This is a genomic window from Streptomyces sp. NPDC059828 (assembly GCF_042731955.1).
GTDB lineage: Bacteria > Actinomycetota > Actinomycetes > Streptomycetales > Streptomycetaceae > Streptomyces.
On sequence record NZ_JBHWIW010000030.1, the window covers coordinates 1 to 57,671 of the forward strand.

The window sequence follows — 57,671 nt, forward strand, 5'->3', positions numbered from 1 at the left end:
GCATGATGCCGGACCGCCCCCGCTTTTTCGTCCTGTCCTTCAGGTGTCCCGTCCCTCAGGAAATCGCGGTCCGCAGCTCCGTGACGTCGAGCTGCTCCGTCTCGTCGTGCTCGGTCAGATCGATCACCTCACCGACCGCCCGCTCCCCGGCCGCGCCGCCCTCCCGGGTCTTCGCACGGGCGGCCTCAGCGGCGTCCGCGAGCGCCTCCTCGCCCACCACGTCCGCGAGGTCCTCCTCCTGGACCGACTCGAGCTCGGCGGCGGCGACGCGGCCGGCGCCGAAGAAGTCGAACCCGCCGAGAGGACGGGGCTGTCGTGCGACGTACGGGACGACCGCCGCGGCGGGCGTCGGCCTGCGCGCGGGGAGGGCGGACGACGGGCGGGTGTGCTGCTCTTCCCCGGCGACCGCCGCCTGCTTCCCCTGCGGCTCGTCCGCCTCACGCGCCCGGTCAGCGACATCGCGGCGGCGGGCCTCGTCGACGGTGCGTCTGGCCTCCTGGGCCGCGGCGTTGCGCGACAGGTTCTCCAGTGCCTTGGCGGCCCGCAGATACGCGGACGGCGTCGGCGTGGAACCGGCAGCGGGCAGCTCCTTCGGCGCGGAGGCCTCGATCGCGAGCTGCCTGCGGCCTTCCAGCGCGCTGGCCCGCTCGGCCTCGGCGGTCGCGTAGCGCTTCAGCAGTGCGGCGTGCTCGTTGCGCAGCTTGGCCAGCTCGACCCGTTTGGCGCGGAGCTTGCCGTCCAGCTTGGCGCGCAGCTCGCGGGACTCGTCGAGGTCGGCCTCCAGCTCGGCGACGCGCTCCTCGGTCTTCCAGGCGTCGCTGGCGCGGGCGCGGGTGAGCTCGGCGACGCGGCGGCCCGCGTTCCGGTCCCAACTGCGCATGAGCACCGCGCCGGTGACCGCGGCGGCGGCTGCCCCGGCGGCCATGAAGCGGAGCACGAGCGTATCCGCGAAGAGCCAGGCACCGGCGGCACAGAGAACCGAAGCCCCGGCGACCGCGGAAGGCGGCATGAGCCGGTGCAGTGGTGGGGAATGGCGGTGGCGTCCACGTGGCATGGCCTGAAATTTACCGTGCGTAGGTGACGAATGGGGGGTCGGCCAGGCAATCTCTTCATTCAGTTCGAGCGGACCGCCCGCAGACCCGTCGCCGCCGGTCGCGCACGGCGGCCACGCCCCGAAGTCGCCCTGGGGAAAATGCCGTACGCACACGGGTCACACGGCGCTGAGCCGCCCGCTCAGCCACACCAGTGCCGGGGACACCTCGCGGCGCCAGGTGTTGAAGTTGTGGCCGCCGCTGTTCAGCATGATCGAGGAGACCCGCGCCGGGGACTTGACCCTCTTGATGAACTCCCGCGTGCCACCGAGGTTGCTCTCGCCCTGCTTCGACGAGGTCACCAGGAACGAGGACGCGCCCTGCGGGCGGTTCTTCAGGCTCCACAGGAGATTCGCCCGCTTCCGCTCGTCGTTGTCGCCGTGGAAGAGATCACCGGTGGTCGCGTCCTCCGCGGCCTTGTAGTACGCGGACAGGCCCACCCCGGCGGCGAACCGCTCCGGGTGGTGCAGAGCGATCTTCAGCGCGCAGTAGCCACCGGTCGAGTTCCCCATGAAGCCCCAGTTGCGGGGCTTACTGCCGACGCGGTAGGTCGCCGAGATGGCGGTCGGCAGATCCCTGGCGAAGAAGGTCTCGCTCTGCGGACCGCCCGGGATGTCGACGCACTCGGTGTCGCGCGGCGGAGCGACGGTCGGACGCAGCATGACCAGGATCATCGGCTGCATCTTCCCGCTCTTGGCGTGGTCGTACGCCGTTCTCGGGTACTTGAGGCCCTTGATCAGGTTCTCCGCGGTGCCCGGGTAGCCGGTCAGCACGACCGCGGCGGGAAAGGTCTTGGCGGCGTACGCGGGCTGGAAGTACTCGGGCGGCAGATACACATAGGCCGGGCTGTCGACACCGGACTTCTCGCCCTTGATGACGACCTTGTGGATCTGCCCGCCGACGGCCGGCCGTGAGCCGCCCGGGGCGCCGGTCTTCTGCTTGCCGACCACCATGACGTGCTTGCTGCTCGCCGAGTGGTCGACCACCACGCCCATCTCCTGTTCCTGGCCGAGGAGATCGGACCAGGAGCCGTAGAACAGGAAGGACTTGTTGGCCGCGAGGCCTACCGAGGCGAAGATCGCCAACTGGGTCGCCAGCAGCAGACCGACCCGGCCGAGCACGCTGCGCCACCCGTTGCGGGACAGCCGCGGCCAAAGCCAGATCGTCGCGGCGAAGAAGGCCACGGCGGCGAGTACGGCCAGCGCCAGAACCTTGTTACTGGTGAGACCCATGAGGTGATCAAGCTACTTCCGTGAGACGTGGGCAGGGCGTGTGCGTGGAGACGGACGCGGACGTGCGGACGTGTGGACGTGGACGTGGACGTGAGGACAGACGCGGACGAGGTCCGGGAACCTGAGAATTTCCTGAGGGCGGATGAACCCGCTGCCCGTAAGTGCCGTCCTAGAGAGCGCACTGTCCGCGCCGACGTTTCTGCGGCGAGGGACTCACACCTCTCTCGGAGTCACGGGAAGCGATGTCTGTCACGGTAGATGGGGACAAGTCAGGGTTGGTTCCGGTTCGGGTACGCCGGATCCTCAGCGGGCCGCGCGCCGAAACCGTACCCACGCTGGTCGGGATGGCCTGCACCTTCATCGGCCTGATCGACATCGCCGCAGGCGTGTTCCCGCGCTTCCGGCACAGCCGGATGCACGCACTCGCCGAGGTGCTCCCGGGGGCGCTCGGACCGTTCGCCGCGGCGCTGTCGCTCAGCGCCGGCGTGCTGCTCCTGCTGCTCGCACACGGCCTCAAGCGCAACAAGCGGCGGGCCTGGCGGGCCGCGGTCGTGCTGCTGCCGGCCGGAGCGGTCGCGCAGTTCATGTACCGCAACTCGGTGATCGGGGTCCTGCTGTCGCTGGCGCTGCTCACCCTGCTGCTGCGGCACCGGGACCAGTTCGCCGCGCTGCCCGACCCGAGCAGCCGCTGGCGGGCACTCGCCAACTTCGTTCTGATGGGCGCCGGTTCGATCGGCCTCGGCCTGGTCATCGTCAGCGCCCACCCGAACAAGGTCATCGGCAGCCCCAGCCTCACCGACCGGCTCGAGCACGTCCTCTTCGGGCTCTTCGGCATGGAGGGCCCCGTCGGTTACGACGGCGGGGTCGACTGGACCGTCGGCTACTCGCTGGGCGCGCTCGGCCTGCTCACCGCCGTCACCACCATCTATCTCGCCTTCCGTCCCGAGCAGCCGGCCGCCCGGCTCACCGAGGACGACGAGGCACAGCTGCGCGAGCTGCTCGCCCGGCACGGCAGCCGTGACTCGCTCGGGCACTTCGCGCTCCGCCGCGACAAGGGCGTGGTGTTCTCCCCCAGCGGCAAGGCCGCCGTCTGCTACCGCGTGGTCTCCGGTGTGATGCTCGCCAGCGGCGACCCGATCGGCGACGTCGAGGCCTGGCCGGGTGCGATCGAGCGCTTCATGGACGAGGCGAAGGCCCACTCCTGGACCCCCGCCGTGATGGGCTGCTCCGAGACCGGCGGTCAGGTGTGGACCCGGGAGACCGGTCTGGACGCCCTCGAGCTGGGCGACGAGGCGGTGGTGGACGTCCCGGATTTCTCGCTGAGCGGGCGCGCCATGCGGAATGTGCGCCAGATGGTCAAGCGCATCGAGCGCAATGGTTACGAGACCCGGGTACGCCGCGTCCGTGACCTCTCGGACGGCGAGCTGGAGCGGATACGCCAGGCCGCCGAGGACTGGCGCGGCACCGAGACCGAACGCGGCTTCTCCATGGCACTCGGCCGGATCGGCGACCCCTCCGACGGGGACAGCGTGGTCGCCACCGCGCACAAGGAGGACCCGGACTCCCCGTACGGCGACCTGAAGGCCGTGCTCCACTTCGTTCCCTGGGGCAAGGACGGTATGTCCCTGGACCTGATGCGCCGCGACCGGTCGGCCGACCCCGGTATGAACGAGCTGCTGATCGTGGCCGCGCTCCAGGACTCCCCGAAACTCGGCATCGCGCGGGTCTCGCTGAACTTCGCGATGTTCCGCTCGGCGCTCGCCCGCGGCGAGAAGCTGGGCGCGGGACCGGTGCTGCGCACCTGGCGCGGGCTGCTGGTGTTCCTGTCCCGCTGGTTCCAGATCGAGTCGCTGTACAAGTTCAACGCCAAGTTCCAGCCTCGCTGGGAGCCGCGTTTCGTGGTGTTCCGCAACACCAGGGACCTGCCGCGCATCGGATTCGCCGCGATGCAGGCGGAAGGCTTCGTGACCTTCGCCCTGCCGCGCCCGTTCCGCCGCCGCAAGGCCCGTCCGGCACGGCCCTGCGTCCACCACATCCGCCCGGCCTCGGTCGGGGACGGCGAGGCCCGCGCGGCGTAGGCACCGTCCGGCATACCGGTGGGACTCACCGCTCACCGCACTAGGCTGGACGCATGAGTACGTCGTTGTGCGGCCGCGGCACGGTCAGGGGCCTGCCGGAGTGGGACCGCTGTGCGGTCATGGGGGTCGTCAATGTGACCCCGGACTCCTTCTCCGACGGGGGCCGCTGGTTCGACACCACGGCGGCCGTCAAGCATGGGCTCGACCTGGTGGCCGCGGGGGCGGATCTGGTCGATGTCGGCGGTGAGTCAACCCGCCCCGGAGCCACCAGGGTCGACGAGGACGAGGAGCTGCGGCGGGTCATCCCCGTCGTTCGCGGGCTGGCCTCCGAAGGCGTCAACGTCTCCGTCGACACCATGCGCGCCTCCGTCGCCGCCCAGGCCGTCGCGGCGGGCGCCGCACTGGTCAACGACGTGTCCGGCGGGCTCGCCGACCCCCGGATGATCCCGGCCGTCGCCGACGCGGACGTGCCCTTCGTGGTGATGCACTGGCGCGGCTTCAGCGCGGACATGAACAACCGGGCGGTGTACGGGGACGTGGTCGCCGAGGTGCTCGCCGAACTGCGCGAACGGATGGACGCGGTGATCGCGGGCGGGGTCGCCGCCGAACGGATCGTGCTCGACCCCGGCCTCGGCTTCGCCAAGCACGCCGCCCACGATCTGGCGCTGGTCGCCCATCTGGCCGATCTGCGCACACTGGGCCGCCCGCTGCTGGTCGCGGCCTCCCGTAAGCGCTTCCTCGGCCATGTGCTCGCCGGGGGCGCCGCCAGCCCACCCCCGGCCCGGGAACGCGACGCGGCCACCGCGGCGGTCTCGGCGATCGCGGCACATGAGGGCGCCTGGGCGGTCCGGGTGCACGAGGTACGCGCCACGGCGGACGCCGTACGGGTCGCACGCGCCGTCGAGGGAGCCCTGTGAGCGACGCCGACGCCACGCCCCATACGGATATCGAAGAGGTCGAAACGGCCAACACCGCCTTCTACGAGGCGATGGAACGCGGCGACTTCGAGGACATGTCCATGCTCTGGCTGGACGGCCCGGACAACGACGGGGACGAGGTCATCTCCTGCGTGCACCCGGGCTGGCCCGTGCTGTCCGGGCGGGGCGAGGTGCTCCGTTCCTATGCGCTGATCATGGCGAACACGGAGTACATCCAGTTCTTCCTCACCGATGTGCGGGTCAGCGTGGCCGGCGACACCGCCGTGGTCACCTGCACCGAGAACATCCTCAGCGGAGGGCCGTCGGAGGAGGCGGGTGAGCTCGGCCCCCTCGTGGGGCAGCTCGTGGTGGCGACGAATGTGTTCCGCCGCACACGGGACGGCTGGAGGATCTGGTCACATCACGGATCACCCGTGCTGACCGAAACCGAGGACGAAGAGGACGGCGAATCCCCCGCCTGAGGGATCCTGAGGGAACCTGGGAGGGCCCGAGGCAGTGGGCCCCGAGGCGGGAACTGATTCCGGGGATTGATCCAGGATCACCTGGGTAGGCGCCGCTTCCCATCCGTCGCCGGTGCCGCCCATGCCCCCGTGGCGCGGTGCTGCCGGACCCCGCAGGTAGATTCAGGACTGTGCGCGTGCCGCACCACCGCTGCCCCGGCCAGCGGGCCAGACCAACGACAGCAGGAGTGATTCGCGTGGATCGTGTCGCGCTGCGCGGCCTCAAGGCCCGCGGGCACCATGGCGTCTTCCCCCGGGAGCGGGAAGAGGGCCAGACCTTCATCGTCGACCTGGTGCTCAGCCTCGACACCCGCCCCGCCGCGGCCGACGACGACCTGTCGAAGACGGTGCACTACGGCGTGGTGGCGGAAGAGGTCGTCGCCCTCGTCCAGGGCGAGCCGGTGGACCTGATCGAAACCCTGGCGGAGCGGATCGCCCAGCAGTGCCTCAAGCACGACGGCGTCCAGCAGGTCGAGGTGGTCGTGCACAAGCCCGACGCCCCGATCACCGTCCCGTTCGACGACGTGACCGTCACGATCACCCGGAGCCGAGCATGAGCGACCCCACAGTGCAGCCGGTGCCCGCCGCCGTCGTCGAGCAGGTCGACGCGGCGGACATCACCCTCTCCAACCCCAAACGGGCCGTGATCGCCCTCGGCTCCAACCTGGGCAACCGGCTGGAGACCCTCCAGGGCGCCGTGGACCTCCTGGAGGACACCCCCGGCGTGCGGGTGAAGGCGGTCTCGCCGGTCTACGAGACGGAGCCCTGGGGCGTCGATCCGGGCTCCCAGCCCTCGTATCTCAACGCCGTGGTGGTGGTGAAGACCACCCTGCCGCCCAGCTCCCTGCTGGAGCGCGCGCACGCCATCGAGGAGGCCTTCGACCGGGTGCGCGACGAACGCTGGGGCCCCCGCACCATCGACGTGGACATCGTGTCGTACGCGGAGGTGGTCTCCGACGACCCCGTCCTCACCCTGCCGCACCCCCGCGCCCATGAGCGTGCCTTCGTGCTCGCCCCGTGGAACGACGTCGACCCCGCCGCCCAGCTCCCCGGCCGCGGAGCGATCGCCGAGCTGCTCACGGCTCTCGGCCGGGAGGGTGTCGTGGCGCGCGCCGACCTGGAACTCCGGCTGCCTGAGTAGTCGTTAGGCTCTACAGGACTGCGAGCACGACGGACACAAGGACACTCGGTGAAGCAACTGCGGCTTGGGGTACTGGCCGGGCTCTTCGTGGCGGCGGGAGTGCTGTCCTGGGCCGCCGCGCGCATGTGGGACGCGTTCGGCACGCTGCCGAGCGTGCCGCTGGCCGCGCCGATCGTCCTGGCCGCGATCGCCGCCGTCCTCTCGGCCACTGCCCTCTCCCTGCGCGCCCGCCTCCGCGCCCAGCGCGAGCGCCGCCCCGGCGCCAAGGGCGTGGAGCCCATGATGGCCGCCCGCGCCGTCGTCTTCGGCCAGGCCAGCGCCCTGGTCGCCGCGCTGGTCAGCGGGATGTACGCCGGCACGGGAGTCTTCCTGCTGGGCTCCCTCGACATCCCGGTCCGCCGCGACCAGGCGATCTACGCCGGCTTCGCAGTGCTCGCGGGCTTCGCGGTGATCGCCGCGGCCCTGTTCCTCGAGCGGGTGTGCAAGCTCCCGGAGGACGGCGACAACGCACACAACGGCGGCACGGGCCGCGTCCCGACCGCCTGAGGACCCCGCACCAAGCGCCGGCCAGGAGCTGGCTGGGGGGGCCGGCGGCCCGGACGGGCGACCCGTGTCCGGTCAGTTCGCCATGATCAGGCTCATCGCCTCGTTACGCGTCGCCACATCCCGAAGCTGTCCGCGGACCGCCGAGGTGATCGTCTTGGCGCCAGGCTTACGGATACCGCGCATCGACATGCACATGTGCTCGCACTCGATCACGACGATCACGCCGCGCGGCTCCAGGATCTTCATCAGGGAGTCGGCGATCTGCGTCGTCAGCCGCTCCTGTACCTGCGGGCGGCGGGCGAACACATCCACGAGCCGGGCCAGCTTGGAAAGCCCGGTGATCTTGCCGCTGGTGGACGGGATGTAGCCGACATGGGCCACGCCCCTGAAGGGCACCAGATGATGTTCGCAGCAGCTGGTCACCTCGATGTCCTTCACCAGGACCATTTCGTCGTGGCCCAGGTCGAACGTCGTGGTCAGCACATCCTCGGGCTGCTGCCACAGGCCCGCGAATATCTCCTTGTAGGCCCTGGCGACCCGCCCCGGCGTCTCCCGCAGACCCTCGCGGTCCGGGTCCTCGCCGACCGCGATGAGCAGCTCGCGCACCGCGTTCTCGGCGCGCTTCTCGTCGAACACGCCGATCGTGCCCTCGCCGTCCAGCGTCACCGGGTCGGTCATGTGTGCCTCGTTCCTGTCCTGCCATCGACGTGAAAAACGTGCATAACGCAGCACTCCCCAGGCTAGAACCTGGGGAGTGCCGTGTTCATTCCGAAAATCGGACCTCTCGGGCGGAAACCGCCAGGTCAGGCCTCCGGTCGATCCTCCGCGACCGGCTCGGTCGCGGTCTTGGTGACATCCGTCACCGTGCTGCCCGTGCCGGCGGCGGTCCCGTTGGCCGCGCCATTGGTCAGCGCCAGCTCCTTCGGGGAGAGCACCGGCGGGCGGGTGGACGGGGTGCGCCGGGCGGAGCCGGTCCACGCCGGCCGGGCCGGGCGCTTCACGATCGTGGCGAAGACCTCGGCGATCTCCTCCTTGCCGAGGGTCTCCTTCTCCAGCAGGGCGAGGACGAGGTTGTCGAGCACGTCGCGGTTCTCGACCAGGATCTCCCAGGCCTCGTTGTGCGCGGTCTCGATGAGCTTCTTGACCTCTTCGTCCACCAGCGCCGCGACCTCTTCCGAGTAGTCGCGCTGGTGCCCCATCTCACGGCCGAGGAACGGCTCGGTGTTGTCACCGCCGAACTTGATCGCGCCGAGACGCTCGGTCATGCCGTACTGGGTGACCATGGCGCGTGCCGTGGCCGTGGCCTTCTCGATGTCGTTCGCCGCGCCCGTGGTCGGGTCGTGGAAGACCAGCTCCTCGGCCGCGCGACCGCCCAGCATGTACGCCAGCTGGTCGAGCATCTCGTTGCGCGTGGTCGAGTACTTGTCCTCGTCCGGGAGCACCATCGTGTAGCCGAGGGCCCGGCCCCGGGACAGGATCGTGATCTTGTGCACCGGGTCGGAGTTGGGGGAGGCCGCCGCGACCAGGGCGTGTCCGCCCTCGTGGTACGCGGTGATCTTCTTCTCCTTGTCGGACATGATCCGGGTCCGCTTCTGCGGGCCCGCCACGACGCGGTCGATCGCCTCGTCCAGCATGTGGTTGTCGATCAGCTTCTTGTCACTGCGGGCCGTCAGCAGGGCGGCCTCGTTCAGCACGTTCGACAGATCGGCACCGGTGAAGCCGGGGGTGCGGCGGGCGACGGCCGCGAGGTCGACGTCCTGCGCGACCGGCTTGCCCTTCTGGTGGACCTTGAGGATCTCCAGACGGCCCTGCATGTCCGGGCGGTCGACGGCGATCTGCCGGTCGAAGCGGCCCGGGCGCAGCAGCGCCGGGTCGAGGATGTCGGGCCGGTTGGTGGCGGCGATCAGGATGACGCCGCCCTTCACGTCGAAGCCGTCCATCTCCACGAGGAGCTGGTTCAGGGTCTGCTCGCGCTCGTCGTGTCCGCCGCCGAGGCCCGCGCCGCGGTGTCGGCCGACGGCGTCGATCTCGTCCACGAACACGATCGCCGGAGCGTTGGCCTTGGCCTGCTCGAAGAGGTCGCGCACCCGGGAGGCACCGACACCGACGAACATCTCGACGAAGTCGGAACCGGAGATCGAGTAGAACGGGACGCCCGCCTCACCCGCGACGGCGCGCGCGAGCAGCGTCTTGCCGGTGCCGGGCGGGCCGTACAGCAACACGCCCTTGGGGATCTTGGCTCCGACGGCCTGGAACTTCGCGGGCTCCTGGAGGAACTCCTTGATCTCGTGGAGCTCCTCGACGGCCTCGTCGGACCCCGCCACATCGGCGAAGGTGGTCTTGGGGGTGTCCTTGGTGATCAGCTTGGCCTTGGACTTCCCGAAGTTCATGACCCGGGAGCCGCCGCCCTGCATCTGGTTCATCAGGAACAGGAAGACGACCACGATCAGCACGAAGGGCAGCAGCGAGAAGAGCACCGACAGGATCGGGCTCTGCCGCTCGGGGGAGACCGTGTAGCCGTTCTTGATCTCGCCCGCGTCGTACTTCTGCTGAAGGGTCTGGGCCAGCGCGACGCCCTGGTCGCCGATGTAGCTCGCCTGGACCTTGTCGCTGCCGTTGACCTTCTGGCCGTCATTCAGCTCGATCTTGATGATCTGCTCATCGCCGGTGGTCAGCTTGGCCTGCTTGACCTGGTTCTTGTTGATCGCCTGGACAACCTTGGCGGTGTCCACCGTCTTGTAGCCGCCCGACGAGCCGACAACCTGCATCAGCACGACCACGGCGAGGACGGCCAGCACGATCCACATGACCGGCCCACGGAAGTATCGCTTCACGTCCATCCATACGGAGCGGTGTCGCTCCGTCCCTCCTGCCCGTAGGTAAATGCTGCTATGAGACTCAACTGAAAAGACTGTTCTTCGGACGGTACCCCAGCTTTGTCACCCATGACCGCCTTCCCATGCTCCAACGGCGGGAAGGCGGCACGGGTTCCCGTGCCGCCCGCGGTTTGCCGTCAGCCGCCGTAGACGTGCGGTGCGAGGGTGCCCACGAACGGCAGATTGCGGTACTTCTCGGCGTAGTCGAGACCGTATCCGACGACGAACTCGTTCGGGATGTCGAAGCCGATCCACTTCACGTCGATGGCGACCTTCGCGGCGTCGGGCTTGCGCAGCAGTGTGCAGACCTCGAGAGACGCCGGCTCGCGCGAGCCCAGGTTGGACAGCAGCCACGACAGGGTCAGCCCGGAGTCGATAATGTCCTCGACGATCAGGACGTGCTTGCCCTTGATGTCCGTGTCCAGGTCCTTGAGGATGCGGACCACTCCGGATGACTGGGTGCCCGCGCCGTACGAGGACACGGCCATCCAGTCCATCGTGACGGGGCTGGACAGCGCACGCGCCAGGTCCGCCATCACCATCACGGCGCCCTTCAGCACCCCGACGATCAGCAGGTCCTTGCCCGCGTACTCAGCGTCGATCTTCGCGGCCAGCTCGGCCAGCTTCGCGTCGATCTCTTCCTTGGTGATGAGTACCGATTTGAGATCGGCGCCCATGTCCTTCTCGTTCACCCGCGTCGCTTTCTGTCGCTGCCCGGCGTCCCGATCGCCCGGCCCTGTCGGCAGGACCGGCTCAGCCCTGCCGGATGACCAGTCTGCCACCCTGCCGACGGGCCTCGACGCGCCCGGGCAGGTTGATGGCCCGCTGGCCGCGCCAGCCGGTGATCAGCCGCTCGACCTCCTCGACATGCCGGGCGAACAGCGAACCCGCAGGTGAACCGGCTGTCACCAGCGCGCGCCTGAGCACGCGGCGGCGCACCGCCGGAGGCAGCGCATACAGCTTCGTGCAGTCGAGCAGCCCGGACTCGTCCCGTACGGACGCGTCGACATCGGCGGCCCAGGCGTCGAGCGCGTCAGCGTCGTCGCGGGACAGCTGGGCGGTACGGGCCAGGGCCTCGACGACACCTTTGCCGAGGGCCTTCTCCAGCGCGGGCAGGCCCTCGTGGCGCAGCCGGGAGCGGGTGTACGCCGGGTCGGCGTTCATCGGGTCGTCCCACACCGGGAGCTGCTGTACGAGGCAGGCCTTGCGGGCGGTCTGGCGGTCGAGCTGGAGGAAGGGGCGGCGGTAGCGGCCGGTGGGGGACACGGCGGCCATACCGGAGAGCGAGCGGATGCCGGAGCCGCGGGCGAGGCCCAGCAGGACCGTCTCCGCCTGATCGTCCCGGGTGTGCCCGAGCAGCACGGCGGCGGCCCCGAGGCGGTCGGCGGCCTCGTCCAGGGCGGCGTAGCGGGCGTCCCTGGCGGCGGCCTCGGGTCCGCCGTCGCGGCCCACCGAGACGGCGATGGCCTCCACGGGGTCGAGATCCATCTCCGTGAGCCGGACGGCGACCTCGGCGGCACGCAGGCCGGAACCGGCCTGGAGGCCGTGGTCCACGGTGATCCCGCCGGCGCGCACGGACAGCTTGCGGGCCTCGAAGGCGAGGGCGGAGGCGAGGGCCATGGAGTCGGCACCACCGGAGCAGGCGACGAGGACCAGCGGCGGCTCGGCCGTCGCCAGCCGTGCGCCGGTATGGCCACAGCCGGGGCGACCGCGGCCGACCGTGGCGTGCGGGAGCTCGCTGAGTTCGTTGAGCACGTCGTGGAGTACGCGGCGAACCGCCAGGCGTATCGCCGCGACCGCAGGATGGGGACCCATGTCCGATGCCCTTCGTGAAGTTTGGGGGTGCCTCGGTCGGAGTCGGGACGGGATGGTCCGTCACTCAGAGTGCGTCGATGGTGACAGAACCGGGCCGTTCCCCGAGCATTGCACGCCTATCCATGGGCCACGGTCCCTCGGATGGGTGATTACGGCTCAGTCTCCCTTACGGTGCACCCGCGCGATCCAGTCCGCCGGTTTGGCGATCTCCGCCTTGGTGGGAAGGGTGTTCGGCGAGGTCCACACCCGGTTGAACCCGTCCATCCCGACCTCGCCGACCACGGCGCTGACGAACCGCTCGCCGTCCCGGTACTGGCGCAGCTTGGCGTCCAGCCCGAGCAGCTTGCGCAGCGCGAGGTCGAGCCGGGACGCGCCACGGGCCCTGCGGGCCTGGAACTTCTCGCGGATCTCACCGACGGACGGGACGACCTGGGGCCCCACCCCGTCCATCACGAAGTCGGCATGGCCCTCCAGCAGGGACATCACGGCGGTCAGCCGACCGAGGATCTCGCGCTGCTGCGGGGTCTGCACGAGCTCGACGAGAGAGCGGCTCTCGTCATCCTCGCCTTCGGGGCGCCCCCCGGCGAGCGCCTGTGCGGCCTCGCGCAGTCGTTCGAGCACGGTCATGGGGTCGACGTCCGTCTCGGCGAGGAACGCCTGGATCTCGCCCTCCAGGTGGTCGCGGAGCCAGGGCACGGCGGTGAACTGGGTGCGGTGGGTCTCCTCGTGCAGGCAGACCCACAGCCTGAAGTCGTGCGGGGCGACGTCCATCTCCCGTTCGACATGCACGATGTTCGGCGCGACCAGGAGCAGCCTGCCGTTGCTGCCGGCGGCCCCGGGCAGCTCGCGGGTGACGGGGGCGAAGGTCTCGTACTGGCCGAGCACCCGGGAGGCGAGGAACGACAGCAGCATGCCCAGCTCCACACCGGTCACCTTGCCGCCCAGGGCACCGAACACGGCGCCGCCCGGGGTCGCCGACCTGCGCTCCTGGAGCTTGTCCAGCAGCGGCTTCAGCAGCGCGCGGAAGCCCGCGACATTCGCCTTCACCCAGCCGGGCCGGTCCACGACGAGGACCGGGGTGTCCTGGGGCACATGGTCGTCGGGGATCATCCGGGTGAACGCGCGGACGTGCTCCTCCGACGCCTTCGCGTGCCTTCGCAGCTCGGCGACGACGGCGCGCGCCTCGTCCCGGCTGACGTCGGGGCCCGGCCGTACGAGCCGGGTCGCGGTCGCGACCGCGAGGTTCCAGTCGACCATCCCAGAGGAAGCGGCACCACCGATGCTCGTCATGCGTCAACCGTACGTGGTCGGCGGCCCGCTGCCAGTAGGTCGCGCACGGCCGGCGCCAGGGCTCATGGGGCGTCTCGGGCCTCGGGGCCTCAGGGGATCAGCGCCGACGCCATCCGGTCCAGGGCCGGGCGGCCCGCCCCGTAGGACGGGGTGCTCCCGGCCATGAACGCGAAGGCCAGCAGCCGTCCGTCGGCGGACACCGCCGTGCCCGCCAGGGTGTCCACCCCGGTGAGGCTGCCGGTCTTGGCGCGTACGAGCCCGGCGGTGCGTGCCTCGGAGCGCTCGGTGAGGGTCCCCGTGAAGCCCGCGACGGGCAGCCCGGTGAGAACGGGGCGCAGTTCGGGATGGCCGGGGTCGGCCGCACGGGCCAGCAGTCCGGTGAGCAGGGCGGCCGAGACCCGGTCGGCCCGGTTCAGTCCGCTGCCGTCGGTGAAGCGGGCCTTGGCGACGGGGAGCTTCAGCCGCTTGAGCCGCGCGGTGACGGCGGCCTGGCCGCCCGCGAAGCTCGCCGGGCGGCCGTCGGCGATGGCGGTCTGCCGGGCCAGCGCCTCGGCGATGTCGTTGTCGCTGTTGGTCAGCATCCGTTCGACCAGCGCGGCCATGGGCGCCGAGAGGGTTCTGGCGACGGTGACGGCCTTGGCGGGGCGCTTGCCCCGGTCGGGCCCCGCCTCGGTGTTGATGCCGCGCTTGGCGAGCAGCGCGACGAACGCCGAGGCGGCGTCGTGCGCCGGGTCCTCCACGCGGTCCGCCGGGCCCCTGGTGGAGCCGTCGAGCCTGCCCTCGTCCAGCATCAGGGGGGTGACCGGCGCGATGTTGTCGTTGGGGCTGATGGGGTGCAGCACAGGGCCCTCGTAGAGCGAGGTCTCGTAGCTCAGCCTGATCGTGCTGACCCCGTGTTCGCGCAGGGCACGCGCGGTGCCGTCGGCCAGCGCACCGAGCCGGGCCTGGTCGAGGGTGGGGTCACCGCCGCCGATCAGCGTGACGCGCCGGTGGTCCGGGGCGGCGACGACCGTGGTCGGGATGCGGTGGGTGGGGCCGGTGGCGGAGAGCGCGGCGACCGCCGTGGCGATCTTGATCGTGGACGCGGGGGTCATGGGGGCGCCCGCGTTCTTCGCGTAGAGCTGTCTGCCGGTGGTGAGGTCCACGACGGACGCGGTGAGCACCGGGCCGAGCCCGGGATCGGTCATCAGGGGTTCCAGCGCCGGGGCGATGGCGGCGGGCGCGGCGGCGAGGGCACGAGGTACGGACAGCACGCCGGGCGCACTGGGCGCGGGCGCCGGCTCATTCGGACCATCGGGCGCCGAGGACCGGTGATGTACGCCACCTGTCCGGCTGAGCGCCGCCGCGCGGTCCCGCTCGGCCTTACGCTGACCGGAGTCCCAGGGGCCTGCCGCGGAGACCGCGACGGCCGCGACGGCGAGGCCGGCCACGGTCGCGCCCGCCGTGAGCCGCCAGGGCTGTCCGTTCCGCCGGCCGGTCGGCCAGGTCTGGCCGATGTGCTTGATCTGCTTGATCGCCGAACCCGCCCTGAGCTGCCATGTTCTGTGGTCAGGCACCCTGGACCAGCCCCTTTCGCGATCACACAGTTGCGTAGGGGACACTTAATCACTGCGTCTTGCCGCGAGCATGGCACCCCGTCCAGCACCGGGCCCGTCCGGCCGGAGCCCCGGGCGGCCCCGTCTCACGAGCAGTCGTACCATCACCTACATATGTGTTGATCATGGAGGAGTGCCACCCGTGGAGTTCGACGTCACCATCGAGATCCCGAAGGGGTCGCGGAACAAGTACGAGGTGGACCACGAGACCGGCCGGATCCGCCTGGACCGTCGCCTCTTCACCTCGACCAGCTACCCCGCCGACTACGGCTTCGTCGAGAACACCCTCGGCGAGGACGGCGACCCGCTGGACGCCCTGGTCATCCTGGACGAGCCGACCTTCCCCGGCTGTCTGATCAAGTGCCGCGCCATCGGTATGTTCCGGATGACGGACGAGGCAGGCGGCGACGACAAGCTGCTGTGCGTGCCCGCGTCCGACCCGCGTGTGGAGCACCTGCGGGACATTCACCACGTCTCCGAGTTCGACCGCCTGGAGATCCAGCACTTCTTCGAGGTCTACAAGGACCTGGAGCCGGGCAAGAGCGTCGAAGGCGCGAACTGGGTCGGCCGCGCCGAGGCCGAGGCCGAGATCGAGGCCTCCTACAAGCGCCTTGAGGCGCAGGGCGGCGCGCACTGACGCGCCCTCCGGCAGCCTCACCGGGCGGTGCACTCCCACACGGGGTGCACCGCCCGTCGCATACTGGCTGACCACAGCCTGAGCGAAAGGGGACTGGGAGCGGTGGCGGAGCCGGGAGGTCCTGCGGAGGACCGCAAACCGCAGTCGGACGAGGCGCACAGCGCGTTCGCCCCTCCCAAGGGAGTGGAGCCGCCGCCCGGACCTCCGGAAGAGGACCATCCCTCCTCCGAGTTCGCCGTTCCCGAGGGTCTGAACCCCGAGCCCCCGCCCGGGCCGGAGGGGTCGGCCTTCACCCTTCCGTCGACGTACCGCACGAGCGACGCGCCCCCCGTCTTCACCCCCGCCTACGGAATTCCCGTGGTGCAGCTGCCCAAGGACGCCCCCTGGCAGGACCGGATGCGGGCGATGGTGCGACTGCCGGTGAGCGAACGCCCGGCCCCGGAGCCGGTGCAGCGGCAGGACGATTCGGGGCCCGCCGTGCCGCGCGTACTCGACCTGACCCTGCGTATCGGCGAGCTGCTGCTCGCGGGGGGTGAGGGCGCGGAGGACGTCGAAGCGGCGATGCTCGCCATCACCAGCTCGTACGGCCTCGACCACTGCGAGCCCACCGTCACCTTCACGCTGCTGTCGATCACGTATCTGCCGTCGCTGGTGGACGATCCGGTGACGGCGAACCGCACGGTACGCCGGCGGGTCCCGGACTACACCCGGCTGACCGCGGTCTACCAGCTCGTCGCGGACATCAGCGCCGAGGACAGCGACATCAAGCTCGACGAGGCCTACCGGCGGCTGGCGGAGATCCGGCGTAACCGCCATCCCTACCCGGGCTGGCTGCTCACGACCGCCGCCGGCGTACTGGCCGGGGCGGCGTCCGTGCTGGTGGGCGGAAACGCGCTGGTGTTCCTGGCGGCTGCGGTCGGCGCGATGCTCGGTGACCGGCTGGCATGGCTGTGCGCGGGACGCGGGCTGCCGGAGTTCTACCAGTTCGTGGTGGCGGCGATGCCGCCCGCGGCGATGGGTGTGACGCTGAGCGCGCTGCACGCCGGGCTCCAGCCGTCCGCCGTGATCACCGGTGGGCTGTTCGCGCTGATCCCCGGGCGGGCGCTGGTGGCGGCGGTGCAGGACGGGCTGACCGGTTTTTACATCACCGCGTCGGCCCGGCTGCTGGAGGTCGCGTACTTCTTCGTGGCGATCGTCATCGGGGTGCTCACGATGCTGTACGTGGGCGTGCAGTTCGAGGCGAACCTCAACCCGGAAGGGGCGCTGAGCACGGTCGAGCGGCCCGTGGTGCAGATCCTGGCGTCGATGGTGCTGTGCCTGACCTTCGCCGTGCTGCTCCAGCAGGACCGGTCGACGGTGCTGATCGCGGCGCTCAACGGCGGGGTGGCCTGGGTGATCTACGCGGCGATCGCCCTGACGGCGGGAGGCTCGTCCGTGATGGCGACGGCCGTCGCGGCGGGTCTCGTGGGTCTGTTCGGGCAGCTGCTCGCCCGCCTCCAGCACACCTCCTCGCTGCCCTATGTGACGGCGGCGATCGGGCCGCTGCTGCCTGGTAGCGCCACCTACTTCGGGGTGCTGCACATCGCGCAGAGCAACATGGACCTGGGCTTCGCCTCGCTGGCGCGGGCGGCGGCCCTGGCCCTGGCGATCGCGATCGGAGTGAACCTCGGCGGTGAGGTGGCACGGCTGTTCCTGCGCAGTCCGGCCGCGGCGGGCCAGCGCCGCGCGGCCAAGCGGACGCGCGGCTTCTAGGCCGTGTGGGAGAAATCCCGCCCGGGCCCGGACGGGGCCCGGTGATCCGGACGGGCCGGTGTGCGGGTGCTCAGCGCTTGGCGTGGCGGCCGCGCTGCGGGGGCTGGTCGTCCGCGCCACCCGGCAGGCCGGCCGCCGGACCGGCCGCCGCAGCCTGCTTCTTGCCCTTGGAGCGGGCCCGCAGGAACTCGATGGCGATCGGGACCACGGAGAGCAGCACGATCGCGATCAGGATCATCTCGATGTGCTTGTGCACGAACTCGACCTTGCCGAGCGCGGCACCGAGCAGCGTCACGCCCGCGCCCCACAGGACGCCGCCGATGATGTTGAAGGTGATGAACGAGCGGTAGTTCATCCGGCTCACGCCGGCGATGATCGGCGTGAATGTGCGCACGATGGGCACGAAGCGGGCCAGGACCAGCGACTTCGGGCCGTACTTCTCGAAGAACTCGTGCGCCTTCTCCACGTTCTCCTGCTTGAACAGCTTGGAGTCCGGCCGGCTGAACAGGGCCGGTCCCACCTTGCGGCCGAAGAGATAGCCGACCTGGTCACCGAGGATCGCGGCGAACACGATCATGGTGCACACCGCCCAGAGCGGCAGGTCGATCTTGCCCGTGGTGACCAGCAGACCCGTCGTGAACAGCAGGGAGTCACCCGGCAGGAAGAACCCGATGAGCAGGCCGGACTCGGCGAAGACGATGACGAGTACGCCGATCACGCCGAAGGTGGTGATCAGGTAATCGGGATCCAGCCAGCTCGGTCCGAGCGCAAGAGTGTTCACGAGGTCCGGGCTCCTGTGGTGTGGATGGGTCGGGCGGCGGGCAACCGGCACCTCGGCCGGCCAGTCCTGTCGACTGCCCAAAGTTACCAACGCATCCGGGTGACGCCCGGTTCCAGCGGCCCTCTCCGGATGCGGGGCGAACCGGAGGCAACGAAGCTGTGCCCCATGGGCATCGATGATTACGGCGGCGGCCAGACCGCGCACGCGGATGTGCTGGTTGTCACAACGAACGACGTCCCCGGCTATGCCGTACAGCAGGTGATCGGCGAGGTCTTCGGCCTGACCGTGCGCTCGCGGCACCTGGGCAGCCAGATCGGCGCGGGCCTCAAGTCGATGATCGGCGGCGAGTTGAAGGGCCTGACGAAGACCCTCGTGCAGACCCGGAACCAGGCGATGGAACGCCTGGTGGAGCAAGCCAGGGCGCGCGGCGCCAACGCGGTGCTGATGTTCCGGTTCGACGTCACGGAGGCGGCGGACGTGGGCACGGAGGTGTGTGCCTACGGCACGGCCGTCGTCATCGCGCCGCGCACCTGAGCCTGACGGCCCCGTTCGCGGGTGCGGGCGGCGCGGCTGCACGGCGCCGCCCGCTCGGCACACCGCGAAACCCGGCCGCACCCCGACCGCACCACGGGTGACCTGCGGGCCGTCAGGCCGACACCCTCGCCGCGTTCGCGTGGATCGCCTCGCGGAAGTGCTCGGCCAGCCCCGGCCCTATGGCGTCGTAGAGCTCCTTGAAGCGGGGGTCCGCCACGTACATGTCCCCGAGGCAGCGGTGGATCTCGTACGTGCACGTGTAGAACCACTCCGTGATGTGCCGGCGGTGCTCCTCCGCGAGATCCATCGCGGACTCACCGGCTGCGGGCTCGCCCTCCGCCATCAGCGCGGCGTAGCGCCTCCCCCAGTCGGCGAACTCCGACTGCATCCGCTGCCAGTCGTCCTTGTCATAGCGGGCGACACGCCGCTGGGATTCGGCGTACTCCTCGGTATCGCCCCAGCGTTCCTCGGCCTCCTCCGCGTACTGCTCCGGGTCCCGGCCGCCGAAGACCTCGAACCTCTCCTCGGGCGTGAGCTTGATTCCCGATTTCCGTGCCTCCATGGCGTGCTCGACGGCCTCGGCCATCCTCTGGAGCTCGGTGATCCTTCCGGTCAGCAGTGCGTGCTGGCGCCGCAGGTGTTCCTGCGGGTCCACATCCGGATCGTCGAGCAGGGCCAGGACCTGGTCGAGCGGGAAGCCCAGCTCCCGGTAGAAGAGGATCCGCTGGAGCCGGTCGAGATCGCCGTCGTCGTAGCGCCGGTGGCCGGCGTGATTGCGACCGCTCGGTGAGAGCAGCCCGATCTCGTCGTAGTGGTGCAGCGTCCGCACCGTCACCCCGGCGAGGCCCGCGACCCGACCCACCGAATAGCTCATCGCTTCCCGCTCCCCGCTCTCGTACTGGTACGTGCTTCAGCCTGGCACCTCACGCCACGTGAGGTGCAAGCCCTTCATTTCGAGAGCGCTTGCCCGATCTGCACCGATATCGCCGATATCGTGAGGCCGTGACCACGACCGACCGCGGCCTGCCGGCCACTCCGGCCCGTGCGCTGCTGCCGCTGATCGTCCCCGCACTGGTCGTCGGCGTCGGTTCGAGTCTGCTGCTGCTCGCCCTGACGGCGATCTCGGAGCAGCTGAAGAAGGTCCTGTGGACCGTGGTGCCGGACGCGCTCGGCTTGGGCTCCTACTCGTCGCTCTGGATGTTCGCCGTTCTCACGGCCACGGGTCTGGTGGTGGGGCTCGTGGTGTGGAAGGTGCCGGGGCACGCCGGCCCCGACCCGGCCACGGTGGGGCTCGTCGATCCGCCGATGCCGCCCCTGGTGGTGCCCAGCCTGCTGCTCACCGCCGTGCTCGCACTGGCCGGCGGCGTGAGCCTCGGCCCCGAGAACCCGATCACCATGGCGAACATCGCGCTCGCCGCCTGGCTCGGCGGCAGGGCGATGCGGGGCACGTCGGCCGACACGTGGGCGGCGCTCGCCGCCGCGGGCACGGTGGGCGCCCTGTTCGGTACGCCCGTCGCCGCCGCGCTGATCCTCACCGAGAGCCTGGCGTCCCGCCCCGGCCCCGGCGCGCTGTGGGACAAGCTGTTCGCCCCCCTCATCGCCGGGGGCGCCGGAGCCCTGACCACCGTGCTGATCGCGCATCCGACATTCGACCTCGCCCTGCCGAAGCTGGCGCGAGCGAGTTGGGGCGACATCCCCGCCGCGTGGCTGGTGACCTGTCTGGGCGTGCTGGTCGGCCTGGCGGCGGTGTACGCGTTCCCGTACCTCCACACGGCCTTCCACCGTCTGCGGCACCCGGTGCTCATGACCACCGCCGGTGGGCTGGTGCTCGGACTGCTGGGGACGCTCGGCGGAAGCCTGACCCTCTTCAAGGGCCTGTCCGAGATGAAGGTGCTGGCCTCCGACCCCACCGGCTGGACGGCGGGGCAGTTCGCGGTGATGGCCTTCGTCAAGCTGGCCGCGCTCACCGTCGCCGCGTCCTGCGGCTTCCGCGGCGGGCGGATCTTCCCCTCGGTGTTCATCGGGGTCGCGCTCGGACTGGGCGTCAGCGCCCTCGTCCCCGCGGTGCCTCCGACGCTCGGCGTGGTCTGCGCGGTCCTGGGCATCCTGCTGGCCGTCACCCGGCAGGGCTGGCTGAGCCTGTTCACCGCGGCCATCCTCGCCGCCGACCCCCATGTCTTCCCCCTCCTGTGCATCGCCGTGCTGCCTGCCTGGCTGCTGGTCACGGGACGTCCCCAGATGCAACTCGACCAACACGGCTCCTCACTGCGCTGAAACCGACACTGCGTTGAAAGGCGACCTGACATGGCAGCACTGCACCAGGGCGGCACCGGCCGCGAGGAGAGCCAGGAGCGGCGCAGGCTCTCACTCAACCCCTTCTTCGGGGAGGCCGATCCGACCGGGTCGATGACCCTGGCGCCGCCGAAGCACCAGCTTCCGGACGGACCCATGCCGCCCATGACGGCCTACCAGCTCGTCCATGACGAGCTGATGCTGGACGGCAACTCCCGACTCAACCTCGCCACCTTCGTCACGACCTGGATGGAGCCCGAGGCAGGGAAACTGATGGCGGAATGCCGCGACAAGAACATGATCGACAAGGACGAGTACCCGCGGACGGCCGAGCTGGAGCGGCGCTGTGTCGCGATGCTCGCCGACCTCTGGCACGCGCCCGACCCCTCGACCACGGTCGGCTGCTCGACCACGGGTTCGAGCGAGGCCTGCATGCTCGCCGGAATGGCCCTCAAGCGCCGCTGGGCCAAGCGCAACGCCGACCGCTACCCCGGCCCCGGCGCCAAGCCCAATCTCGTGATGGGCGTCAATGTGCAGGTCTGCTGGGACAAGTTCTGCAACTTCTGGGAGGTGGAGCCGCGGCTGGTGCCGATGGAGGGCGACCGCTTCCATATCGACCCGCAGGCAGCGGCCGAGCTCTGCGACGAGAACACGATCGGCGTCGTCGCCATTCTCGGCTCCACCTTTGACGGCTCGTACGAACCGGTCATGGAGGTCTGCGAGGCACTGGACGCGCTGAAGGAGCGCAAGGGCCTGGACATCCCCGTGCATGTCGACGGAGCGTCGGGGGCGATGGTCGCCCCGTTCGTGGATCCGGAGCTCGTCTGGGACTTCCGGCTGCCGAGGGTGGCTTCGATCAACACGTCGGGACACAAGTACGGGCTGGTGTACCCGGGTGTGGGGTGGGCGCTGTGGCGCTCACCGGAGGACCTGCCCGAGGAGCTGGTGTTCCGGGTCAACTACCTGGGCGGCGACATGCCGACGTTCGCACTGAACTTCTCCCGGCCGGGCGCGCAGGTGGTGGCGCAGTACTACACCTTCCTCCGGCTGGGCCGCGAGGGTTTCCGGGCCGTGCAGCAGACCACCCGCGACGTGGCGCAGAGCCTGGCCCGCAAGGTCGAGAAGCTGGGCGACTTCCGGCTGCTCACCCGGGGGGACCAGCTCCCGGTGTTCGCCGTCACCACGGCTCCCGACATCACCAACTACGACGTGTTCGACGTGGCACGGCGGCTGCGGGAGCACGGCTGGCTGGTGCCCGCGTACACCTTCCCGCCCAACCGGGAGGATCTTTCGGTGCTGCGCTTCGTCTGCCGCAACGGCTTCTCGGCGGATCTGGCGGCGCTGCTGGTGGAGGACCTGGGGCGGATCATGCCCGGCCTGCGGAAGCAGAGCGCCCCGCTGAGCAAGGACAAGGCGGCGGCCACGGGCTTCCACCACTGACGAGTTCGTGGACTGCGGGCCGTGATGACGGTCTGATCAGGCGCGAAGGTGTACGCCCCGCCCTCGATCCGCTCGATCAGACCGTGCGTCCATCCCGAACGTGCTGCCGCACGGCTAGGGCACCAGTAGCCGGATGGTGGACATCCGTACGCCCGTATGCCGTACCCACCCGCCCGATTTCGACTGGAGGACGGGCTAGGGCCCGGGTCAGGGACCTCAGGGCACCCACTTGTACTTGCCGCCCCCGACCCAGCGCACATCCGCGGGATCGTCGAGGTCGATGGGGTTCAGCCCGGCGCCATGGGCCAGCTTGATCACGTCCAGCATGTCGCGGGCGGTCCCCGCCACCTCCCCGTTGATCTCCACCATCCGGAACGGCGGCTCGGCGGCCACGACGGGGAGGACCACCACGGGGGTGGGGACGAACACCTCATGCTCATCGTTGCTCATGCCTACAGCGTGTGGCAGGGGCGCTCCTCGCACACGTCGAGCGCTCGGGCCCTGCCGACCGGAGCCGGCCGGCAGGGCCCGGTGACCGCTGACCCGTAGCCCGCCTACCCCCAGCTCCCACCGCTCTCCGCCGCCACCAGCGCGAAGGAGCTCTTGCCGTCCAGCGACTCCCGCACGATGTCCGCGTGCCCCGCGTGCCGGGCGATCTCCTCGATGAGGTGCAGCATCATCCAGCGCATCGAGACCCGGCCGTCCTTGGGGAACCACGGCATGGCCGGCAGCGGGAAGGTGTCGTCCAGACTCGGCACCGAGCGGATGAACTCCTCGGTCTCCTTGGCCACCCCGTCCCAGAAGGCCAGCGTGCCGGGGATCGACTCGTCCTCGACCAGCCGGAAGCCGTCCGCCCAGGTCTCCTCGTTGCGCTGGCGCTCGTTGGGCTGCTCCTGGGCCATCCGCAGCCAGTTCAGCTCGCACTCGGCCACATGCTTCAGCAGCCCGGACAGCGACAGCTCGCTGGCGCTCGGCCTGCCCGACGCTTGTTCCTCGGTGAGGCCGATGACGGACCGGCGGACCGCTCCGCGCTGCGCCTCCACGAAGTTCAGGAGCGCGCCGCGCTCGTCGCCGTAGGTCTCCGCGGGTACGTGAGTGACCATGGGTGCGCCTCTCGGTGGTGCCTGTTGCCTTGCCCTGACACCACCCAAGCTACGGACCCTTGCGGTCAGCTTCTGTCCTCGACGTGCGGGGGAACGCCCGCATTCGTCCTCAGAGGGGAAACCTCGTACGGCCGTGCTGCACGGAGATCCACTTCTGGGTGGTGAACGCCTCCACCGTGGCTTCGCCCCCCAGCCGCCCCAGCCCGGACAGCTTCTCGCCGCCGAAGGCGACGAGCGGCTCGTCCTGCACCGTCGAGTCGTTGACGTGGAACATCCCGGTCTCGATCCGGTGGGCAAAACGCACCCCCCGCTCGATGTCCCCGGTGTGCACGGCTCCACTCAGACCGTACGGGCTGTCGTTGACCATCCGTACGGCCTCGTCCTCACCGTCGAACGGAGCCAGCAGCGCCACCGGACCGAAGATCTCCTGCCGCAGCAGCGCCGACTGCTCGGGCAGCCCGGCGAGCACGGTGGGCTCCATCAGGGTGCCCCGCACCCGGCCCCGCACCAGTGCCGTCGCCCCGTCCGCCACCGCCTGGTCCACGAGTCCGGCCAGTGCCTCGGCCTGAAGGCTGTCGATGACCGGACCGATCTGGGTCTCCGGATCCCGGGGGTCGCCGGTGCGCAGCGCCGCCACCCTGGCGGTGAACTTGTCGGTGAACTCGGCCTCCACCGACCGGTCCACGAGGATCCGGTTGGCGGCCATGCAGACCTGGCCCTGGTAGAGGAAGCGGCTGAAGACGGCGGCGTCCACGGCATGGTCCACGTCGGCGTCGTTCAGGACGACCAGCGCGCTGTTGCCGCTCAGCTCCAGGACGCAGCGCTTGAAGTTGCGGCCCGCGACCGCTCCGACATGCCGGCCCACCCGGTCGGAGCCGGCGAACGAGATCACCTTGGGCACCGGGTGCTCGATCAGCGCGTCGCCTATCTCGGCTATGTCGGTGACCAGGACGTTGAGCAGCCCCGGTGGCAGACCCGCGTCCTCGAAGATCCTGGCGATCAGGCCCCCGCCGACCACCGGGGTGTGCTGGTTGGGCTTGATCACCACCGCGTTGCCCAGCGCGAGGGCGGGCGCCACGGACTTGAGTGTGACCAGGAAAGGGAAGTTGTACGGGGTGATCACACCGACGACCCCGACGGGCAGCCGGTAGACCCGGTTCTCCTTGCCGTCGATCTGGGACGGCAGCACCCGGCCCTCCGGGCGTACCGCGAGCTGGATCGCCTCGCGCAGGAACTCCTTGGCGAGATGGATCTCGTACGCCGCCTTCAGCCGGGTCCCGCCGAGTTCCTCGGTGATCGCGTCGGAGATCTGGTCCGCGCGCTCATCGATGATCCGCAGTGCGCGCTCGAAGACCAGCCGTCGGGTGTACGGATTGGTCTCGGCCCAGGGCCGCTGGGCGCGCTCGGCCGCCCGGTAGGCCTGGTCGACCTCGGCGACGGTGGCCACGGTGATCGCCGCGAGCTTCTCACCGTTGTACGGATTGAAGTCGATGATGTCCCATGAGCCGCTGCCGGTCCGCCACTCGCCGTCGATGTACTGGTGAGCCAGGTCGGTGAAGAAGGACATACGATCCCTTACTTCTGTGGGCGCTGTGGGAGTTGCCGGGGCGGCCAGTCCTGTGGGAACTGCTGGCATGTCATCGTACTGTCGTTTCAGGTGAGTTGGAGCAGACCGCGTAGCAGGTCACGGCTCTCGTCAGCGCCCGGTGACTCCTCGTGCAGCCGCTCCATCGCCCGCTCGTACTGGGCCACTTCCTCGCGCTTGTCGAGATACAGCGCGCTGGTGAGCTGCTCCAGGTAGACGAGGTCCGAGAGGTCCGATTCCGGGAAGCGCAGCATGGTGAACGCTCCGGACTCCCCCGCGTGGCCGCCGAAGCTGAACGGCATCACCTGGACGGTGACGTTCGACTGCTCGGACACCTCGATCAGATGCCTCAACTGCCCCTGCATCACTGCCCGGTTGCCGTAGGGGCGGCGCAGGGCGGCCTCGTCCAGCACGACATGGAGCCGCGGGGCACGCTCGGAGACCAGGATCTTCTGGCGCTCGAGACGCAGCGCGACCCGCTTGTCGATCTCGGCGGCGGGCGCGCCGGGCATACCGCGCGAGACGACCGCATGCGCGTACGCCTCGGTCTGCAACAGACCGTGGACGAACTGGACTTCATAGATACGGATGAGCGAGGCAGCGCCCTCCAGGCCGATGTACGTCTGGAACCAGCCGGGCAGCACATCGCCGTAACTGTGCCACCAGCCCGCCACATTGGCCTCGCGGGCGAGGGCGAGCAGAGACTCGCGCTCGGCTTCGTCCGCGACGCCGTAGAGCGTGAGGAGGTCCTCGACGTCCCTGGCCTTGAAGCTCACCCGTCCCAACTCCATGCGGCTGATCTTGGATTCGGATGCGCGGATGGAGTAGCCGGCCGCTTCGCGCGTAATACCGCGCGACTCCCTGAGCCGTCTCAGCTGTGAGCCCAGCAGGATGCGGCGCACGACCGACCCACCCCCGGAGCCTTCGGACTGGGGGTACCCCCAGGACTCCACTGGCGTCACGTCTACCAACCCTCCCAACGCTGCTGTGTCGCGGAGCCCCCGAACCCCGAGTCCCGGATTCTGCCATCAAACGCTCCACCCCGTACTCATTCGATTACGGAAATAGGAAGCCTTTGGGGAACGGTGCGAAGAAGCGAACAAGAAGAAAGGGGAGTGAACCGGCACGGGGCAGGACAGGCCGGGCGCGTGCACGTGCATCTGCCCTTGCATCTGCCTATCGCATTCGGAACCATGGAGCTCGCGCACCTGCGTACTCGTTCGTGCTTGTTCGTGTTGTAGCGTCACAGCCGCGATTCCTGGGAGTGCCTCGCATGGGGACGAATGGATCGACCATGCTCGAGCCGTTACGGCAGGGCCCTCCGCCGATCGACCCCGCAGACGCCTCCAGCTCAGCCTCCTGCGCTCTGCCACCCCGCTATGAAGCGGTGCGCGGCGCAAGGACGTTCACCAGCAGGACGCTCGCCGCATGGGATCTGAGCGAGCGCTTCGACGACGTCGCCCTCGTGGTCTCCGAACTCGTCACCAACGCCCTGCGGCACGCCCTGCCAGCGGACGCCCCGCACGGCCAGGACCACCCGGTGCGGCTGCACCTGATGCGCTGGACGAGCCGGCTCGTGTGCGCGGTGCGCGACCCCAGCCAGGACAGCCCGGTGGCGTCCGAGGCGGAGGACTCGGCCGAGTGCGGCCGGGGGCTGTTCCTCGTGGATTCCTTCAGCGACAGCTGGGGCTGGCACCCGCTGGCCGGACAGGCGACCGGGAAGGTGGTCTGGGCGCTGTTCCGGCTCCCCGGGGCGAGCGGCTGCGGCCACACGGACGACTGAGCCCCCGCGCCGGTACCGCTGACGTGGGGGCCTGGTTGGTGCGCCGCGAGTTCTACGCGGGTTGACTGTCCAGACGGGCGTCGAGCCGGCCCTCGAGCCCTCCGCCGACCAGGTGGTCGAACTCCCCGTCCTTCACACCCAGAAGCAGCGCCTCTATCTCGGCCGGGGTGTAGACCAGCGCCGGCCCGTCCGGGAAGCGCGAGTTGCGCATCGCCACGTCGCCGCCCGGGAGTTTCGCGAACTCCACGCACGAACCCTGCGAGTTGCTGTGGCGGCTCTTCTGCCAGACGACCCCGTGAAGCTCTGCCGCCGCCATGCCGTTGTACACGTGCTGCACAGGACGCTCCCGAGTTACAAGGTGCAGATGTCAACTGTCTTGGATCATAGCTTCGTTCATATGCTGATGCATGAGCAGATGCACGTGCACGAGGGGTGGTCCCGCGGTTACAGCACCCGCGAGCAGACGGCCTCGCACACGAGAACCTGCCGGGGTAAAGACGCGAGTTCCACCGTTTCGGATCCAGGTTCCGGGCATCCGCCCCGCCCGCGATAGCTCGCTGATCGGGGCAGGTGCGGCGGAGTCGGAACATCCGCTCCCGTTCGAGGAGTCGCGCTTCCGCTTGACCCCTCCAGGGTGGGCCACGCCAGGGCCGGTCTCAGGGCGACCGACGGCCGAAGTACATGACGAACCATCAGACATACGCACGAGCAGTCCGCTCATTCCATACGGACGGAGACCCCAGAACCACTCATGCACATGGAGCCAGGTCCGTACGCAAATGAGTGCAGTCGCCTGAGGAATCCGCTACGCCGGCCGCCGGACCGCCTCCCGGACACACGTCCGGGCCTCCCGGTGCAGCTCGCGGTGCGCCTGGGGCCACGGTCGGCGCAGGGCCGCCCGATCCGGCCAACTGGTAGCTTGCTGTCGTCTTGCACACAACCAGGGGGACCCGATCGTGAACAAGCTCGTACGCCAGGGACTTGCCGCGGCTGGCCTGGCCGCCGCCGCCCTCATGCTGACCGGTTGCGGCAACGGAAACGACGACGCCTCCGACAAGAGAGACACGGACGCCTCGGCTTCGCCCAGCGCAGCGACAGGCGGCGGCTCGGGCGGAGCGTCCGACGGGGCCACGGTCGGTGAGCTCCAGGGCACGTGGTCCGCCATGGGCAGCGAGATCGTCGCCCTCTCGTTCCGGAACGACAAGGTCTCGCTGATCGCCGGTCAGCACGTCTGCACCGGAGTGGTCGCCGCCGCGGAGAAGCCCACACTGGCCCTCAAGTGCGCGGACGGCGACACCAAGCGCACATCGGGCACGATCGAGTCCCACGACGCCAAGACCGTGGTGGTCGCCTGGGCGAGCGGCACCAAGGACTCCCTCGTCAAGACGGACACCAGCGGGGTCCCCGGTGGCCTTCCCACGAGCATTCCGACGAACCTGCCGAAGGGCCTTCCGACGGCCGTGGCGTCCCCGGTTCCTCAGTAGCCGGCCGGGTCGCCGACAGCCGAGCCCGGCCCGTCCGGGCGGTCTTGTCGGGCCCGGACAGGGCCGAGTGCCGAGACAGGTCCTGCCCGAGCGCCGGGGAGTACGCCCCGTACGAGGACGACCTCCCCCTGCCTCCGGCGGGGGAACCCCCACCGCCTCGCGACCGCACGCACCAGACGCCGCGAGCCCCGCCCTGCGGGCGGACGACGCCAGTTCTCCAACACGGCCTAGCCGTCGAGCTCGCCCCGCGCCGCCGACGGCCGCCCCGGCATCCGGGCCGCGTCGGCGGCCGTTCTGCCGTGCTGCCAGCCATCGGCGTCGGTGGCACCGCGCACCCGCGTCCTGACCGTCTCCGGGAAGAGCCGCTCCGCATGGGCCGTGACCGCGACATCGCGGGCGGCGAGCACCGGGAGCAGCTCCTCGTCGGAGCCTTCTTTCCGCGCGGCCCCCGACGCGACCTGGGACGCGACCCCTGACGCGGTCTCCGCGAGCCGGCTGCCCAGCCGGTCCGCGTAGGCCAGCAGGAAGGACTGGCGGAACGTCTTGGTGCGTTTGCGGCCCCCCGCACGCTGCGCGGCCTCCGCACGGGTCATCGCCGTGGTGCCCTGCACCAGCAGCGAGGTGAAGAGCAGTTCGACCGCGTCCAGGTCGGGCTCGAAGCCGACCACGGTGGAGAAGCCGAGCCCGCTGTTCCAGACGGCACGGCAGCGGTTCGCCGTGGCCACGGCGTCCAGCAGGATCGCCTTGGCCTGCTCGTACGGCGCGTCCACCCCGATACGGCAGGCGCCGGGCAGGTCCGGACGGTGGGTACGGGCCGCGAGCAGCGCCTCGTCGATGCTGTACCGCGCCATCAGCTCCTGCGCCTTCGCCGTGAGGGCCTCGGCCTCTTCGGGGAAGCCGGTGGCCTCGGCCTTGGCGAGCAGCCCGCGGATCCTGACCAGCATGCGGGGCTCGTCCCCCGCCGGCGCCGCGCGGTGGAAGGCGTGATGGAGAGGGGCACCGGGGACCGGCCCGGCCGGTTCGAGCGCGGGAAGCCGTACGAGCAGCCGGTAGAGCTCCAGCGCGGCCGTCATCCGCGTGAACCTGTCCCCTGGTCGTTCCCCGGACGCGTCGCCGGGCAGCACGGCGAGCTGGGCGGTCCAGCGGGGCGGCAGGTCCTGCCCGTACCGCCGGGTCTCGCTCATGATCAGCGTGGCGAGCAGCCGCACATGGGTGTCGCCGAGGTCGCGGCGCACGATCCGTACGAGATCCGCGGGCTGCCAGCCCCGTTCCCAGGCGCGGCGTACGAACTCCTCACCGCGCCTGGCCAGTTCCGCGTCGGCGGCCGGGGGTGCGGCGGCCAGCAATGAGGCGGCCGTGTCGAGTGCGTCGTCGTCATCGGCGTACAGCGCGCCGCCGAGTGCCTGCTCTATAGCGTCCACGCCGTTCACGTCGATTGAGCCTACGCGAGCCCGGGGGCGGAACGCGCGGTGGTCATGGGGGCACGGACGCTCACCCGCGCCGGTGGAGCGCGGCCACCCTGCCGTGGGAACTCGCCCGTCCACAGGCTGTGGATATCGAACTGCTGAACGCCGGAGCTCGGGGCGGTCCACGCGGGAGCGCCCTGATCGCCGTCACGGCCGGGCCGCACCTGTGCTGGTCGGGGCGCGCGGAGGCGGGAGGTGAGCCAGGTGACGGACGGCGCCCACGACGGCGACTGCGCCTACGGTGGGGTCATGGGCGAGAACAAAGAGCGCATGCTGGCCGGTGACTGGTACCTGCCCGACGACCCCGAGCTCGCCGCGGACACCGAGCGGCGCTTCGTCCTCTGCGCCGCCTACAACGCGAACGGCGGCGCCGCACCTGCCGACCGGGCCGGGATTCTCGCCGAACTCCTCGGCTCCGTCGGCGCAGACGTACGCATCCGGCCGCCGTTCCAGTGCGACTACGGCCGCTACATCAGCATCGGCACGGGGACGTTCGTCAACTTCGGCGCGGTCTTCCTGGACGCCGCGCCCATCACCGTCGGGGCACATGTCCAGATCGGACCGAACGTCCAACTGCTCACGCCCACGCACGAACTGGACGCGGAGCGGCGGCGGGCGGGCTGGGAGAAGGCCGAGCCGATCACGATCGGGGACAACGTGTGGCTGGGCGGCGGAGTCATCGTCTGCCCGGGAGTGACGATCGGCGAGAACACGGTGGTAGGAGCGGGAGCCGTGGTCACCCGCGACCTCCCGGCGGGGGTGCTGGCGGTGGGAAACCCGGCCCGGGTGGTACGCCGGCTCACTGAGTGAGTCGGGGCCGGGGCCGGATTGCCGGGCCGGCCGCCGGTCAGGGGCGGACGGCTGACCCTGCTCGCCGTGTCATCGCCGCGCATCCCCTGCTCGCCGTGCCGTCGCCGCGCGAGCGCCGCTGTCAGTGGCGGCTGCCAGACTCGCACCCATGACCGACCGCTGGGCACTGGCGCCGGCCGAGGGTGGCGGGGCTCTGCTCGTACCCCTCGGTCAGGACGGGCTGCCCGCAGGACCGGTGCTGGCCGAGCCGGATCTGGTCGCGGCGGTCCGGGCGCGCCCCGAGGTCGGGCGGGAGGGCCGCTGGGTGTGGCGTTCCACCGCGGAGGTCTATCCCCGGCTGCTCGCCTCCGGTGTCCGGGTCGAGCGGTGCTACGACATCGAGGACGCGGAGTCGCTGCTGCTCGGGCACGAGGGGCGGCTGGGCGAGCCCCGGTCGGCTGCGGCCGCCTGGGCACGGCGGCGGCACGCGCCGGTACCACCCGATCCGCCGCTGCGGGCAGCCGTACCGGGCTCGCAGTCCTCGCTCTTCGAGCCCCAGCCGGTACCCGTCCCCTTCGAGGGTCTGCTGGAGGTGTACGCGGAGCAGCAGCGAAGACACGAGGCCGCCGAGCACCCCGGGCGGATGCGGCTGCTCACCGCGGCCGAGTCGGCGGGGATGCTGGTGGCCGCGGAGATGCACCGCGCCGGGTTGCCCTGGCGGGCCGATGTGCACCGGGAGCTGCTGCACGAGCTGCTCGGCGAACGGTACGCGGGCGGCGGCGAGCCGCGACGGCTGGCCGTGCTGGCGGACCAGGTGTCGGCGGCATTCGGGCGCCGGGTGCGTCCCGATCTGCCCGCGGATGTGGTCAAGGCGTTCGCCCAGGCCGGCATCAGGGTCCGCTCCACCCGGCGCTGGGAGCTGGAAGGCATCGACCACCCCGCGGTCGAGCCACTGATCGCGTACAAGAAGCTGTACAGGATCTGGACGGCACACGGCTGGAGCTGGCTCCAGGACTGGGTGCGCGACGGCCGATTCCGGCCCGAGTATCTGCCGGGCGGCACGGTCTCGGGCCGATGGACGACCAACGGCGGCGGGGCGCTGCAGATCCCCAAGGTGATACGGCGCGCCGTCGTCGCGGACGACGGCTGGCGTCTGGTCGTCGCGGACGCCGACCAGATGGAGCCGCGGGTGCTGGCCGCGATCTCGGGTGACCCCGGGCTGATGGAGGTCGCGGGCCATGAGGACGATCTGTACACCCGGCTGTCCGACCGGGCGTTCTCCGGCGACCGCGCCCACGCCAAGCTCGCCCTGCTGGGCGCGATCTACGGCCAGACCAGCGGGGACGGCCTGAAGAACCTCGCCGCGCTGCGCCGCCGCTACCCGCTGGCGGTGGCGTATGTGGACGACGCGGCCCGCGCGGGCGAGGAGGGCAGGCTGGTGCGCACCTGGCTCGGGCGTACGAGCCCCCGGGCGGCCGGCGGCGGCGATGACGACGAGGCCGGCATCCCGCAGGAGGCCGCACCCGGGGACGAGCCGGCGCCCGGCGAGTTCGTCCCCGGGTACGCGTCCACCAACGCCCGGGCCCGCGGTCGTTTCACCCGGAACTTCGTGGTGCAGGGCAGCGCTGCCGACTGGGCGCTGCTGATGCTGGCCGCGCTGCGCAGGGCCACCGCGGGGCTGCGTGCGGAGCTGGTGTTCTTCCAGCACGACGAGGTCATCGTGCACTGCCCGGCCGATGAGGCGGACGAGGTGGTCCGGGCGATCCGGGCGGCCGGAGAGCTGGCCGGCCGGATCGCGTTCGGGGAGACGCCGGTGCGGTTTCCGTTCACGACGGCGGTGGTTGAGCGTTACTCGGATGCAAAGTGACACGAAGTACCGCGAAGTGACGTGAAGCGAGCCGGGGTCGGGCGGTCAGGCGAGGGATTCCCAGCTCTTCCAGTAGGTCGGCGTCTCCGCCGCGGGGACACGGTTGGCGAAGGACCCCGTCCCCTTGCCCGCGTTCAGCCAGAGGCGGTCGGAGCTGTCACGGGAGACCAGGTCGTGCCTGCCGTCGCCGTTGACGTCCCCGGCACCGATGACGTCCTCGTAGGACCCGCCCCAGTCCTTGAAGACCAGGACGCGGTCCTTGAGCCGCCCGGTGCGCAGACCGTCGTAGCGCCAGAGCTCTCCGGACCTGTCGAGGGCGAGGACATCGCCGATGCCGTCGCCGTTCAGGTCGCCGGCGCCGATGACCCGCTGATAGCCGGTCCAGCCGGAGCGGATCCTCACCCGGGGCTGGAAGCCGCCCTTGCCGTCGTGCGCGTACAGGTAGATATCGCCGCTGGCGGCATCCCGGGCCAGCAGGTCGGGACGGCCGTCGCCGGTCTGGTCACCGCTGGCGAGCAGCGTGTCGTACTTGCGCCAGTCACTGGCCAGGCGCTTGTACGGGGAGCCGGGCATGGGCAGCCCGCCGCAGACGGGGGTGTAGAGGCGGGTCTCGCCACCCGGCAGCCGCACGATCAGGTCGTTGCAGCGGTCGCCGTCGAAGTCCCCGAACGGCACGGCCTTGGTCCCGTCGGCCCACGGTCGCGTCTGGAAGGTGCGCAGCGGGTTGGCGGTGTCCTGGGTGAACAGGTTCATGCTGTCGCTGCGGCTGAGCCCGAGGATGTCCGCGCGGGTGTCATCGGCGTAGTCATGCCACTTCGGCAGGCTCCGCGTACCCGTGGTCGCGGTGAACGCGGCCGTCGAGCCGTCGGCGGCCTTCTGCGTCCACACCGCCAGCGGGCGGCCCTTGTCGTCGACGGCCACCCGGCCCACGCTGGTGCTCCCGTCGGTCAGCGTGCTGAGGGTGCGCGGCTTGGACGCGCTGCCCGCGGCGACGGTCTGGGTGACGAAGTCCCGGCGGACCGTACGGCTGTGCTCGAATCGTTTCTGCGTATAGGTGACGACCAGCGCCCCGGACGGGGTGAGGCCACTGCTGAGCGACTCTGACTCCACATATGAGCCGAGCCCGAGCCGGGCGCCCCAGCTGCCCGTCGCCGCCGACCTCGTGGCGACGGTCGGACCGCCGCCCCAGCCGATCGCCGTGACATCGCCGTTCGGGGCCGTGAGCAGTTCGGCGGGAGTGGTGTCGCCCGAGATGCCCACGCTCTCGGCCGGGCCCCAGTCCGCGGCGCCGGCCGCCTTGCGGGCGTAGCCGTCCATGGAGAGCAGGTGGAAACCCCCCTGCGGGTGGGCGGCCAGCGTGACGGTCCCCGGCTTCCCGCCCAGCTGCGGAAGATCGCGCGGGGTGGTCCAGGCACCGGCTCCGGCGGGCTTCTCGAGGTACTTGTAGTACCACTGGTACGCCGACTCGTCCGGGTCGACGCCATCCCCGGTGTAGTAGCTGTTGCCGCCCCAGATCACGCCCAGGGCCCCGTCGGTGGCGACGGCGAGGCGCAGGTCGCGGAGCCGGTAGTCGTAGGTGTTGTCGGGGCGGACGATCGGCTCGGGGAGCCGGTCCAGCCGCACCGGCTCGGACCAGGCCGCTTGCGGACCGGACCGCTCGACCACCGTCAGCCACCGCTCCCCGTCCATCCAGGCAAGGGCCTGCCGGCCCGAGGCGTTGGCCACGAGGGTGACGCTCTGGGCCTTGGGGACCCCTGTCGCGATGTCCTCGGCGGGCCCGAAGACGGTCCCGTCCGGCGCGAGCCGGGACATGCGCAGCGTGCCGTCCGCCCACCACACCAGCGACAGCGCACCGTCGTCCGTCCGCTGGAGCACGGCACCGGGCGCGGACACGACCGTGGCCGTCTGCCAGGCGCCGCTCCCCGCGGCCCTGACCGCCAGCACGGTCTCGCCCCCCTGCTTGAAGAGCCCGGCCACGGTGCCGTTCCCGGACGACTTCAGGTCCATGACCTGGCTGACACCCGCCAGCCCCTTCGGCGCACCCCACGGCCCGAGCCCGACGACAGCGGTGCCGGACACCGCCGACGCGGCATGAGCACCCGAAGCGCCCACACCACCGGCCAGCACCAGCACGGGAACGAGCGCGCTGCCCAGAAGCGCGCGGAAACGACTGGTCATGTGTGAGCCCCCCGGCGTGATCTTCGGCTATCGCTCGGCAGCGTATATCAGTGGTCACGGTGCTCTTCCGCCACCGACGCGGTACGCCCGTCCGACCCGGCGAGCTCCGCGAACGGGCGCGGGCACCTGCACCCCGGCACGCTCCTGGCGCCGGTGAAGCCAACCATGAGATCCAGCGGCGCAGTTCGGACAGCCGCCGGCCACCATCGGTCATCGCGCGTCGGCCCTTGCACCCCGATCCCGGGACGGACCACACCTGAACAGGTCAGCGGGTATCTGTCCTGGGCTTCCGGTGGAGCCGCCGACGGGTGGACCCGAGACCTGCGCATTACCAGCTCGCGCCGCTGGTCAGAGCAGTGATCAGGCAGAGACGGACGGCGGCGGACAGTCACGGATGGAGCACGGTCCGAGACGACGGTTGAGACCCTGCACCGCTCAGGTCACGCCGCATCCCACTCATGCGCGTGCCCTCCACGCCACTCAACCCAGTTGGGATCGTCGAGAAGATCCCATGCGTCCGGGAGACCGGCGCGGCGCAGGAACTCGATCACGTCATTGTCGTCGTGAGCCAGACCGAGGATCTCCCCACGCACAGTGACTCGCCGACCACCGGAGGGCGACGGCTGGTGCACGACGATCGGCTCGGTCATGAGTCCACTGTGCTCCACACGCGGATTGATCGCAGCCGATCTACGGCAGAGGGTGGCCCTGGTCGCTCATGCATTGCTCGAAGAGCTCAGCAAGGGGGCGACATCGCCGCTCGGGGTATGCGTCAGTGGGGGCGTCAACGCGGTCCTCCTGCGCTCGTGCAAGCCCTCGGTGTCCCCGGCTGCGCGAAGAACGCTCAACTCGCCCTACGGGCACGGCCACTAGGGCTGTCACATCCACAACACTGGACAACCCCGGGCACACAGTGGCTGGCGTATGTGCTCATCACCGCAGGCTGGATGCTCACCACGGCCGTGGTCGCGGGCGTGACCCGGACGCTGAACAAGAACTAGCGGGCGGACCAAGAGCCGCGAGCACCGGCAGCCCGGCCGTGATTCTGAGGCCGCCAGGGACGCGACGGCGATGCATCGGCAACAGTCGCGGTGCCCCCGCGTGCTGTCTCGCGGAGGGCTCGGTGTGGGTGCGCGCGGCCCCCGCCGCGACGTCAGTTCGGCCAGACCGACACAGCTCCCCCGCGTGGGCGGGGCGACGGCGCGAAGCGGCAGCGATGGCCGCCCCACTGAAACCCAGCCTGAGACCCTCGACAGCCGCGCGGCCCGCCGCCGTCAACGCATCCACTGAACGAGAAAACCCCAGGTCGGAAAGGATCCGACCTGGGGTTTCAGGTGAGCCGCCTTCGGGATTCGAACCCGAGACCTACGCATTACGAGTGCGTTGCTCTGGCCAACTGAGCTAAGGCGGCAAGCTGCCGACATGCATGATCCCGTAGGGCCAGGCTCGCATCAGCAGCGGCGCTAAGTCTACAGGGTTGAACAGAGTGCCCCGGACCAGCCCCAATGATCACTGGCAGCGCTTGTTCGGCGGGGGCGGGGTGCCCTCCAGGAGGTAGGTGTTGACGGCTGTGTCGATGCAGTCGCTGCCGCGGCCGTAGGCTGTGTGGCCGTCGCCGTCGTAGGTGAGGAGCTTTCCGGAGGAGAGCTGGCTCGCGAGGGCCTTGGCCCACTTGTAGGGAGTGGCGGGGTCGCGGGTGGTGCCGACGACCAGGATGGGGGCGGCGCCCTTGGCCTCGATGGGGTGAGGGGCGCCGGTGGCATGAGCGGGCCAGTAGGCGCAGTTCAGGGAGGCCCAGGCGAAGCCCTCGCCGAAGACCGGCGAAGCGGTCTCGAAGTCGTCCACCGCGGCGGAGACGTCGGACGGGGAGGCGAAGGCGGGAGGCGCGTCGAGGCAGTTCACCGCGGCGTTGGCGTACATCAGGTTGGCGTAGCTGCCGTCGGGGTCGCGCTCGTAGTAGGAGTCGGCCAGTGCCAGCAGGCCGGCGCCGTTGCCGTTGTTCGCCTGGCGGAGGGCGTCGCGGAGCTGGGGCCAGGCGGCCTCGTCGTACATCGCGGCGATCACGCCGGTGGTGGCCAGGGACTCGGTGAGTTTGCGGGTTTCGCCGGTCGCAACCGGCTGGGTGTCGATCTTGGTGAAGAAGGCCTTGAGGTTCTTCGCCGCGTCCGCGGCGGATGTGGTGCCCAGGGGGCAGTCGGAGCGCTGCACGCAGTCCGTGGCGAAGGACTGGAAGGCGGTCTCGAAGCCCGCCGTCTGGTCGCGGTTCAGTTCGCGGGCGGAGATCGAGGGATTCATCGCCCCGTCCAGCACCAGCCGCCCGACCCGGTTCGGGAAGAGCTCGGCGTACGTCGCCCCGAGGAACGTGCCATAGGAGGCGCCGACATAGGACAGTTTCTCGTCGCCGAGCGCAGAACGCAGGATGTCCATGTCACGGGCCGCCTCGACGGTGGAGACGTGCGGCAGGACCGCGGCGGACCGCTGCTGGCAACCGGCCGCGAAGCGCTCGTACTGCGTGCGCAGCTTGGCGATCTCGGTCTGGTCGTCGGGGGTCTGGTCGGTCTGCGTATAGGCGTCCATCTGTTTGTTGTCGAGGCATTCGACGGGCTCGCTGCGGGCGACACCCCGCGGGTCGATGGCCACGATGTCGTACCGCGCCCGCACCGGGGCGGGGTAGCCGATTCCGGCGTACCCCTGGAGGTAGTCGACGGCCGAGCCGCCCGGTCCACCAGGGTTGACCAGCAGCGATCCGATGCGCTTGCCCGGGCCGGTCGCCTTCACCCGGGCCACCGCGAGCTTGATGGACTGCCCGTCCGGTTTGGCGTAGTCCAGTGGGGCCTTCAGCGTGGCGCACTCGAAGCGGGGGACACCGCACTCCCGCCAGCTGAGCCGCTGCCCGTAGTACGGCTCAAGATCTGCCGCCGGGGCCGCCGCCGGAGTCCCCGACCTCTCGGCCCCCACAGGGAGGACGCTGCCGCTACAGCCCGAGAGCAGCATCCCAACAGCCGTGGCGCAGGCGAGGAGAGAGATACGGAGGCGGGCGCGATGCCTGATGTCCATTCTGGGAGCCTAGCCGCCGACCGGGGGTTCGTACCCGTTGACGCCCGTTTGGGTGATTGTGGCGGTGCTCAGCCGGCACGGAGCGCCATCGTCATCGCCTCCACAGCCAGCAGCGGCGCCACGTTGGCATCGAGCGCCTCGCGGCAGGCGAGGATCGCCTCTATCCGGCGCAGGGTCCGCTCGGGGCCGGAACTCCGCGCGATCCGGTCGAGCGCGTCCCTCACGTCTTCGTTCGCGAGGGCGAGCCCGGAGCGCATCTGGAGGGCGAGCACATCGCGGTAGAAGCCGGTCAGGTCGGTGAGGGCCAGATCGAGGCTGTCGCGCTGCGTCCGGGTCCTGCGACGCTTCTGGCGGTCCTCGAGCTCCTTCATCGCTCCCGCCGTGCCACGCGGCATACGTCCGCCCGCTACCGCGCCGAGCGCCGCCTTGAGGTCCTCGGTCTCCTTGGCGTCGACCTCCTCGGCGAGTTGCTTCGCGTCCTCGGCCGCCGCGTCGACCAGCTCCTGGGCCGCCTTCAGGCAGCCGCCGATGTCCTCGACGCGCAGCGGGAGCCCCAGGACGCTGGCGCGGCGGGCGCGGGTGCGCTCGTCCGTCGCGAGCCGGCGTGCCCGGTCGATGTGCCCCTGCGTGGCACGGGCAGCCGCCGTCGCCGCCTCGGGCTCGATGCCGTCCCGTCGCATCAGGACATCCGCCACGGCCGCCACGGATGGGGTGCGCAGCGTCAGGTGTCGGCAGCGGGAGCGGATCGTGGGCAGGACATCTTCCAGCGACGGTGCACACAGCAGCCACACTGTCCGGGGGGCGGGCTCCTCGACCGCCTTCAGCAGCACATTGCCCGCGCCTTCGGTGAGGCGGTCGGCGTCCTCCAGCACGATGACCTGCCACCGGCCGACCGCGGGCGACAGCTGGGCACGGCGCACCAGGTCCCGTGTCTCCTTCACTCCGATGGAGAGAAGATCGGTCCGGACCACCTCGACATCCGCGTGGGTGCCGACCAGGCTCGTGTGGCAGCCGTCGCAGAACCCGCAGCCCGGCGCCCCGCCCAGCGCACGGTCCGGACTGGTGCACTGGAGGGCCGCGGCGAAAGCCCGCGCAGCGGTGTCGCGGCCCGAGCCGGGCGGGCCGGTGAACAACCAGGCATGCGTCATCTTTGACGCCTCGGGTGGGCTTTCACCCGCCGCTGTCGCCGTGACGAGAGCATCGGCGTCCCTGGCCGCCACTGCGAGCTGCTCCTGCACCCGCTCCTGGCCGACCAGGTCGTCCCATACGGTCATGCAGCCGTCACCGTCTTTCCGGGCCTTCCGAATGCTTGCGTTGGATTCCCATTGTGGGGCGGGGGTCGGACAGCCTCGTGGGCCTGTGGACAACTCCTGGCCCTGCGCGGGTCGGCGCTACCGCTTGCGGCGGTATCGGCCGCCCTCTCCGGCATCGCCGTCGTCCTCATGCCGGCCCAGCAACTCGTCCGCCAGAGTCGGCAGATCGTCCAGCGGAGTCTCCTCCGCCCAGTCCGAGCGCGGCCGGGGCCGCCCCTGCTCGTCGAGCTGCGGCAGTTCGCGCGTACGGTCCTCGCCGGCCGCCGCGGACTGCTCGTCCCGGAAGATGCCGGGCGGCACGCGGTCCGCAGGATCGGTGGCCCGTACCGGAGGCAGCACGGCCGTCTCGTCCGCCGACCGGTCCTGTGCCGCCGGGCCGGTGGCGCGTACCGGAGGCAGGACGGTGGTCTCGTCCACCGACCGGTCCTGTGCGGCGTCAGGGACCTGGGGCAGGACGGTGGTCTCGGTCTCGGCGTCGCGGTCGGGCTTCGTCGTGTCGTTCGACGCGTCGGGCTTCGTCATGTCGATGCGCGGATGCGGCGTCTCCACCGTCTGCGCCATGTCGTCCGCCGTGGGCGACGATGCCTGGGCCGCCGCTTCCGCAGCCGCGGCGGATGCCGCCTCAGCCACCCTGCGCGCCTCCTCCGCGCGCAGCAGAGCCTCCTCCGCCTTGCGCTGCCTCTCGCGGCGGCGCTCCTCCGCCTCCGCGCGCAGCCGGGCCTCTTCCTCGGCCTCCCGCCGACGGCGCTCGTCCTCCTGGCGCTGGGCCTTCTCCTCGGCCTCCCGACGACGGCGCTCCTCCTCGGCCAGGCGGCGTGCCTCCTCGGCGCGCTGCCGTGCCTCCTCCGCCTGCCGTTCGGCCTCGCGCTGGCGGGCCTCCTCCAGCTCGCGGCGCTTGCGCTCCTCTTCCTCGGCCCGCAGCTTGGCCAGTTGCTCCTCGCGCTCACGCGCCAGGCGCTCCTCCTCCGCCTTGCGGGCCGCTTCCTCCTCGGCCTTGCGGCGGGCCTCCTCCTCGGCGGCCCTGCGCGCCTCCTCCTGGGCCTTCACCTCGGCCTCGGAGAGCGGAAGCATCCGATCGAGCCGGTGGCGTACGACCGTGGTCACGGCCTCCGGCTCCTGGCCCGCGTCCACGACCAGATAGCGGCCAGGGTCGGCGGCGGCCAGGGTGAGGAACCCGGCGCGCACCCGCTGATGGAACTCGGCCGGCTCGGACTCCAGCCGGTCCGGTGCCTCCGTGAAGCGCTCGCGGGCGGTCTCCGGAGACACGTCGAGCAGCACCGTCAGATGCGGTACGAGGCCGTCCGTGGCCCACCGCGAGATGCGGGCGATCTCGGTCGGCGAGAGGTCGCGGCCGGCGCCCTGGTAGGCGACGGACGAGTCGATATAGCGGTCCGAGATGACGATCGCACCGCGTTCCAGCGCAGGGCGGACCACCGTGTCGACGTGCTCGGCGCGGTCCGCCGCGTACAGCAGGGCCTCCGCGCGGTGCGACAGACCGGCCGACGAGACATCGAGCAGGATCGAACGCAGCCGCTTGCCGATGGGTGTGGCACCGGGTTCACGGGTGACGACGACCTCGTGGCCCTTGGCACGGATCCAGTCGGCGAGTGCCTCCACCTGCGTGGACTTGCCCGCGCCGTCGCCGCCTTCCAAAGCGATGAAGAAACCGGTCGCGGCAGGCGCCTGCGCCGGGTCGGCACCGCGGCGTACCGCGTCGGCCAGGTCGCGCCGCAGCGGTACACCGGACCGGTCGTCCGTCTTGGCGAGGACGATCGCCGCGACCGGCAGCAACAGCGCGCCGACCAGCATCAGGGTGAAGGCGGCGCCGCCATGGGCGAAGACGAACTCCCCGTTGGCGAGGCGGTGCGGGCCGATCGCCGCGGCGAGCAGCGGCGCGGCGACGGCGGCCAGGCCGATCGAGACCCGGACCACGGCCTGGAGGTGCTCGGTGATCCGCGGCCGACGGTGCTCCTCGGTCTCCAGGTCGATCAATACGTGCCCGATGTGCGCGGCGACTCCGGCCGCGAGTCCTGCCAGCACGGCGATGAACAGCGCGGTCGCGGTGTCCGGTACGAGCCCGAGCGCCAGCAGGGCGAGACCGGTGACGGCGATCGCCAGTGCGAGGAGCCGACGGCGCGACAGTGCGGGCAGGACGCTCTGAGCCCGCCTGATCCCCAGCCCGGTGCCGCCGGTCAGGGCAAGGACGAGAAGGGCGAAGGCGACCGGGCCGCCGCCGAGGTCGCGGGCGTGCAGTACGGCGACCGCCGCGGCCGATGCGATGGCACCGGCGACCGCGGCGCAGGCCAGGACGAGCAGCGGAACCGCACCTGTACGGCCCTTGTCGAGGCCGCCGCCGGTGGACGGGCGGCGCAGGCCCTCGAGCGGGGAGCGGGGGCGCGGGGTGGACGCGTCGGGCAGCTCGACGGCATACAGGACGGACATGCAGGCGGCGAAGAGCCCGGCCGCGACGTACGAGCCGAGCGCGGCCTGGTGCAGCGAGAACCACTCGATCCCGGATCCCAGCAGATTGCTGATCAGCGTGGCGACCAGCAGCACGGCGGCCCCCGCGGGGATCACCACGAACGAGGTACGCAGGGAGAGCCTGCGGAGCGCCTCCTGGTGGTCCGGGAGCGGACGGACGGTGGCGCCTTCCAGAGGCGGCGCCGGAAGCAGGGCTGGCGCGGCGCTCTCCCGGGCGACGGTCCAGAAGCGCTCGGCGACCCCGACGACGAAGACCGTGCCGAGGACGTACGCGAGGGCGCTGCCCGGCACCCAGTCGATCCAGAGCGGGGCGATCACCAGCAGGGGGATACGCACCCCGTCGGCGCCGACCATCGTCCAGCGGCGGTCCAGGGGGCCGCTGGGTGCGGTGAGCGCAGTGAGCGGTCCCAGCAGCACCGCGCCGAACAGCAGCGTGGCGAGGACACGGGCGCCGAACACGGTCGCGACGGCGAAGGCAGCCCCGCGGTAACCGCCGCCGAAGGCCCCTTCGGCGACGGCCGCCTGAAGCGCCAGCAGGATCAGCACCAGCAGCGCGAGCGCGTCACCGATGCCGCCGATGAGCTGCGCTCCCCACAGCCGCCGCAACGCGGGTACTCGCAACAGTGATCGAACGGCGCGTTCGCGTGAATCCGCGACAAGGGCGTCCGCACCGGATGCCCTCTGGTCGTCTGCCGTGGCTGCTCCAGGGTCGGTGGCGGCGTTCTGGGCCGCCTGCTGCTCGGCTCGCGTCATCCGCCCAGCCTATCCGGAGCATCTGACTCCCTGGGCGCCCCGTCCGAACAAACGGGCGGAGAGCGGAGAGCGCACGCCAAGGGGCCACCGCGTCGCTCTCGGCGAGGTGGCCCCTTTGTGCGTGTCCGGCTGCTATGCGTCTATTCGTCGGTGGCGGACTTCGCCGCCGTCTTCTTGGCGGCTGCCGGGGCCGTCTTCTTCGTGGTGGCCTTCTTGGCCGCCGCAGCCGTCGTCGTCTTCTTGGCGGCGGTCTTCTTCGCCGCAGCCGTCGTCGTCTTCTTGGCTGCCGTCTTCTTCGCCGCCGTCTTCTTGGCGGGTGCCTTCTTGGCGGCCTTCTTCGCCGGGCCCTTCGCCCGCTTCTCCGCCAGCAGTTCGAAGCCGCGCTCGGGCGTGATGGTCTCGACGCTGTCGTCGGTCCGCAAGGTCGCGTTGGTCTCGCCGTCGGTGACGTACGGCCCGAAGCGCCCGTCCTTCACCACGACCGGACGCTCGCTCACCGGGTCCGTGCCGAGTTCCTTCAGCGGAGGCTTGGCCGCCGCCTTGCCGCGCTGCTTCGGCTGGGCGTAGATCGCCAGCGCCTCGTCCAGCGTGATGTTGAAGAGCTGGTCTTCGGACTCCAGCGAACGCGAGTCCGTGCCCTTCTTCAGATACGGCCCATAGCGGCCGTTCTGGGCCGTGATCTCGACGCCCTCGGCGTCCTGGCCGACGACGCGCGGCAGCGACATCAGCCGGAGCGCGTCCTCCAGGGTCACCGTGTCCAGGGACATCGACTTGAAGAGGGAGGCCGTGCGCGGCTTCACCGCGTTCTTGCCGGTCTTCGGCGTGCCCTCGGGCAGCACCTCGGTGACGTACGGACCGTAGCGTCCGTCCTTGGCGACGATCTCATGGCCCGTCTGGGGGTCCTTGCCCAGCTCGAAATCGCCGCTCGGCTTGGCCAGCAGCTCCTCGGCGAGCTCGACGGTCAGCTCGTCCGGCGCGAGATCGGCGGGGACATCGGCACGCTGGTGGCCCTCCGCGTCCTTCTCGCCGCGCTCCACGTACGGGCCGTATCGGCCCACCCGCAGCACGATGCCGTCGGCCACCGGGAAGGAGGAGATCTCGCGGGCGTCGATGGCGCCCAGGTCGGTGACGAGCTCCTTGAGACCGCCGAGGTGGTCGCCGTCGCCGTTCCCGGCTTCGGCGGCGGAGCCTGTGGAGCCGCCCGTGCCCGTGCCCTCGCCGAAGTAGAAACGCCTCAGCCACGGCACCGCCTGGGCCTCGCCGCGGGCGATGCGGTCGAGGTCGTCCTCCATCTTGGCGGTGAAGTCGTAGTCGACGAGCCGCCCGAAGTGCTTCTCCAGGAGGTTGACCACGGCGAAGCTCAGGAAGGAGGGCACGAGTGCCGTGCCCTTCTTGAAGACATAGCCGCGGTCGAGGATCGTGCCGATGATCGACGCATAGGTCGACGGCCGGCCGATCTCGCGCTCCTCGAGCTCCTTGACGAGAGTGGCCTCGGTGTAGCGGGCCGGGGGCTTGGTGGCGTGGCCGTCCACCGTGATCTCCTCGGCGGTGAGCCGGTCGCCCTCCGCGACCTGCGGAAGGCGGCGCTCGCGGTCGTCCAGCTCCGCGTTCGGGTCGTCCGCGCCTTCGACGTACGCCTTCATGAAGCCGTGGAAAGTGATCGTCTTACCGGAGGCCGAGAACTCCGCGACCCGTCCGTCGGACCCGGTGCCACCGATCCTGACGGTGACGGAGTTACCGACCGCGTCCTTCATCTGGGAGGCGACGGTCCGCTTCCAGATCAGCTCGTAGAGCCGGAACTGGTCGCCGGTCAGACCGGTCTCCGCGGGGGTGCGGAAACGATCACCGGAGGGGCGGATCGCCTCGTGCGCCTCCTGCGCGTTCTTGACCTTTCCGGCGTACGTACGCGGCTTCTCGGGCAGGTAGTCGGCACCGTAGAGCTGCGTGACCTGCGCCCGGGCCGCGGCGACGGCGGTCTCCGAGAGCGTGGTCGAGTCCGTACGCATGTAAGTGATGAAGCCGTTCTCGTACAGCTTCTGCGCGATCTGCATCGTGGCCTTCGCCCCGAAGCCGAGCTTGCGCGAGGCCTCCTGCTGGAGGGTGGTGGTGCGGAACGGCGCGTACGGCGAGCGGCGGTACGGCTTCGACTCGACCGAGCGGACCGAGAACGCGGCACTCTCCAGCGCCGCCTTCAGGGCCCGGGCGTTCCCCTCGTCGAGGTGCAGCACCTGGTCGGTCTTGAGCCGGCCGTCCGGACCGAAGTCACGTCCCTGGGCCACGCGCCGCCCGTCGACCGAGGTGAGCCGGGCCGTGAAAGCTGCGGGGTCGGAGGCGTCGCCGGTGCGACCGGTGGCGAAGGTGCCGGTCAGGTCCCAGTACTCGGCGGAGCGGAAGGCGATGCGCTCGCGCTCGCGCTCGACGACGAGGCGGGTGGCCACGGACTGGACCCGGCCCGCCGACAGCCGCGGCATGACCTTCTTCCACAGGACCGGCGAGACCTCGTAACCGTAGAGGCGGTCGAGGATACGGCGGGTCTCCTGGGCGTCGACCATGCGCTTGTTGAGCTCGCGCGGGTTGGCGACGGCCTCGCGGATGGCGTCCTTGGTGATCTCGTGGAAGACCATCCGGTGGACGGGGACCTTGGGCTTGAGGACTTCGAGGAGGTGCCAGGCGATCGCCTCGCCCTCGCGGTCCTCATCGGTGGCGAGGTAGAGCTCGTCGGATGAGGCCAGCTGCTCCTTGAGCTTTCTGACCTGCGCCTTCTTGTCGGCGTTGACGACATAGATGGGCTGGAAGTCATGCTCGACGTCCACACCGAGGCGACGGACCTCGCCCGTGTACTTGTCGGGGACCTCGGCGGCCCCGTTCGGGAGGTCGCGGATGTGCCCGACGCTCGCCTCGACGACGTAGCCGGGGCCGAGGTAGCCCTTGATCGTCTTCGCCTTGGCAGGCGACTCGACGATGACGAGTCGGCGGCCGCCCTGTGCGGTCTCGCTGGTCGGGGACAACTTCGCTCTTCTCTCCGGTCGACGCTCGGTGGGCACGTACGCATGTGACGCGTGGCGTACGGCGCACGAGCCGTACTGTCACTGCTGTCGCTGCGGAGTGTGACGGTACAACCCGCCCCCGTGTCAAACGGCAAAAGCCCGCAACGGCCACTCGAACGGTAACCCGAGTCCAGGCATTCCTGCCGCCCGGACCGCCACGCCGGATGTCGGGGCGAAGCGGAACGTCGCGTCTCAGTTCTGTTCCCTCCTCTCCTCGGCGCGGCGCCGGGACGGGCTTCCCGGGCACCCGGACCGGCCCATCCGGGCACGTCCGGGCATCGGCCACCCGAATTTCGGGTGAAGGCGTCGAGGGTTCACCCGGGCGGCGCCAGGGCGCGTCGCGGAGTGCCCGGGTGGCGCTGGTCACTGTCGCGGAGACCTCACCGGAGAAACCGGACAGGCCGGAGACGCGAGGAAAACGGAACCGGAACCGGAACCGGAAGAGGAGAGGGAGGGGAAATACCGCTTCCGTCCGGGTGCGCTTCTGTCCGGGTGGGCCGGACACATTCGGCCCACCGTTCGAACACAACGACCGGAACCAGAAAGGGAGGCTGGGTGGCGGTCGTCTGGCCGCCCTGGGCACCTGACGGGTGGCGGTTGCCCTGGCCTCCCCTGGCCCCTGGCAGCTACGCCCCGGTCACAGGCGCCGGCACCGGATCGAGGAACCCTTCTTCCACCAGCAGCCTGATGGCCCCGGGTGTGCGGTCCCGCAGCAGCACCGGGTCCTCGCCCATGAGCTGGGCGATGGCATCGAGGATCCGCCCGGCGCTGAGCGTCCCGTCGCACACCCCGGCAAAGCCCGCGCCTACATGGTCGACCTTGGTGGCACGGCGCATGCCGCGGTTCTGCCGCAGCACGACGTGCTCGGGGTCCTCCGCACCGGGCGGGCCCACCTGCTCCTGCGTCACCTCAGCGGCGAGCACAAAGGCGTCGGCGAGCAGCGCCGCGTCATCGCGCGATCGCAGATAGTCCTGCCGCTCGAAGTGGGTCCGCACCGCCTCGCCAAGGGGCTGCTCCACCGGGTGCGGCCATTCCTCCACGACGACCGACGGGCGGTCCGAGCCGGACTTGCGCAGCGTGATCCAGCCGAAGCCCACCGCCTTGGTACCGCGCGACTCGAACTCGTCCAGCCAGGCGTCGTACCGCGCCGCGTACTCCTCGGGAGTCGTCCGGTGATCGCCGCTGTCCCTGAGCCACAGCTCGGCGTATTGCGTCACGTCCTGCACCTCGCGCTGGACGATCCAGGCGTCACAGCCGCTCGGCACCCAGGAACGCACCCGCTCCTGCCAGTCCTCCCCTTCCACGTGCTGCCAGTTGGCGAGGAACTGCGCGAACCCCCCGACGTTGAGCCGGTCACCCGACTGCTGGACGAGCGAACGGCACAGATCGTCCCCGCCCATCCCGCCGTCCCGGTAGGTCAGCCGGGCGCCGGGAGAGATGACGAACGGGGGATTGGACACGATCAGGTCGTACGTCTCCGACGCGACCGGTTCGAAGAGCGAGCCCTCGCGCAGATCGGCATCGGGCGCCCCGGACAGCGCGAGCGTGAGGCGGGTGAACACCAGGGCCCGCGGGTTGAGGTCGGTGGCCGTGACACGGGAAGCGTGCTGGGCCACGTGCAGGGCCTGGATCCCGGATCCGGTGCCCACGTCGAGTGCGGTGGCGGCCGGCGTACGGACGGTGATGCCGGCCAGGGTGGTGGAGGCCCCTCCGACGCCGAGCACCATCGCCTCGTCCCTGCCACTGGCACCCCCGGCTCCGCCGACAGCGCAGCCGAGGTCGGAGACGATGAACCAGTCCTGGTTCTCGGGCCCGCCGTAGGGGCGGATGTCGACCGTCGCCCGGACGCCGTCGCCGTCCTCGACCACCCAGCCGTCGCCGAGCACCTCCTCCAGTGGCAGCACGGCGCGCGCCCGGTCGCGGGAGACCGTGCGCTGGAGGAGGAACAGCCGGACGAGCGTCTCGAGCGGGGAGTCGCCACGGGTGGCGCGCATCGCGGGGACGGTCTCGCTGCGGGCGAGCGCGGCGTAGGCGGGCGCGCCGAGCAGGTCGAGCAGGCCGTCGGCGGTGAAGTCGGCGGCGAGCAGGGCATCGCGCAGCCGGGCGGACTGAGCGGGCGCGGGGAGGACCCCGGGGAAGCTGGTCGTACTCACGCGCCCATTCTCACCCGCGGGCCGGAGACAGAGAGCCGGCTCAAGGGGCTGGGGCGTCCGGAGCACGGTCATTGGCTGGGCGAGGTGCCGGGTTCACGGACGGGCCCGGGCTGGGCGTGGGCCCGCTCACCCGCGGGCCCACGCACAAGCTGAAGGACGACTACTCGCCGGAGGAATCCGGTGTGCCTTGGGACTTCGACGGGCCGCTCGCGTTCGAGGGCTTGGCCGGTGGCTTGGCCGCCGGCTGCGAGGCCTGACCCGCGGGCGTCGAGGCACCCGAGCCCGGGTTCCCGCTCGCGGTCACCGAGGGCTTGACCTTCTGACAGCCGGGCTGCTTGGCCATCGCCTGCCCGAGCTCGCCGGACTGGAGCTTGGCCAGCGCGTCCTGGTCCATCTTCTCGATCTTGGTCAGCCCGTCGGCGACGTCCTGCAACCCGTCGGCGAACTTCTGCTGGTCCTTGGGGCTGAGCGCGTCGACCTGCTTCTTCAGGTTCACGTAGGCGGCGGCCGTGGCGTTGAGTTCCTTGACCGCGTCCTGCTGCAGCGCCGCGCCGTTCTCGACCGGCGGGCTGCCGGCCGACTGCACCGCGGCGGCCAGCGCCTTGTTGGCGTCGGCGATGTCCTGGAAGGCCTTCGAGTCGGCGGCCTGGATGTCGGCCGGCTTGCCGTCGGCGGCGGTCGAGATGATCGTCTGCTGGGCGTCGGCCCGCTTCTGGATCTGCGGCTGTGCCTTGTCGCAGACCGTCTTGGCCCAGGCGTTCACCTTGCCGTCGTTGTCGTCGCTGGTGCAGCCCGACAGAGCGAGCACGAGTACCGCGCCGCCCGACAGCGATGCCGCGAGCTTCTTGTTCACCTTCACCGGATCGGTCCCTTCCAAGGCTCTCGGCCCCGGAACATACACGGCAAGAGGACGACAATCGCATGACAGCAGTCCGGACTGTAGGGCTTTGCAGCCATTTGAACCAAGAGATACGAGGCTCTCATCACGTCATGCCGGTGAGCGGCACGCGTGCGGATGCGCGAACGGGCGGGCGACACGCCAATGCGCGCCGCCCGCCCGTGGTTTGAACCGGCCCTTCATGCAGATGGTGAAGCCCTGCGCGAAGGCCTGCACGAACGCCCGAGGGGAACCTCCGTGCGGGGCTGCTACGAAACGACCGCCGGATCCGGCGACTTCGTCGAACGCTCGGCCGCGTTGCCGTCGTCGCCCACGGCCACGCTGCGTCGCTTCGACGCGTACACGGCAACCAGGATGACCAGCAGGGCGAGCGTGGCGATCACCGCCCGTGCGCCGGCGTTGGCGTCGTCGCCGTAGGTGAACTGCACGACGGCCGGAGCGATCAGCAGCGCCACCAGGTTCATCACCTTGAGCAGCGGGTTGATCGCGGGACCCGCGGTGTCCTTGAACGGGTCGCCCACCGTGTCGCCGATGACGGTGGCGGCGTGGGCGTCGCTGCCCTTGCCGCCGTGGTGGCCGTCCTCGACGAGCTTCTTGGCGTTGTCCCAGGCGCCGCCGGAGTTGGCGAGGAAGACGGCCATGAGGGTGCCGGTGCTGATGGCTCCCGCGAGAAACGCGCCCAGCGCACCGACTCCGAGAGTGAAGCCGACCGCGATCGGCGCCAGCACCGCGAGCAGCCCGGGGGTGGCCAGCTCGCGCAGCGCGTCCTTGGTGCAGATGTCGACGACGCGTCCGTACTCCGGCTTCTCGCTGTAGTCCATGATCCCGGGGTGCTCGCGGAACTGCCGCCGCACCTCGAAGACCACCGCACCGGCCGACCGGGAGACCGCGTTGATCGCGAGACCGGAGAACAGGAAGACCACGGCTGCACCGAGGACAAGGCCCACCAGGTTGTTGGGCTGGGAGATGTCCAGACTGAGGCTCATCTCTCCCGCCCTGGCGCCCACATCGGCGACCGCGGTGGCGATCGCGTCCCGGTACGAGCCGAAGAGCGCGGCCGCGGCGAGTACGGCGGTCGCGATGGCGATGCCCTTGGTGATCGCCTTGGTGGTGTTGCCCACGGCGTCGAGGTCGGTGAGCACCTGCGCGCCCGCGCCCTGGACGTCGCCCGACATCTCCGCGATGCCCTGGGCGTTGTCGGAGACGGGACCGAAGGTGTCCATGGCCACGATGACGCCGACGGTGGTCAGCAGCCCGGTGCCGGCCAGCGCCACCGCGAACAGAGCCAGCATGATCGAGGTGCCGCCGAGCAGGAACGCCCCGTACACCCCGAGGCCGATCAACAGCGCGGTGTAGACGGCCGACTCCAGACCGATGGAGATGCCGGCGAGCACCACGGTCGCCGGTCCGGTGAGCGAGGACTTGCCGATGTCACGGACCGGTCGGCGGTTGGTCTCGGTGAAGTACCCGGTCAGCTGCTGGATCAGAGCGGCCAACACGATGCCGATGGCCACGGCCACCAGCGCGAGGATGCGCGGGTCTCCGCCGTGCGCCAGGATCGCGGCCTCGGTGACACCGTCCAGGTCCGCGTACGACGACGGCAGGTAGACGTACACGGCGGCGGCCACGAGGACGAGTGAGATCACCGCGGAGATGAAGAAGCCGCGGTTGATGGCGCTCATCCCGCTGCGGTCGGCGCGCCGCGGGGCGACCGCGAAGATACCGATCATCGCGGTGACCACGCCGATCGCCGGCACGATCAGCGGGAAGGCCAGACCCAGATCGCCGAAGGCGGCCTTGCCGAGGATGAGCGCGGCGACCAGCGTGACGGCGTAGGACTCGAACAGGTCAGCCGCCATGCCCGCGCAGTCGCCCACGTTGTCGCCGACGTTGTCGGCGATGGTGGCGGCGTTGCGCGGGTCGTCCTCGGGGATGCCCTGCTCGACCTTGCCGACGAGGTCGGCGCCGACGTCCGCGGCCTTGGTGAAGATGCCGCCGCCGACACGCATGAACATGGCGATGAGCGCGGCGCCGAGGCCGAAGCCCTCCAGCACCTTCGGCGCGTCGGCCGCGTAGACGAGCACCACGCAGGAGGCGCCGAGCAGGCCGAGGCCCACCGTGAACATGCCGACCACACCGCCCGTGCGGAAAGCGATCTTCATGGCCTTGTGTGCGACCGCCGTCAGATCCTTTTCCGGTTCGCCTTCCGCCGGAGTGGCCTCACGTGCGGCTGCGGCGACGCGGACATTGCTGCGCACGGCAAGACGCATGCCGATGTATCCGGTGGCCGCCGAGAAAATCGCGCCCACCAGGAAGAACACGGAACGCCCGCCCCGCTGGGTCCAGTTGTCGGCCGGAAGCAGCATCAGCAGGAAGAACACGATCACGGCGAAGATGCCAAGAGTGCGCAACTGCCGCGCCAGATAGGCATTCGCACCTTCCTGGACGGCTGCCGCGATCTTCTTCATGGAATCGGTGCCTTCACCGGCTGCCAGAACCTGGCGCACCAGCAGCTGGGCAACGACCAGCGCCGCCAGCGCAACGGCCGCGATCACAATGACGATCATCCGATTTTCATCGGTGAGTACCGCAGCAGCGAGAGAAGTGGGGTGGTCGATCAGGTGTGGGTTGAAGAGCCCCGCCATTCGTCCTCCTTGACGTTCAGCGCTCAAGATGTGGACGGATTCTAGGGAGCGGAACCTGATCAAAACAGGGCGCGGCAAACGGAATTGACCTTCACTTGCTCCTCAGCAAAAAGATCGCGCTCTGAGATACGCACCGAAAGCAGTAATGCCGCAAAAGCATTGACGCTTGATCAATGATCTAGATAAATGAAAAAGACCCTGCTCAGCAGGGTCGGTCAGATGAATGATCATATGCCGAGCGGCATATGCATGACGGGGGTCTACGGGGTTAGTGGGTCAAAGGGTGTGCGGTCTCAGGGTCAAGGGTCACGAAGTGACCGTGGCCGGATTGATCGGCCAGCTCATCCTGATGACACCGCCATCGGCGCCGGACGTCACCTCGACATCGTCGACGAGCCCGCTGATCACCGCGAGACCCATCTGGTCCTCACCGCCGCCGTCCGAGCCGTCATCGGCTCCCGCGGCGGAACCGGACGCGGCCCCGCCCTCGGCGCCATCGGCAGGCACCTCGTCGACGACCTCGATCGAGAAGCTCTTCTCCTCCTCGGTCAGCAGCACCCGCACGGGGGCGGTGAGGCCGTTGACGCGGTGCAGCCCTACGGCACGGCTGCACGCCTCACCGACGGCGAGCCTGACCTCATCGAGCACGGTCTCGTCGACCCTGGCCCGGCGTGCCACGGCAGCGGCGACCAGACGGGCCGTCCTGACGTGCTCGGGCTGAGCGCTGAAGCGCAGTTCGACGGTGGCCATGCGGTCCCCCTTGGACGTACGAGCGTGCGATGGTGCTTCCGGGCCTGCTTGTCAGGGCCCGGGCGACTGTGCCCGGGCCCGGGCCCGAATCTCAGAAATCTCCGGTATTCCCCAGACACTTCGGGAGCCTTCAGCGGTCTCCGGGACTGCTCAGGATTCCCGGAGTCGCCTGGGTTCCCCGGAAGCCTCCGGACCTGGGGCGGTCCGGAGGTCTCCGGGATCTCCGTGTCTTCCGGCCGACTCAGTCGGTCGCGGCGACGGCCTCGTCGACCGTCGTGTGGATGGGGAACACCTTGGTCAGACCAGTGATCCGGAAGATCTTGAGAATGCGCTCCTGGTTGCAGACCAGGCGCAGAGAGCCTTCGTGCGCACGCACACGCTTGAGACCGCCCACCAGGACGCCGAGGCCGGTCGAGTCGAGGAAGTCCACACCCTCCATGTCGACAACCAGGTGGTAGCTGCCGTCGTTCACCAACTCGACCAACTGCTCGCGCAGCTTGGGCGCGGTATACACATCAATCTCGCCACCGACCTCAACGACCGTGCGGTCGCCACCAGGGCCGGACACATTGCGAGTCGACAGGGACAGGTCCACGGATCCTCCAGCACCTTGCTATCGAGCGGTCGCCCCTCCGGGTCTCCCCGACGGAGCCAGGGGGCGCATCGCCAGCCGCGATGGCATTCAATCACTTACCAGCAGCCATGCACGACGCCTTGGGACCATTGTCCGTCACGCCGGTGACACACTCGGTGCCGATGGCCAAGAATCACCGTTCCAGACGACCCGCCGAGAGCGGGGAGACCCGCCGCCCGTCCCCCGGCACGGTCCTCGACCGGCTCACCGCGGGGGCGGGCCGGGCTGCGCGCATCACTCATACGGAGCACTTGCCCCCAAGGCCGGGTCGCCATGCGGTCTGGCCCCATCGCATCCGCGCGGAAGTGATCGCCGCGATCGAGCAGGCGGGTATCGAACACCCCTGGGCGCACCAGGCGACCGCCGCCGAGCACGCCCTGGACGGCGAGTCGGTCGTGATCGCCACCGGTACCGCGTCCGGCAAGTCCCTGGCCTATCTCGCCCCCGTGCTCAGCAGCCTGCTCGACGGCGCCGAGGCCCCCAACGGACGCGGCACCACGGCCCTCTACCTCGCCCCGACCAAGGCCCTGGCCGCCGACCAGCGGCGCGCGGTGAGAGAGCTCGCCGCCCCGCTCGGCAACCGGGTGCGACCGGCCGTGTACGACGGCGACACGCCCGTCGAAGAGCGCGAATGGGTCCGCCAGTACGCGAACTACGTGCTCACCAATCCGGACATGCTCCACCGCGGGATACTCCCCTCACACCCCCGCTGGTCCTCCTTCCTGCGCTCGCTGCGCTATGTGGTCATCGACGAGTGCCACACCTACCGGGGCGTCTTCGGCTCCCATGTGGCCCAGGTGCTGCGACGGCTGCGGCGGATATGCGCCCGGTACGGCGCCGACCCCGTGTTCCTCCTCGCCTCCGCCACCGCGGCGGAACCGGCCGCCGCCGCCCGCCGCCTGACCGGTGTGCCCGTCACCGAGGTCGCCGACGACGCCTCACCGCGCGGTGAGCTCGTCTTCGCCCTCTGGGAGCCCCCTCTCACCGAACTGCACGGCGAGAAGGGCGCCCCGGTCCGCCGCACGGCCACCGCCGAGACTGCCGACCTGCTCACCGACCTGACGGTCCAGGGCGTCCGTACGGTCGCGTTCGTGCGGTCCCGGCGCGGGGCCGAGCTGATCTCCGTCATCGCCCAGGAGCGCCTGGCCGAGGTGGACCGCTCACTCGCCCGGCGGGTCGCCGCCTACCGGGGCGGCTATCTGCCGGAGGAACGCCGTGCCCTGGAGCGCGCCCTGCACTCGGGTGAACTCCTCGGGCTGGCCGCCACCACGGCTCTGGAACTCGGGGTGGACGTCTCGGGGCTCGACGCCGTCGTGATCGCCGGGTACCCGGGCACCCGGGCATCGCTCTGGCAGCAGGCGGGCCGGGCCGGCCGCTCGGGGCAGGGCGCTCTCGCCGTGCTGGTCGCCCGCGACGATCCGCTCGACACCTTCCTCGTCCACCACCCGGAGGCGCTGTTCCGGCAGCCGGTCGAAACGACCGTCCTCGACCCGGACAACCCCTACGTGCTCGCCCCGCACCTGTGCGCCGCCGCCGCTGAGCTGCCACTGACCGAGGACGACCTCGCTCTGTTCGGACCCGCCGTGACCGGGCTGCTTCCCCAGTTGGAGAGCGCCGGGCTGCTGCGCAGGCGCACCGCGGGCTGGTACTGGACCCGCCGTGAGCGTGCAGCCGACCTCACGGACATCCGGGGTGAGGGCGGGCGCCCGGTGCAGATCGTCGAGGCCGCGACCGGACGGCTGCTCGGCACCGTCGACGAGTCCGCCTCGCACACCGCCGTCCATGAGGGAGCCGTCCACCTCCACCAGGGCCGTACGTATTTGGTGAAGCGACTGGACCTGGACGACTCGGTCGCCCTCGTCGAAGAGGCCAACCCGCCGTACTCCACCACCGCGCGTGACACCACCTCCATCTCCGTGCTGGACACCGACACCGAGCTCCCCTGGGGGGCCGGACGACTGTGCTTCGGCTCCGTCGAAGTCACCAACCAGGTCGTCTCCTTCCTCCGCCGCAAACTGATCACCGGTGAGGTGCTCGGCGAGACCAAACTCGATCTGCCCCCGCGCACCCTGCGCACGAGAGCCGTGTGGTGGACGGTCACCGAAGACCAGCTGGAGGCCGCACGGGTGAATCCCGAGCAGCTCGGCGGCGCCCTGCACGCCGCCGAGCACGCGTCCATCGGACTGCTCCCGCTCTTCGCCACGTGCGACCGCTGGGACATCGGCGGGGTCTCCGTGCCGATGCATCCGGACACCCTGTTGCCCACGGTCTTCGTCTATGACGGCCACCCGGGTGGCGCGGGCTTCGCCGAGCGGGCCTTCCACACCGCCCGTGAATGGCTGACCGCGACCCGTGAGGCCATCGCCTCGTGCGAGTGCGAGGCAGGCTGTCCGTCCTGTATCCAGTCCCCCAAATGCGGCAACGGCAATGAGCCACTGCACAAGCGGGCCGCCGTGCGCCTTCTGACGGTCCTTCTCAGGGACGCGCCGGCCGACGCGGACCCCGAGGGCCAAGAGGACTCTGCGGAGCGTTCCTGAGCCCTCTGAAGGGCTTCAGGGGGCTGTCCCGCTACGCCCCCGGTACCCCCGAACCCCCGAACCTCCGGGTCCACGGGTCAGGGGGGTCCTGCGCGGGATCTGACCTCCGGTGAGAAGGGACCGAGGTCGGCGCTCACCGTCACATCGGCGATCTCCCCGTCCACCGTGCACCTGACCAGAGTGGTCCCCTGGGCATCGGCCACCCGGGCCGCGGCATCGCATGCCCGCGATGTGCCTCCGAGAGCGCGGTCGGCTGCGGCGATGGCCGCGAGATCCGCAGCGGCGCCCGCCTGATGGCGGGCGATCACCGCTCGCCCCAGGGCCAGCACCGCGGCGAAGACCACACACAGCGCACACGCCGTCATGGCGACCCACACGGTCGCCGAACCCCTGTCGCCCCCTGATCTCATGGCCTCGTTCATGGCGCCTCCTCGCCCACGCTGTCCTCGGCGAGCGCGGCGGCTTGAGCGGTCAGGTCGAGCATCAGGGCCCCCGGGCCGGGTGCGGGGGCCTTCACACGAACCCGCCAGAGGTCACCCTCCCGTCCGATCAGGACCTCGGCTCCCGGCGGGGCGGCTGACCGTGCGGCGGCCAGTGCCGCTCCCCGCGGCTCCGATCTCGCCGCCGCTCTGGCTCCTGCCCTGGCGGCATCCACACACTGGATCTGTGCGGCTGCCGCCATCAGGGCCCACAGAAGGGCCATGGCGAGGAACACCAGCGCCGGAACGGCCAACGCCGCCTCCGCCGTCACGGCCCCTCGGTCCCGCAGTAACATCCGCGGTCCCGCCACGGCGGCCCCGGCACCGACGCCCCCGGTGGCCGCGGGGACCTCAGAATTGCGCACTGAGCGCCCTTCCGATCACCGATTCGAGCGCCCCGGAGACCGTGCCGCTCGTTACGATCTTGTAGAGAACCGCCGCGAAAGCGCACGCCGCGATCGTGCCCATGGCGTACTCCGACGTGGTCATCCCCGCGTCGGCGTGGGGCCGTCGCGTGCCGAGCCATGTCCGCGCGACGGCTACCGCCCGGGTCGTCCCGGTCACCCAGTCCTTCATCCGTGCCATGAAGCTCATGCCAATCCCCTCATCTCATCGTGTAGTTGCTGCCAGTCGCGCTTCAGTGGCCGCTCAGGAGCCCGTTCGCCAGGCCGATCACCACCGGGGCCACCCCGATCGCCAGGAACGCGGGCAGAAAGCAGAGCCCTACGGGCGCCGTGATCAGGACCTGGGCGCGCTGGGCGCGCGCCGCGGCGGATCTGGCCCGCTCAGCCCTGAGGCCCGCGGCCAGCCGCGAGACGGGCTCCGCCGCCGGTGCTCCCGACGAGCCGGCCCGCTCAAGACACCGGGCCAGCCCGTCCCCACCCGGTATCTCACCGAACCGCCCCCACGCCTGGGCCGGTTCACCACCGAGCCGCAGCTCCGCCGCGGTCATCGCCAGCCGCTCGCCCACCGGCCCGCCCAGGGACTCCCCCACGGCTTCCGCCGCCTCGCGCGGCCCCGCACCCGCGGAGATACAGGCAGCCAGAAGATCGGCGGCGAGCGGAAGTTGCTCCCCGGCACGGTCCTGCGCCACAGCTTTGTCCCGCGCCCGGCCCTGCTGCCATCGCCAGATGCCATAGGCGCCCGCGGCACCCAGCAGCGATCCGGTCACGGGGCCGACCAGGGCAAAACCCATCACCACCGCGCTCGCGGGCAGGGCCCACTGCCGGACCCGCGCCCCGTATCGAGGCATCCGGTCGCGCAGTCGCTCAGGTGGCGCCGGCCTGGGCACAAGGGCGTCGAACCGCCGGCGCAGCCGACGCTCACGCCGCCGGTCCGCCAATGCCAGGGCCAGCCAGACCACGGCCACCGCCGCCAGAGCGCGCAGCTCCGGCCGTGCCCCCAGGCTGTGGATGAACCCGCCGCTCATGGCCGCGCCCCCGCCCGCACGATGCGCACCGCCCAGCAGAGCCCTGCCGCCTCGAGCAGCCCGCCCACCAACAGACAGCCCACCCCGGCCGGTGTATGCATCAGCACCTTCAGCGGACCGGCCCCGAGCGCCGAGCCCAGCGCCAGCCCCACCACCGGAAGCATCGCCAGGACCAGGACCGTCGACCAGGCTCCGGCCAACTGGGCACGCAGCCCCTCCCGTTGCTCCCGCTCACCGCGAAGTGCGGCCTCCAGCCGGTCCAGTCCGGTGGCCAGCCCCGCTCCTCCGTCCACCGACACCAGCCAGCAGGCGGCCAGTCCGGCGAGCCCGGCCGCCCCAGGCTCCTGGGCCGCCCGACGCAGCTGCGCCGGTACATCCCCGCCGAACCGTGCGGCGGCGAACACGGCGGCCTCGGCCGCGCCCAGAGCTCCCGTGGCCCGGCCGAGAGCCAGCAGCGCCTGCCCGGGCTGGCGCCCGGCTCTCAGCTCACCGGCGATCCCACCGCACAGGGCGATCACCGCGTCGGCTCTGCGCTCCTTCGCACGCCTGCCCTCGGCTGCGCGCAACTGGCGTCCCACCACGGGCACCGCGAGGGCTCCCACGAGCAGCGGCAGCGGCGAATCGCCCAGCAGCGCCAGCAGCGCTGCCCCCGGCAGACACAGCCACTCGCGCCGGAAGCGCCGTACGATCCGCCGACAGAAC

General features: G+C 70.6%; 48 protein-coding genes and 1 tRNA gene (1 of these 49 running past the window's edge). 16 read left to right on the forward strand and 33 right to left on the reverse strand.

Annotated elements, in window-relative coordinates; translation table 11 throughout:
• Window positions 1–55: 55 nt before the first annotated feature.
• Together ACFV6V_RS19055 and ACFV6V_RS19060 are read right to left on the reverse strand one after the other, a co-directional pair.
• Window positions 56–1,054, reverse strand: a complete 999-nt coding sequence (locus tag ACFV6V_RS19055) for a hypothetical protein (RefSeq protein WP_385566253.1) — start codon at window positions 1,052–1,054, stop codon at window positions 56–58.
• A gap of 156 nt (window positions 1,055–1,210) precedes the next feature.
• The gene (locus tag ACFV6V_RS19060; RefSeq protein ID WP_385566256.1) at window positions 1,211–2,323 is read right to left on the reverse strand and encodes an alpha/beta hydrolase; all 1,113 of its coding nucleotides are present in this window, start codon (window positions 2,321–2,323) and stop codon (window positions 1,211–1,213) included.
• A gap of 242 nt (window positions 2,324–2,565) precedes the next feature.
• Between ACFV6V_RS19060 and ACFV6V_RS19065 the strand changes: the two genes are divergently transcribed.
• The 6 genes from ACFV6V_RS19065 to ACFV6V_RS19090 all read left to right on the forward strand — a co-directional run bounded on the left by ACFV6V_RS19065 (window position 2,566) and on the right by ACFV6V_RS19090 (window position 7,526).
• Window positions 2,566–4,401: a phosphatidylglycerol lysyltransferase domain-containing protein gene (locus ACFV6V_RS19065; RefSeq protein WP_385566259.1), complete on the forward strand. Its 1,836-nt coding sequence runs from the start codon at window positions 2,566–2,568 to the stop codon at window positions 4,399–4,401.
• Window positions 4,402–4,454: 53 nt separating this feature from the next.
• Window positions 4,455–5,318 (forward strand): dihydropteroate synthase, encoded by an 864-nt coding sequence (gene folP / locus ACFV6V_RS19070; protein WP_385566261.1) that lies wholly within the window; start codon window positions 4,455–4,457, stop codon window positions 5,316–5,318.
• Window positions 5,315–5,800 carry a nuclear transport factor 2 family protein gene (locus ACFV6V_RS19075; protein WP_361279853.1) on the forward strand — a complete coding sequence of 162 codons (486 nt, stop codon included), beginning with the start codon at window positions 5,315–5,317 and terminating at the stop codon, window positions 5,798–5,800. The genes folP and ACFV6V_RS19075 overlap by 4 nt, the downstream gene beginning before the upstream one ends.
• A gap of 236 nt (window positions 5,801–6,036) precedes the next feature.
• Window positions 6,037–6,396: a dihydroneopterin aldolase gene (gene folB / locus ACFV6V_RS19080; RefSeq protein ID WP_385566264.1), complete on the forward strand. Its 360-nt coding sequence runs from the start codon at window positions 6,037–6,039 to the stop codon at window positions 6,394–6,396.
• Window positions 6,393–6,980 (forward strand): 2-amino-4-hydroxy-6-hydroxymethyldihydropteridine diphosphokinase, encoded by a 588-nt coding sequence (gene folK / locus ACFV6V_RS19085; RefSeq protein ID WP_385566266.1) that lies wholly within the window; start codon window positions 6,393–6,395, stop codon window positions 6,978–6,980. The genes folB and folK overlap by 4 nt, the downstream gene beginning before the upstream one ends.
• A gap of 48 nt (window positions 6,981–7,028) precedes the next feature.
• A complete protein-coding gene (locus tag ACFV6V_RS19090) occupies window positions 7,029–7,526 on the forward strand; it encodes a DUF3180 domain-containing protein (protein ID WP_361279850.1) in 498 nt (165 codons plus the stop codon).
• A 72-nt stretch (window positions 7,527–7,598) separates the two neighbouring features.
• Here ACFV6V_RS19090 and folE read toward each other — a convergent pair whose 3' ends face one another.
• From folE to dacB, 6 genes are all read right to left on the reverse strand, one after another.
• Complete coding sequence (folE, locus tag ACFV6V_RS19095; RefSeq protein WP_361279849.1) at window positions 7,599–8,204, reverse strand: GTP cyclohydrolase I FolE; 606 nt, start codon at window positions 8,202–8,204, stop codon at window positions 7,599–7,601.
• Between the two features lie 125 nt (window positions 8,205–8,329).
• Complete coding sequence (gene ftsH, locus ACFV6V_RS19100) at window positions 8,330–10,366, reverse strand: ATP-dependent zinc metalloprotease FtsH (protein WP_385566270.1); 2,037 nt, start codon at window positions 10,364–10,366, stop codon at window positions 8,330–8,332.
• A 173-nt stretch (window positions 10,367–10,539) separates the two neighbouring features.
• Complete coding sequence (hpt, locus tag ACFV6V_RS19105) at window positions 10,540–11,079, reverse strand: hypoxanthine phosphoribosyltransferase (RefSeq protein WP_384243243.1); 540 nt, start codon at window positions 11,077–11,079, stop codon at window positions 10,540–10,542.
• 76 nt (window positions 11,080–11,155) lie between these two features.
• Window positions 11,156–12,217 carry a tRNA lysidine(34) synthetase TilS gene (gene tilS, locus ACFV6V_RS19110; protein ID WP_385566273.1) on the reverse strand — a complete coding sequence of 354 codons (1,062 nt, stop codon included), beginning with the start codon at window positions 12,215–12,217 and terminating at the stop codon, window positions 11,156–11,158.
• 156 nt (window positions 12,218–12,373) lie between these two features.
• Entirely contained in the window at window positions 12,374–13,507 is a 1,134-nt protein-coding gene (locus ACFV6V_RS19115) for a zinc-dependent metalloprotease (RefSeq protein WP_385566274.1), read from the reverse strand.
• An 89-nt stretch (window positions 13,508–13,596) separates the two neighbouring features.
• On the reverse strand, window positions 13,597–15,012 hold the full coding sequence (gene dacB, locus ACFV6V_RS19120) for a D-alanyl-D-alanine carboxypeptidase/D-alanyl-D-alanine-endopeptidase (RefSeq protein WP_385566397.1): 1,416 nt from the start codon (window positions 15,010–15,012) through the stop codon (window positions 13,597–13,599).
• Window positions 15,013–15,244: 232 nt separating this feature from the next.
• Between dacB and ACFV6V_RS19125 the strand changes: the two genes are divergently transcribed.
• Complete coding sequence (locus tag ACFV6V_RS19125; protein ID WP_019888410.1) at window positions 15,245–15,739, forward strand: inorganic diphosphatase; 495 nt, start codon at window positions 15,245–15,247, stop codon at window positions 15,737–15,739.
• A gap of 102 nt (window positions 15,740–15,841) precedes the next feature.
• Complete coding sequence (locus ACFV6V_RS19130; protein ID WP_385566277.1) at window positions 15,842–17,491, forward strand: threonine/serine exporter ThrE family protein; 1,650 nt, start codon at window positions 15,842–15,844, stop codon at window positions 17,489–17,491.
• 70 nt (window positions 17,492–17,561) lie between these two features.
• Here the strand turns inward: ACFV6V_RS19130 and ACFV6V_RS19135 are convergent, their stop codons facing one another.
• On the reverse strand, window positions 17,562–18,272 hold the full coding sequence (locus ACFV6V_RS19135; protein WP_385566279.1) for a DedA family protein: 711 nt from the start codon (window positions 18,270–18,272) through the stop codon (window positions 17,562–17,564).
• Window positions 18,273–18,437: 165 nt separating this feature from the next.
• On the opposite strand from ACFV6V_RS19135, the gene ACFV6V_RS19140 reads away from it, so the two are divergent.
• Window positions 18,438–18,806 (forward strand): YbjQ family protein, encoded by a 369-nt coding sequence (locus ACFV6V_RS19140; RefSeq protein ID WP_385566280.1) that lies wholly within the window; start codon window positions 18,438–18,440, stop codon window positions 18,804–18,806.
• Between the two features lie 112 nt (window positions 18,807–18,918).
• On the opposite strand, the gene ACFV6V_RS19145 is transcribed toward ACFV6V_RS19140, so the two are convergent.
• Entirely contained in the window at window positions 18,919–19,680 is a 762-nt protein-coding gene (locus ACFV6V_RS19145) for a MerR family transcriptional regulator (RefSeq protein WP_385566283.1), read from the reverse strand.
• A 128-nt stretch (window positions 19,681–19,808) separates the two neighbouring features.
• Between ACFV6V_RS19145 and ACFV6V_RS19150 the strand changes: the two genes are divergently transcribed.
• Window positions 19,809–21,080: an ion channel protein gene (locus ACFV6V_RS19150; protein ID WP_385566285.1), complete on the forward strand. Its 1,272-nt coding sequence runs from the start codon at window positions 19,809–19,811 to the stop codon at window positions 21,078–21,080.
• A gap of 30 nt (window positions 21,081–21,110) precedes the next feature.
• Complete coding sequence (locus tag ACFV6V_RS19155) at window positions 21,111–22,538, forward strand: glutamate decarboxylase (RefSeq protein WP_385566288.1); 1,428 nt, start codon at window positions 21,111–21,113, stop codon at window positions 22,536–22,538.
• Between the two features lie 216 nt (window positions 22,539–22,754).
• Here the strand turns inward: ACFV6V_RS19155 and ACFV6V_RS19160 are convergent, their stop codons facing one another.
• From ACFV6V_RS19160 to ACFV6V_RS19175, 4 genes are all read right to left on the reverse strand, one after another.
• Window positions 22,755–22,988, reverse strand: coding sequence for a hypothetical protein (locus ACFV6V_RS19160; protein ID WP_385566290.1), 234 nt, complete (start codon window positions 22,986–22,988; stop codon window positions 22,755–22,757).
• Window positions 22,989–23,092: 104 nt separating this feature from the next.
• Window positions 23,093–23,641 (reverse strand): DinB family protein, encoded by a 549-nt coding sequence (locus tag ACFV6V_RS19165; protein ID WP_385566292.1) that lies wholly within the window; start codon window positions 23,639–23,641, stop codon window positions 23,093–23,095.
• A 109-nt stretch (window positions 23,642–23,750) separates the two neighbouring features.
• Entirely contained in the window at window positions 23,751–25,208 is a 1,458-nt protein-coding gene (locus ACFV6V_RS19170; protein WP_385566294.1) for an aldehyde dehydrogenase family protein, read from the reverse strand.
• A gap of 86 nt (window positions 25,209–25,294) precedes the next feature.
• A complete protein-coding gene (locus ACFV6V_RS19175) occupies window positions 25,295–26,128 on the reverse strand; it encodes a helix-turn-helix domain-containing protein (RefSeq protein WP_385566297.1) in 834 nt (277 codons plus the stop codon).
• Window positions 26,129–26,499: 371 nt separating this feature from the next.
• Between ACFV6V_RS19175 and ACFV6V_RS19180 the strand changes: the two genes are divergently transcribed.
• Window positions 26,500–27,009 (forward strand): ATP-binding protein, encoded by a 510-nt coding sequence (locus ACFV6V_RS19180; protein ID WP_385566300.1) that lies wholly within the window; start codon window positions 26,500–26,502, stop codon window positions 27,007–27,009.
• A 52-nt stretch (window positions 27,010–27,061) separates the two neighbouring features.
• On the opposite strand, the gene ACFV6V_RS19185 is transcribed toward ACFV6V_RS19180, so the two are convergent.
• Window positions 27,062–27,346 (reverse strand): DUF397 domain-containing protein, encoded by a 285-nt coding sequence (locus ACFV6V_RS19185; protein WP_385566302.1) that lies wholly within the window; start codon window positions 27,344–27,346, stop codon window positions 27,062–27,064.
• Window positions 27,347–27,965: 619 nt separating this feature from the next.
• Between ACFV6V_RS19185 and ACFV6V_RS19190 the strand changes: the two genes are divergently transcribed.
• Window positions 27,966–28,493 (forward strand): hypothetical protein, encoded by a 528-nt coding sequence (locus tag ACFV6V_RS19190; RefSeq protein WP_385566305.1) that lies wholly within the window; start codon window positions 27,966–27,968, stop codon window positions 28,491–28,493.
• A 227-nt stretch (window positions 28,494–28,720) separates the two neighbouring features.
• On the opposite strand, the gene ACFV6V_RS19195 is transcribed toward ACFV6V_RS19190, so the two are convergent.
• The gene (locus ACFV6V_RS19195) at window positions 28,721–29,905 is read right to left on the reverse strand and encodes a DUF2786 domain-containing protein (RefSeq protein WP_385566400.1); all 1,185 of its coding nucleotides are present in this window, start codon (window positions 29,903–29,905) and stop codon (window positions 28,721–28,723) included.
• Window positions 29,906–30,208: 303 nt separating this feature from the next.
• On the opposite strand from ACFV6V_RS19195, the gene ACFV6V_RS19200 reads away from it, so the two are divergent.
• Both ACFV6V_RS19200 and ACFV6V_RS19205 read left to right on the forward strand, forming a co-directional pair.
• A complete protein-coding gene (locus ACFV6V_RS19200; RefSeq protein ID WP_385566403.1) occupies window positions 30,209–30,769 on the forward strand; it encodes a sugar O-acetyltransferase in 561 nt (186 codons plus the stop codon).
• A 148-nt stretch (window positions 30,770–30,917) separates the two neighbouring features.
• Complete coding sequence (locus ACFV6V_RS19205) at window positions 30,918–32,615, forward strand: bifunctional 3'-5' exonuclease/DNA polymerase (protein ID WP_385566307.1); 1,698 nt, start codon at window positions 30,918–30,920, stop codon at window positions 32,613–32,615.
• A 45-nt stretch (window positions 32,616–32,660) separates the two neighbouring features.
• Here ACFV6V_RS19205 and ACFV6V_RS19210 read toward each other — a convergent pair whose 3' ends face one another.
• From ACFV6V_RS19210 to ACFV6V_RS19265, 12 genes are all read right to left on the reverse strand, one after another.
• Window positions 32,661–34,793, reverse strand: a complete 2,133-nt coding sequence (locus ACFV6V_RS19210; RefSeq protein WP_385566308.1) for an FG-GAP repeat domain-containing protein — start codon at window positions 34,791–34,793, stop codon at window positions 32,661–32,663.
• Window positions 34,794–35,233: 440 nt separating this feature from the next.
• On the reverse strand, window positions 35,234–35,443 hold the full coding sequence (locus ACFV6V_RS19215) for a hypothetical protein (RefSeq protein ID WP_385566311.1): 210 nt from the start codon (window positions 35,441–35,443) through the stop codon (window positions 35,234–35,236).
• Between the two features lie 687 nt (window positions 35,444–36,130).
• Window positions 36,131–36,204: transfer RNA gene (locus tag ACFV6V_RS19220), tRNA-Thr, on the reverse strand.
• 98 nt (window positions 36,205–36,302) lie between these two features.
• On the reverse strand, window positions 36,303–37,850 hold the full coding sequence (locus ACFV6V_RS19225; protein ID WP_385566314.1) for an alpha/beta hydrolase: 1,548 nt from the start codon (window positions 37,848–37,850) through the stop codon (window positions 36,303–36,305).
• Window positions 37,851–37,918: 68 nt separating this feature from the next.
• The gene (locus tag ACFV6V_RS19230; protein WP_385566317.1) at window positions 37,919–39,124 is read right to left on the reverse strand and encodes a DNA polymerase III subunit delta'; all 1,206 of its coding nucleotides are present in this window, start codon (window positions 39,122–39,124) and stop codon (window positions 37,919–37,921) included.
• A gap of 117 nt (window positions 39,125–39,241) precedes the next feature.
• Entirely contained in the window at window positions 39,242–42,397 is a 3,156-nt protein-coding gene (gene tmk, locus ACFV6V_RS19235) for a dTMP kinase (protein ID WP_385566319.1), read from the reverse strand.
• A 140-nt stretch (window positions 42,398–42,537) separates the two neighbouring features.
• Window positions 42,538–45,405: a type I DNA topoisomerase gene (gene topA / locus ACFV6V_RS19240; protein ID WP_385566321.1), complete on the reverse strand. Its 2,868-nt coding sequence runs from the start codon at window positions 45,403–45,405 to the stop codon at window positions 42,538–42,540.
• A gap of 665 nt (window positions 45,406–46,070) precedes the next feature.
• Window positions 46,071–47,597 carry a methyltransferase gene (locus ACFV6V_RS19245; RefSeq protein WP_385566323.1) on the reverse strand — a complete coding sequence of 509 codons (1,527 nt, stop codon included), beginning with the start codon at window positions 47,595–47,597 and terminating at the stop codon, window positions 46,071–46,073.
• A gap of 160 nt (window positions 47,598–47,757) precedes the next feature.
• Window positions 47,758–48,450 carry a small secreted protein gene (locus ACFV6V_RS19250; protein ID WP_385566406.1) on the reverse strand — a complete coding sequence of 231 codons (693 nt, stop codon included), beginning with the start codon at window positions 48,448–48,450 and terminating at the stop codon, window positions 47,758–47,760.
• Between the two features lie 293 nt (window positions 48,451–48,743).
• A complete protein-coding gene (locus ACFV6V_RS19255) occupies window positions 48,744–51,140 on the reverse strand; it encodes a sodium-translocating pyrophosphatase (protein WP_385566326.1) in 2,397 nt (798 codons plus the stop codon).
• Between the two features lie 306 nt (window positions 51,141–51,446).
• Window positions 51,447–51,890 (reverse strand): ATP-binding protein, encoded by a 444-nt coding sequence (locus ACFV6V_RS19260; protein WP_385566328.1) that lies wholly within the window; start codon window positions 51,888–51,890, stop codon window positions 51,447–51,449.
• Window positions 51,891–52,131: 241 nt separating this feature from the next.
• A complete protein-coding gene (locus ACFV6V_RS19265; RefSeq protein ID WP_003967428.1) occupies window positions 52,132–52,485 on the reverse strand; it encodes an STAS domain-containing protein in 354 nt (117 codons plus the stop codon).
• 80 nt (window positions 52,486–52,565) lie between these two features.
• Between ACFV6V_RS19265 and ACFV6V_RS19270 the strand changes: the two genes are divergently transcribed.
• A complete protein-coding gene (locus ACFV6V_RS19270) occupies window positions 52,566–55,061 on the forward strand; it encodes a DEAD/DEAH box helicase (RefSeq protein WP_385566330.1) in 2,496 nt (831 codons plus the stop codon).
• A 77-nt stretch (window positions 55,062–55,138) separates the two neighbouring features.
• On the opposite strand, the gene ACFV6V_RS19275 is transcribed toward ACFV6V_RS19270, so the two are convergent.
• The 5 genes in view from ACFV6V_RS19275 to ACFV6V_RS19295 are tightly spaced (at most 52 nt apart) and all read right to left on the reverse strand, a layout consistent with a single transcriptional unit that may run on beyond the window.
• Window positions 55,139–55,483: an Rv3654c family TadE-like protein gene (locus tag ACFV6V_RS19275; protein WP_385566333.1), complete on the reverse strand. Its 345-nt coding sequence runs from the start codon at window positions 55,481–55,483 to the stop codon at window positions 55,139–55,141.
• Entirely contained in the window at window positions 55,480–55,905 is a 426-nt protein-coding gene (locus ACFV6V_RS19280; RefSeq protein ID WP_385566335.1) for a TadE family type IV pilus minor pilin, read from the reverse strand. The genes ACFV6V_RS19275 and ACFV6V_RS19280 overlap by 4 nt, the downstream gene beginning before the upstream one ends.
• Window positions 55,892–56,125: a DUF4244 domain-containing protein gene (locus ACFV6V_RS19285; protein ID WP_385566409.1), complete on the reverse strand. Its 234-nt coding sequence runs from the start codon at window positions 56,123–56,125 to the stop codon at window positions 55,892–55,894. Before ACFV6V_RS19285 ends, ACFV6V_RS19280 begins: the two co-directional genes overlap by 14 nt.
• A gap of 52 nt (window positions 56,126–56,177) precedes the next feature.
• A complete protein-coding gene (locus tag ACFV6V_RS19290; protein ID WP_385566338.1) occupies window positions 56,178–56,969 on the reverse strand; it encodes a type II secretion system F family protein in 792 nt (263 codons plus the stop codon).
• On the reverse strand, window positions 56,966–57,671 hold the 3' portion of the coding sequence (locus tag ACFV6V_RS19295; protein WP_385566412.1) for a type II secretion system F family protein. 92 nt of this gene lie beyond the right edge of the window; 706 of the gene's 798 nt are visible here — the last part of the coding sequence; its start codon lies beyond the right edge, outside the window; its stop codon occupies window positions 56,966–56,968. The genes ACFV6V_RS19290 and ACFV6V_RS19295 overlap by 4 nt, the downstream gene beginning before the upstream one ends.

Bases quoted from the DNA above. Each gene is read 5' to 3' on its own strand.
- ACFV6V_RS19165 (WP_385566292.1), bottom strand. From the start codon at position 23,641: ATGGTCACTCACGTACCCGCGGAGACCTACGGCGACGAGCGCGGCGCG.
- ACFV6V_RS19285 (WP_385566409.1), bottom strand. From the start codon at position 56,125: ATGGCACGGATGAAGGACTGGGTGACCGGGACGACCCGGGCGGTAGCC.
- ACFV6V_RS19140 (WP_385566280.1), top strand. From the start codon at position 18,438: ATGGGCATCGATGATTACGGCGGCGGCCAGACCGCGCACGCGGATGTG.
- ACFV6V_RS19230 (WP_385566317.1), bottom strand. From the start codon at position 39,124: ATGACCGTATGGGACGACCTGGTCGGCCAGGAGCGGGTGCAGGAGCAG.
- ACFV6V_RS19260 (WP_385566328.1), bottom strand. From the start codon at position 51,890: ATGGCCACCGTCGAACTGCGCTTCAGCGCTCAGCCCGAGCACGTCAGG.
- ACFV6V_RS19170 (WP_385566294.1), bottom strand. From the start codon at position 25,208: ATGTCCTTCTTCACCGACCTGGCTCACCAGTACATCGACGGCGAGTGG.
- ACFV6V_RS19275 (WP_385566333.1), bottom strand. From the start codon at position 55,483: ATGAACGAGGCCATGAGATCAGGGGGCGACAGGGGTTCGGCGACCGTG.
- tilS (WP_385566273.1), bottom strand. From the start codon at position 12,217: ATGGGTCCCCATCCTGCGGTCGCGGCGATACGCCTGGCGGTTCGCCGC.
- ACFV6V_RS19205 (WP_385566307.1), top strand. From the start codon at position 30,918: ATGACCGACCGCTGGGCACTGGCGCCGGCCGAGGGTGGCGGGGCTCTG.
- ACFV6V_RS19055 (WP_385566253.1), bottom strand. From the start codon at position 1,054: ATGCCACGTGGACGCCACCGCCATTCCCCACCACTGCACCGGCTCATG.
- tmk (WP_385566319.1), bottom strand. From the start codon at position 42,397: ATGACGCGAGCCGAGCAGCAGGCGGCCCAGAACGCCGCCACCGACCCT.
- ACFV6V_RS19180 (WP_385566300.1), top strand. From the start codon at position 26,500: ATGGGGACGAATGGATCGACCATGCTCGAGCCGTTACGGCAGGGCCCT.
- ACFV6V_RS19155 (WP_385566288.1), top strand. From the start codon at position 21,111: ATGGCAGCACTGCACCAGGGCGGCACCGGCCGCGAGGAGAGCCAGGAG.
- ACFV6V_RS19200 (WP_385566403.1), top strand. From the start codon at position 30,209: ATGGGCGAGAACAAAGAGCGCATGCTGGCCGGTGACTGGTACCTGCCC.
- ACFV6V_RS19290 (WP_385566338.1), bottom strand. From the start codon at position 56,969: ATGAGCGGCGGGTTCATCCACAGCCTGGGGGCACGGCCGGAGCTGCGC.
- ACFV6V_RS19255 (WP_385566326.1), bottom strand. From the start codon at position 51,140: ATGGCGGGGCTCTTCAACCCACACCTGATCGACCACCCCACTTCTCTC.
- ACFV6V_RS19215 (WP_385566311.1), bottom strand. From the start codon at position 35,443: ATGACCGAGCCGATCGTCGTGCACCAGCCGTCGCCCTCCGGTGGTCGG.
- hpt (WP_384243243.1), bottom strand. From the start codon at position 11,079: ATGGGCGCCGATCTCAAATCGGTACTCATCACCAAGGAAGAGATCGAC.
- folK (WP_385566266.1), top strand. From the start codon at position 6,393: ATGAGCGACCCCACAGTGCAGCCGGTGCCCGCCGCCGTCGTCGAGCAG.
- ACFV6V_RS19210 (WP_385566308.1), bottom strand. From the start codon at position 34,793: ATGACCAGTCGTTTCCGCGCGCTTCTGGGCAGCGCGCTCGTTCCCGTG.
- ACFV6V_RS19225 (WP_385566314.1), bottom strand. From the start codon at position 37,850: ATGGACATCAGGCATCGCGCCCGCCTCCGTATCTCTCTCCTCGCCTGC.
- ACFV6V_RS19060 (WP_385566256.1), bottom strand. From the start codon at position 2,323: ATGGGTCTCACCAGTAACAAGGTTCTGGCGCTGGCCGTACTCGCCGCC.
- ftsH (WP_385566270.1), bottom strand. From the start codon at position 10,366: ATGGACGTGAAGCGATACTTCCGTGGGCCGGTCATGTGGATCGTGCTG.
- ACFV6V_RS19270 (WP_385566330.1), top strand. From the start codon at position 52,566: ATGGCATTCAATCACTTACCAGCAGCCATGCACGACGCCTTGGGACCA.
- ACFV6V_RS19160 (WP_385566290.1), bottom strand. From the start codon at position 22,988: ATGAGCAACGATGAGCATGAGGTGTTCGTCCCCACCCCCGTGGTGGTC.
- ACFV6V_RS19065 (WP_385566259.1), top strand. From the start codon at position 2,566: ATGTCTGTCACGGTAGATGGGGACAAGTCAGGGTTGGTTCCGGTTCGG.
- ACFV6V_RS19115 (WP_385566274.1), bottom strand. From the start codon at position 13,507: ATGACGAGCATCGGTGGTGCCGCTTCCTCTGGGATGGTCGACTGGAAC.
- ACFV6V_RS19145 (WP_385566283.1), bottom strand. From the start codon at position 19,680: ATGAGCTATTCGGTGGGTCGGGTCGCGGGCCTCGCCGGGGTGACGGTG.
- folP (WP_385566261.1), top strand. From the start codon at position 4,455: ATGAGTACGTCGTTGTGCGGCCGCGGCACGGTCAGGGGCCTGCCGGAG.
- folE (WP_361279849.1), bottom strand. From the start codon at position 8,204: ATGACCGACCCGGTGACGCTGGACGGCGAGGGCACGATCGGCGTGTTC.